Origin of the sequence: Pseudomonas sp. lyk4-R2A-8, from assembly GCF_030209095.1 — a bacterium.
Taxonomy (GTDB): domain Bacteria; phylum Pseudomonadota; class Gammaproteobacteria; order Pseudomonadales; family Pseudomonadaceae; genus Aquipseudomonas; species Aquipseudomonas quebecensis.
This window is the reverse complement of the sequence record NZ_JARVSS010000021.1, coordinates 55,147-100,160: the sequence shown is the minus strand read 5'-3', so window position 1 is coordinate 100,160 and position 45,014 is coordinate 55,147. Positions and strand designations below refer to the sequence as shown.

Annotated in this window: 38 protein-coding genes and 1 pseudogene (1 of these 39 running past the window's edge); 24 read left to right on the top strand and 15 right to left on the bottom strand. The window is 60.5% G+C overall.

Going from position 1 to position 45,014, the window contains the following annotated elements:
• Positions 1 to 169: 169 nt before the first annotated feature.
• From QRN10_RS19675 to QRN10_RS19655, 5 genes are read right to left on the bottom strand one after another with little or no spacing between them, the layout of a single operon-like run.
• Complete coding sequence (locus tag QRN10_RS19675) at positions 170 to 1,174, bottom strand: substrate-binding domain-containing protein (protein WP_253506674.1); 1,005 nt, start codon at positions 1,172 to 1,174, stop codon at positions 170 to 172.
• A gap of 36 nt (positions 1,175 to 1,210) precedes the next feature.
• Entirely contained in the window at positions 1,211 to 2,074 is an 864-nt protein-coding gene (locus tag QRN10_RS19670) for an SMP-30/gluconolactonase/LRE family protein (protein ID WP_285428950.1), read from the bottom strand.
• A 27-nt stretch (positions 2,075 to 2,101) separates the two neighbouring features.
• Positions 2,102 to 3,682 (bottom strand): aldehyde dehydrogenase (NADP(+)), encoded by a 1,581-nt coding sequence (locus QRN10_RS19665; RefSeq protein WP_285428949.1) that lies wholly within the window; start codon positions 3,680 to 3,682, stop codon positions 2,102 to 2,104.
• Between the two features lie 10 nt (positions 3,683 to 3,692).
• Positions 3,693 to 4,685, bottom strand: coding sequence for an AraD1 family protein (gene araD1, locus QRN10_RS19660; protein WP_285428948.1), 993 nt, complete (start codon positions 4,683 to 4,685; stop codon positions 3,693 to 3,695).
• Between the two features lie 16 nt (positions 4,686 to 4,701).
• Complete coding sequence (locus tag QRN10_RS19655; protein WP_253506662.1) at positions 4,702 to 6,024, bottom strand: MFS transporter; 1,323 nt, start codon at positions 6,022 to 6,024, stop codon at positions 4,702 to 4,704.
• A gap of 192 nt (positions 6,025 to 6,216) precedes the next feature.
• Here QRN10_RS19655 and QRN10_RS19650 point away from each other — a divergent pair, with 192 nt between their 5' ends.
• The gene (locus tag QRN10_RS19650) at positions 6,217 to 7,953 is read left to right on the top strand and encodes an IlvD/Edd family dehydratase (RefSeq protein ID WP_181080822.1); all 1,737 of its coding nucleotides are present in this window, start codon (positions 6,217 to 6,219) and stop codon (positions 7,951 to 7,953) included.
• A 48-nt stretch (positions 7,954 to 8,001) separates the two neighbouring features.
• Complete coding sequence (locus tag QRN10_RS19645; protein ID WP_285428947.1) at positions 8,002 to 8,724, top strand: FadR/GntR family transcriptional regulator; 723 nt, start codon at positions 8,002 to 8,004, stop codon at positions 8,722 to 8,724.
• A 47-nt stretch (positions 8,725 to 8,771) separates the two neighbouring features.
• Here QRN10_RS19645 and QRN10_RS19640 read toward each other — a convergent pair whose 3' ends face one another.
• The 3 genes from QRN10_RS19640 to QRN10_RS19630 all read right to left on the bottom strand — a co-directional run bounded on the left by QRN10_RS19640 (position 8,772) and on the right by QRN10_RS19630 (position 13,759).
• Positions 8,772 to 10,190, bottom strand: a complete 1,419-nt coding sequence (locus QRN10_RS19640) for a hypothetical protein (RefSeq protein WP_285428946.1) — start codon at positions 10,188 to 10,190, stop codon at positions 8,772 to 8,774.
• A 147-nt stretch (positions 10,191 to 10,337) separates the two neighbouring features.
• A complete protein-coding gene (locus tag QRN10_RS19635; protein WP_285428945.1) occupies positions 10,338 to 12,473 on the bottom strand; it encodes a TonB-dependent siderophore receptor in 2,136 nt (711 codons plus the stop codon).
• Positions 12,474 to 12,667: 194 nt separating this feature from the next.
• Entirely contained in the window at positions 12,668 to 13,759 is a 1,092-nt protein-coding gene (locus tag QRN10_RS19630) for an NADH:flavin oxidoreductase/NADH oxidase (RefSeq protein ID WP_181080818.1), read from the bottom strand.
• A 90-nt stretch (positions 13,760 to 13,849) separates the two neighbouring features.
• Between QRN10_RS19630 and QRN10_RS19625 the strand changes: the two genes are divergently transcribed.
• Positions 13,850 to 14,149 (top strand): ArsR/SmtB family transcription factor, encoded by a 300-nt coding sequence (locus QRN10_RS19625; RefSeq protein WP_181080816.1) that lies wholly within the window; start codon positions 13,850 to 13,852, stop codon positions 14,147 to 14,149.
• Between the two features lie 6 nt (positions 14,150 to 14,155).
• On the opposite strand, the gene QRN10_RS19620 is transcribed toward QRN10_RS19625, so the two are convergent.
• The gene (locus QRN10_RS19620) at positions 14,156 to 14,614 is read right to left on the bottom strand and encodes a metallophosphoesterase family protein (RefSeq protein WP_285428944.1); all 459 of its coding nucleotides are present in this window, start codon (positions 14,612 to 14,614) and stop codon (positions 14,156 to 14,158) included.
• A gap of 240 nt (positions 14,615 to 14,854) precedes the next feature.
• Here QRN10_RS19620 and QRN10_RS19615 point away from each other — a divergent pair, with 240 nt between their 5' ends.
• The 4 genes and pseudogenes from QRN10_RS19615 to QRN10_RS19605 all read left to right on the top strand — a co-directional run bounded on the left by QRN10_RS19615 (position 14,855) and on the right by QRN10_RS19605 (position 20,418).
• Positions 14,855 to 15,745, top strand: coding sequence for a bestrophin family protein (locus tag QRN10_RS19615; protein WP_181080813.1), 891 nt, complete (start codon positions 14,855 to 14,857; stop codon positions 15,743 to 15,745).
• 145 nt (positions 15,746 to 15,890) lie between these two features.
• Positions 15,891 to 16,973: pseudogene (locus QRN10_RS25375) on the top strand (HAMP domain-containing protein); the annotation flags it as partial.
• A 6-nt stretch (positions 16,974 to 16,979) separates the two neighbouring features.
• Positions 16,980 to 17,834 carry a methyl-accepting chemotaxis protein gene (locus tag QRN10_RS25370; protein ID WP_375139345.1) on the top strand — a complete coding sequence of 285 codons (855 nt, stop codon included), beginning with the start codon at positions 16,980 to 16,982 and terminating at the stop codon, positions 17,832 to 17,834.
• A 175-nt stretch (positions 17,835 to 18,009) separates the two neighbouring features.
• Positions 18,010 to 20,418, top strand: a complete 2,409-nt coding sequence (locus QRN10_RS19605; RefSeq protein ID WP_285428943.1) for a glucose/quinate/shikimate family membrane-bound PQQ-dependent dehydrogenase — start codon at positions 18,010 to 18,012, stop codon at positions 20,416 to 20,418.
• A gap of 77 nt (positions 20,419 to 20,495) precedes the next feature.
• Here the strand turns inward: QRN10_RS19605 and QRN10_RS19600 are convergent, their stop codons facing one another.
• Positions 20,496 to 21,692, bottom strand: coding sequence for a XylR family transcriptional regulator (locus tag QRN10_RS19600; RefSeq protein WP_181080810.1), 1,197 nt, complete (start codon positions 21,690 to 21,692; stop codon positions 20,496 to 20,498).
• A 139-nt stretch (positions 21,693 to 21,831) separates the two neighbouring features.
• Between QRN10_RS19600 and xylA the strand changes: the two genes are divergently transcribed.
• The 5 genes from xylA to QRN10_RS19575 all read left to right on the top strand — a co-directional run bounded on the left by xylA (position 21,832) and on the right by QRN10_RS19575 (position 27,607).
• A complete protein-coding gene (gene xylA / locus QRN10_RS19595) occupies positions 21,832 to 23,148 on the top strand; it encodes a xylose isomerase (protein ID WP_181080809.1) in 1,317 nt (438 codons plus the stop codon).
• Between the two features lie 101 nt (positions 23,149 to 23,249).
• Entirely contained in the window at positions 23,250 to 24,251 is a 1,002-nt protein-coding gene (gene xylF / locus QRN10_RS19590) for a D-xylose ABC transporter substrate-binding protein (protein ID WP_181080808.1), read from the top strand.
• Positions 24,248 to 25,804: a D-xylose ABC transporter ATP-binding protein gene (gene xylG / locus QRN10_RS19585; protein WP_181080806.1), complete on the top strand. Its 1,557-nt coding sequence runs from the start codon at positions 24,248 to 24,250 to the stop codon at positions 25,802 to 25,804. The genes xylF and xylG overlap by 4 nt, the downstream gene beginning before the upstream one ends.
• Positions 25,805 to 26,941 (top strand): sugar ABC transporter permease, encoded by a 1,137-nt coding sequence (locus QRN10_RS19580; protein WP_253506634.1) that lies wholly within the window; start codon positions 25,805 to 25,807, stop codon positions 26,939 to 26,941. It abuts the gene before it with no gap.
• Between the two features lie 369 nt (positions 26,942 to 27,310).
• A complete protein-coding gene (locus QRN10_RS19575; RefSeq protein ID WP_034137793.1) occupies positions 27,311 to 27,607 on the top strand; it encodes a DUF6124 family protein in 297 nt (98 codons plus the stop codon).
• Between the two features lie 141 nt (positions 27,608 to 27,748).
• Here the strand turns inward: QRN10_RS19575 and QRN10_RS19570 are convergent, their stop codons facing one another.
• Positions 27,749 to 28,999 (bottom strand): glycoside hydrolase family 68 protein, encoded by a 1,251-nt coding sequence (locus QRN10_RS19570; protein WP_285428942.1) that lies wholly within the window; start codon positions 28,997 to 28,999, stop codon positions 27,749 to 27,751.
• Positions 29,000 to 29,801: 802 nt separating this feature from the next.
• Between QRN10_RS19570 and QRN10_RS19565 the strand changes: the two genes are divergently transcribed.
• From QRN10_RS19565 to QRN10_RS19550, 4 genes are read left to right on the top strand one after another with little or no spacing between them, the layout of a single operon-like run.
• The gene (locus QRN10_RS19565; protein WP_285428941.1) at positions 29,802 to 30,710 is read left to right on the top strand and encodes an FkbM family methyltransferase; all 909 of its coding nucleotides are present in this window, start codon (positions 29,802 to 29,804) and stop codon (positions 30,708 to 30,710) included.
• Positions 30,711 to 30,732: 22 nt separating this feature from the next.
• On the top strand, positions 30,733 to 31,341 hold the full coding sequence (locus QRN10_RS19560) for an ATP-dependent Clp protease proteolytic subunit (protein WP_285428939.1): 609 nt from the start codon (positions 30,733 to 30,735) through the stop codon (positions 31,339 to 31,341).
• A complete protein-coding gene (locus QRN10_RS19555) occupies positions 31,328 to 32,236 on the top strand; it encodes an acetamidase/formamidase family protein (protein WP_181080799.1) in 909 nt (302 codons plus the stop codon). Before QRN10_RS19560 ends, QRN10_RS19555 begins: the two co-directional genes overlap by 14 nt.
• A gap of 17 nt (positions 32,237 to 32,253) precedes the next feature.
• Positions 32,254 to 33,252 (top strand): aKG-HExxH-type peptide beta-hydroxylase, encoded by a 999-nt coding sequence (locus QRN10_RS19550; protein WP_285428938.1) that lies wholly within the window; start codon positions 32,254 to 32,256, stop codon positions 33,250 to 33,252.
• A 183-nt stretch (positions 33,253 to 33,435) separates the two neighbouring features.
• On the opposite strand, the gene QRN10_RS19545 is transcribed toward QRN10_RS19550, so the two are convergent.
• A complete protein-coding gene (locus QRN10_RS19545) occupies positions 33,436 to 34,935 on the bottom strand; it encodes a CoA-acylating methylmalonate-semialdehyde dehydrogenase (protein WP_181080797.1) in 1,500 nt (499 codons plus the stop codon).
• A 108-nt stretch (positions 34,936 to 35,043) separates the two neighbouring features.
• On the opposite strand from QRN10_RS19545, the gene QRN10_RS19540 reads away from it, so the two are divergent.
• The 4 genes from QRN10_RS19540 to QRN10_RS19525 all read left to right on the top strand — a co-directional run bounded on the left by QRN10_RS19540 (position 35,044) and on the right by QRN10_RS19525 (position 38,741).
• Entirely contained in the window at positions 35,044 to 35,982 is a 939-nt protein-coding gene (locus QRN10_RS19540) for a LysR family transcriptional regulator (protein WP_285428937.1), read from the top strand.
• A gap of 67 nt (positions 35,983 to 36,049) precedes the next feature.
• On the top strand, positions 36,050 to 36,985 hold the full coding sequence (locus QRN10_RS19535; protein WP_181080796.1) for an ornithine cyclodeaminase family protein: 936 nt from the start codon (positions 36,050 to 36,052) through the stop codon (positions 36,983 to 36,985).
• Positions 36,982 to 38,115, top strand: coding sequence for an NAD(P)/FAD-dependent oxidoreductase (locus tag QRN10_RS19530; RefSeq protein WP_285428936.1), 1,134 nt, complete (start codon positions 36,982 to 36,984; stop codon positions 38,113 to 38,115). The genes QRN10_RS19535 and QRN10_RS19530 overlap by 4 nt, the downstream gene beginning before the upstream one ends.
• Positions 38,115 to 38,741, top strand: a complete 627-nt coding sequence (locus QRN10_RS19525; protein WP_181080794.1) for a helix-turn-helix transcriptional regulator — start codon at positions 38,115 to 38,117, stop codon at positions 38,739 to 38,741. The genes QRN10_RS19530 and QRN10_RS19525 overlap by 1 nt, the downstream gene beginning before the upstream one ends.
• A 144-nt stretch (positions 38,742 to 38,885) precedes the next feature.
• Here the strand turns inward: QRN10_RS19525 and aotJ are convergent, their stop codons facing one another.
• Positions 38,886 to 39,662 carry an L-arginine-binding protein AotJ gene (aotJ, locus tag QRN10_RS19520; protein ID WP_285428935.1) on the bottom strand — a complete coding sequence of 259 codons (777 nt, stop codon included), beginning with the start codon at positions 39,660 to 39,662 and terminating at the stop codon, positions 38,886 to 38,888.
• Between the two features lie 199 nt (positions 39,663 to 39,861).
• Here aotJ and QRN10_RS19515 point away from each other — a divergent pair, with 199 nt between their 5' ends.
• Complete coding sequence (locus QRN10_RS19515) at positions 39,862 to 40,152, top strand: hypothetical protein (protein ID WP_181080792.1); 291 nt, start codon at positions 39,862 to 39,864, stop codon at positions 40,150 to 40,152.
• 31 nt (positions 40,153 to 40,183) lie between these two features.
• Here QRN10_RS19515 and QRN10_RS19510 read toward each other — a convergent pair whose 3' ends face one another.
• Complete coding sequence (locus tag QRN10_RS19510; RefSeq protein ID WP_253506610.1) at positions 40,184 to 41,458, bottom strand: glucarate dehydratase family protein; 1,275 nt, start codon at positions 41,456 to 41,458, stop codon at positions 40,184 to 40,186.
• Entirely contained in the window at positions 41,455 to 42,882 is a 1,428-nt protein-coding gene (locus tag QRN10_RS19505; protein ID WP_502941441.1) for an MFS transporter, read from the bottom strand. The genes QRN10_RS19510 and QRN10_RS19505 overlap by 4 nt, the downstream gene beginning before the upstream one ends.
• Positions 42,883 to 42,952: 70 nt before the next feature.
• Between QRN10_RS19505 and QRN10_RS19500 the strand changes: the two genes are divergently transcribed.
• The 3 genes from QRN10_RS19500 to QRN10_RS19490 all read left to right on the top strand — a co-directional run.
• Entirely contained in the window at positions 42,953 to 43,852 is a 900-nt protein-coding gene (locus tag QRN10_RS19500; RefSeq protein ID WP_253506600.1) for a LysR family transcriptional regulator, read from the top strand.
• A 197-nt stretch (positions 43,853 to 44,049) separates the two neighbouring features.
• Complete coding sequence (locus tag QRN10_RS19495) at positions 44,050 to 44,508, top strand: (2Fe-2S)-binding protein (RefSeq protein ID WP_285428933.1); 459 nt, start codon at positions 44,050 to 44,052, stop codon at positions 44,506 to 44,508.
• Positions 44,508 to 45,014, top strand: partial view of a xanthine dehydrogenase family protein molybdopterin-binding subunit gene (locus QRN10_RS19490; protein ID WP_285428932.1) — the 5' portion only. Its footprint extends 1,731 nt past the window's final position; 507 of the gene's 2,238 nt are visible here — the first part of the coding sequence; its start codon is at positions 44,508 to 44,510; its stop codon lies off the right edge, out of view. Before QRN10_RS19495 ends, QRN10_RS19490 begins: the two co-directional genes overlap by 1 nt.

Below are 45,014 nucleotides of genomic sequence, written 5' to 3'. Positions count from 1 at the left end.
TGAAGCAGATACCGTCCAGCGCCTTGACGCCGGGGAAGGTTTTGCCGATGCCGTCAAAGCGCAGACTGACCCCGGCCGTATGTTGTTGATTGACTTGCGCGTGCATAACCACCTCATCACACCGATCAGGCGGCACCGTTACCGGCACCGCCGAGGAAAGCGAGCTGCCTTATTTCCACAGGCCGATCTTTTCCAGTTCCTGCTTGAAGTTCTCACGGGTGATCAGCGTCACTTCGTCCATGGCCGTGTATTTAGGCGGTTCGGTGCCTTTGGTTACCCACTCGTACATCATCTCTGCGGTTTTGTAGCCTTCGATATGCGGGCTAGGCAGCATCGAGCCGAAGAAACCGCTGTCGGGTTTTTTCAGCTCGCCGATGGCGTCGGTGCCATTGATGCCGATGCCAATCACATTGGCCGCCTTGAAACCGGCCGCTTCGGTGGCGCGTACGCCGCCGAGCACGGTGTTGTCGTTCATACCGCCGATGATCAGGTTTTTCACGCCGCTTGGGAGTTTGACCAGGGCCGAGTTGGTGGCGTCCATGCTGCCCGGTACATCCAGGGTTTTCAGCGCAGCGGTAAGGATGTGGTCTGCAGGGAAACCGGCTTTTTTCAGCGAATCAATCGAACCGTCGGTGCGTTTTTTACCGGTATCGAGTTCATTGAAGGTGTTGACCACCGCGTAGGTATCCTTCCAGTCCCAACCGCGCTTCTTCGCTTCGGCGGCCATGGCGGCGCCCTGCTTCTGGCCCACTTCGAAGGCCGCCATACCCAGGTACGGCACGTCTTCCATAAACTTGCCCTTGGCGTCGACGAAACGGTCGTCCACCGCCATGACCTTCATGTCGTTGAGCTTAGCCTTGGCCACAATCGCCGGGCCCAGAGACACATCCGGCGGGCAGATCACAAAACCCTTGGCGCCGTTGGCGGCCAGGCTGTCGATGGCCGACAGGGTTTTCTCGCCGTCGGGCACGGCGATCTTGATCAATTCAAAACCCTTGTCCTTGGCGGCCTTTTCAGCGAAAGCCCACTCGGTCTGGAACCACGGCTCTTCAGCCTGCTTGACCAGAAAGCCGATTTTGACTGCATCAGCGGCCAGCACCAGCCCGCTCAAGCTCATGGCCGATACCGCTACAGCGGCGCAGCACAGGGAACGGATACCACGACGACGATTCATACGGGTGACTCCTTGTTATTGTTTTTAGGGCTTGGGTTAACCGGCAAAGCGATGGCAAGGCTTGCCAGGTACATCGACATCGATAGCCAGCACGGCACCGTCCAAGGGGTGATCCAAAGGGCTGGCCGCGCTGGTGATAAACAAGGTGGTGAGCCTGGGCCCGCCGAACACGCAACTGGTGGGGCGGCTGACCGGCAGCTCGATGACTCGATCCACCTCGCCCGTGGGCGTCAGGCGCAGCAGGCAACTGCCGTCCCAACGGGCGTTCCAGATATAGCCATCGGCGTCCATGGCCGAGCCGTCCGGCCCGCCACGCGGATGCGGACCAAACCACACCGTGGGCGATGCCAGACCGCCGTCGGCCTGGATACCGTGCTGATAAAGCGTACCGTCGAGGCTGTCGCCGAAGTGCACCTGGCTGCCGTCGTCGCTCCACAGCAACGTATTGGGAATCCCCAACCCTTGCAGCAACGGCGTGACCGTGGCGTCGGCGTCCACGCGAAACAGGCCGCCGGAACGCCGCGTGATCGGCAGGTCCTCGCCGTGCTCGCCGATGTTGTTCTGCATGGTGCCCAACCACAGCCGGCCCTGGGCATCGCAACGCGCTTCATTGCCACGGTTGCCAGGGTGCGGATCGGCCTGGCACAGCAGGGTCAGGGCGTCGGTGGCCAGGTCCAGACGGTAGACGCCACTGCTCAACGTCACCAGCGCATCGCCGCGTTCACAGGGGATAAACGCCGAGACATGCTCGGGCATCCGCCATGTACGCAACTCCCCGTCCTTAAGGCGCAGCGCCTGCTTGCCGGCGATATCCACCCAATACAACGCCTGGGTCGGGCCGTCCCAGAACGGGCCCTCCCCCAACTGCGCACGGTGTGCGGTCACTGCGCTCAACGACATGAAACCTCCTGGACGCCGGTTATGTGGTTACAGCGGATCGCGCGACGGCGTGCCATCCACCAGACGCTGGATACGCAACGGGTTGGCATTTTTCAGCGCGTCGGGCAGCAGGCTGTCCGGGTAGTTCTGGAAGCACACCGGACGCAGGAAGCGGTCGATGGCCAGAGTGCCGACCGAGGTGCCACGGGCATCGGACGTCGCCGGGTACGGACCACCATGCACCATCGAATCGCAGACTTCCACGCCGGTCGGGTAGCCGTTGAGCAGGATGCGCCCGACCTTCTGCTCCAGCAGCGGCGTGAGTTCGGCGAACTGCTGCAAGTCGCCCGGCTCGCCGATAAGGGTTGCCGTGAGCTGCCCGTGCAGGCCGTGCAAGGCCGCGCTGAGCTGGGCCTGGTCGGCCACTTCGACAAATACCGTGGTGGGCCCGAAGACTTCTTCCTGCAGTGCCTCATCGCCATTGATCAGCAAGCTGGCGTCGGCTTTGAACAGCTGGGGTTGCGCCTGATTGCCGGATTGGGCATTGCCCGCCAGGTGCTGGATACCGGGGTGCGCCAGGAGTTTTTCCAGGCCCTTGCCATAGCTGCTCAAGGTGCCGGCGTTGAGCATGGTTTGCGCCGGTTGCTCGCCGATCAATTGCGCCACTTGCCGGGTGAATGCGCTGAATTCGGGCGAGGCGATACCGATCACCAGGCCCGGATTGGTGCAGAACTGGCCGCAGCCCTGCACCACCGAGGCGGTCAGGTCGCGCGCCACGGTGTCTGCCCGTGCCTGTAGGGCCTGGGGCAGCACGATCACCGGGTTGATGCTCGACATCTCGGCAAACACCGGGATCGGCTGCGGACGCGCCGCCGCCATGTCGCACAGGGCACGGCCGCCTTTGAGCGAGCCGGTAAAGCCCACCGCCTGGATCGCCGGGTGCTTGACCAGCGCCTCACCGACGCCGCCGCCGAAGATCATATTGAACACGCCGGCGGGCATCTCGGTGGCCTCGGCCGCACGGATGATCGCATCGGCCACGCATTCGGCCGTCGCCATGTGCCCGCTGTGGGCCTTGAACACCACCGGGCACCCGGCCGCCAGCGCGGCTGCGGTGTCGCCGCCGGCGGTGGAGAACGCCAGCGGGAAATTGCTCGCACCGAACACCGCCACCGGGCCGAGGCCGATGCGGTATTGACGCAGGTCAGGACGCGGCAGCGGCTGGCGGTCCGGCAAGGCTTTGTCGATGCGCGCACCGTAGAAATCACCGCGACGCAGCACCGTGGCGAACAGGCGCATCTGGCCGCTGGTGCGGCCGCGTTCGCCTTTGATGCGGGCGGCCGGCAACGCGGTTTCGCGGCACACCAGCTCGACAAAGTTATCACTCAGGGCATCCAGTTCGTCGGCAATCGCGTCGAGGAACTGCGCACGGCGCGCGGCGCTCAGGGCGCGGTACGCCGGGTAGGCGGTGGCGGCGGCCTGGGCGGCGGCGTCGACTTCTTCCGGGGTGGCCTGGAAGAAGTCCTGGGGCAAGGTTTCACCGCTGGCGGCGTCGACGCTGTGCAGCTTGATGCTGCCCTTGGCGCTGCGCTGGCCGCCGATGTAGTTGTGGCCGAGAAACTGACTCATGAGGAGCTCCTTAAAGAGTGATGACGTGACCGGGTTCGAACACCGCATCGGCCTGGCCGACGCTGTTGATCAGCGGCGCGCCGAATTCGGCCTGGCTGATCTCGAACACATCCCCCGGTTGGGTACGTATACCGTCGGCGAATGACAGCGTGGCGGTGCCGAAGAAATGAATGTGCACATCGCCCGGCGTGAGGAACTGACTGTACTTGAAATGGTGATACTCAAGGTTTTCCAGGCTGTGGCACATGTTGGCCTCGCCACTGAGAAATTCGTTTTCCCAGATCACCTGGCCGTCGCGCAGCAGGCGGCTGGTGCCGGCCAGGTGCTGGGGCAACTCACCCACGCGCAGTTCCGGGCCGTAGCTGCAACTGCGCAGTTTGGAGTGGGCCAGGTACAGGTAATTCTTGCGTTCCATGACATGGTCGGAGAACTCATTGCCCACCGCGAAACCCAGGCGATAGGGTTTGCGGTCGGGACCGATGACATACAGGCCGCCGATCTCCGGCTCTTCGCCGGCATCTTCGGCAAACGGTGGCACCGGGAACGCCTGGCCAGGGCGCACCACGATGCTGCCGTCGCCTTTGTAGAACCATTCCGGTTGCACGCCCGCCTGGCCCGCTGCGGGCTTGCCGCCCTCCACGCCCCATTTGAAGATGCGCATGGTGTCGGTCAACGTGGCTTCGTCGCCGGCCTGCTGGTGCATCTTGTCGCGGGCGGCGGCGCTGCCCAGATGGGTCAGGCCGGTGCCACTGATCAGCATGTGGGCCGGGTCCGGGTGGTCCAGGGGCGGCAGGATCTTCCGTTCAGCAAGCAACGCGGCGTAGTCATGGCTGTCGCCCAGGCCCAGGCTGTCGACCTGCCGCTGCAACGAGGTGCCGGCCTGGATGGCGGCCAGGGCCAGTTCGCGCACGCTATGGGCGCCCTGCACTTCACGCAACCGGGTGCCATCGACAACGCCGACCCGGCGCTCGCCGTTATTGAGTTCGAACTGCACTAGACGCATCAGGTTTCTCCTTGAATTAAGTACGGGTGGCGCCACGGGCGCTGGCGGCAAACTGGTCGGCCGGCAGCACATGTTTGCGCTCCAGCACGCGGTAGACCACGCCGGTCAACACCAGGCCAAACAGCATCACGCCGCACAGGAAGTACAGGCCCGAGGCCAGGTTGCCGGTGTATTCCTTGAGCGCGCCGATCACGAACGGACCGATATAACCGCCCAGGTTGCCCACCGAGTTGATCAATGCAATGCCCGCCGCCGCACTGGCGCCGGCGAAGAAACGCCCCGGCAAGGTCCAGAACACCGCGGTGCAGGAAAACATTGCGAACGCCGCCAGGCACAACGCGGCCATCTGCAGCACTGGCGCGCCGAGCCAGGCGCTGAAGAACAGGCCGGTGGCGCCCAGCACATAGAGCACGGCAAGGTGGCCGTAGCGGTCGTTCAAACGGTCGGAACTGCGCGGAATGATCAGCAGGCCGATGATCCCGAAGATATACGGCACGGCAGAGATAAAGCCGGTGACCAGGTCAGTGCCGCCGAACTGTTTGATCAGGGTCGGCAGCCATAGGCCCAGGCCGTAGATGCTCAGAGTCACCGGCAGGTAGAACAGCGCCAGCAGCAACACACGTTTGTCCTTGAGTGCATGCAACGGGTTGCCGTGACGGGTCTGGCCATAGGTTTGCAGGTCTTTGGCCAGTTCGCCGGTCAGCCAGGTTTTTTCGTCCTCGCTCATCCAGTTGACCTGTTTGGGGCCGTCCGGCAGGAAGCGCAGCACCGGCCAGGTGAGCAGCAGCGCCGGGGTGCCGATCACGATGAACAGCCACTGCCAACCGTGCAGGCCGAGGATGCCGTCCATGCCCAGCAGGCCGCCGGACACCGGGCCGGTGATCATCATGGCAATGGGTTGGGAAAGGATGAACAGACCGAGGATCTTGCCGCGATGGCGCACCGGGAACCATTGGGTGATGTAGTACAGCACGCCGGGGAAGAACCCGGCTTCCGCCGCGCCGAGCAGGAACCGCATCACATAGAAGCTGTGCGGCCCCTGCACAAAGGCCATGCCGATGGTGATGGTGCCCCAGGTGATCATGATGCGCGCGAACCAGCGCCGCGCGCCGAAGCGGTCGAGCATCAGGTTGCTGGGAATCTCGAACAGGAAGTAGCCGATAAAGAACAGGCCCGCGCCCAGGCCATAGGCGGCGTCACCGATGCCGACGTCGGCGCCCATGTGCAGCTTGGCGAAACCCACGGCGGAACGGTCCACGTAGGCGATCAGGTACAGCAGGATCAGGAAGGGAATCAGTTTCAGCGTGATGCGCCGAACAAGCCGCAGTTCCTGGCTCATGGGGTCGATCTCCGATTGTTGTTTTTATAGAAGCTCGGGGGACGCCTCTCGCGAAAATTCGCCAGGGTCATACCTCAGGTGAGATCGACTATATAGTAGTACTATTTACGAAACAACACTTCCAAATGGAAGATTTTGCGCTTATGTTTAGCCGCAGAGAGAACATATAGTCATACAATAAGAGAAACCATCATGTCTGATAAAAAGCCCGGCCTACGCTCCGCCCAGTGGTTCGGTACCGCTGACAAGAACGGCTTCATGTACCGCAGCTGGATGAAGAACCAGGGCATTGCCGACCACCAGTTCCATGGCAAGCCGATCATCGGCATCTGCAACACCTGGTCGGAGCTGACCCCGTGCAACGCGCATTTCCGCCAGATCGCCGAGCACGTCAAGCGCGGTGTGATCGAGGCTGGCGGTTTCCCGGTGGAATTCCCGGTGTTCTCCAACGGCGAATCGAACCTGCGTCCTACCGCCATGCTCACCCGTAACCTGGCGAGCATGGATGTGGAGGAAGCCATTCGCGGCAACCCGATCGACGGCGTGGTGCTGCTGACCGGCTGCGACAAAACCACCCCGGCCCTGCTGATGGGCGCCGCCAGTTGCGACGTGCCGGCAATCGTGGTCACCGGCGGGCCAATGCTTAACGGTAAGCACAAGGGCCAGGACATCGGTTCGGGCACGGTGGTGTGGCAACTGAGCGAGCAGGTCAAGGCCGGCACCATCACCCTGGACGATTTCCTCGCGGCCGAGGGCGGCATGTCCCGTTCGGCGGGCACCTGCAACACCATGGGCACCGCGTCGACCATGGCCTGCATGGCTGAGGCCCTCGGCACGTCCCTGCCGCACAACGCGGCGATCCCGGCGGTGGACGCGCGTCGTTACGTGCTGGCGCATATGTCGGGCATGCGCGCGGTGGAGATGGTGCGCGAGGACTTGAAGTTGTCGAAGATCCTCACCAAAGAGGCATTTGAAAACGCGATACGCGTCAACGCCGCCATCGGTGGGTCGACCAACGCCGTGATTCACCTTAAAGCCATCGCCGGGCGTATCGGCGTGGAATTGGACCTGGACGACTGGACCCGCATCGGTCGCGGCATGCCGACCATCGTCGACCTGCAACCGTCGGGGCGCTTTCTGATGGAAGAGTTCTACTATGCCGGCGGCCTGCCTGCAGTGCTGCGTCGCCTGGGTGAAGCCAACCTGATCCCGCACCCGAACGCGCTGACCGTCAACGGCAAGACCCTGGGGGAAAACACTCAGGATTCGCCGATCTACGGCCAGGACGAAGTGATCCGCACCCTGGACAACCCGATCCGCGCCGACGGCGGCATCTGCGTGCTGCGCGGCAACCTGGCGCCACTCGGTGCGGTGCTCAAGCCATCGGCGGCCAGCGCCGAACTGATGCAGCATCGCGGCCGTGCGGTGGTGTTCGAGAACTTCGACATGTACAAGGCGCGCATCAATGATCCGGAGCTGGATGTGGACGCCAACTCGATCCTGGTCATGAAAAACTGCGGGCCCAAGGGTTACCCAGGCATGGCCGAAGTCGGCAACATGGGCCTGCCGGCCAAGCTGCTGGCCCAAGGCGTGACCGATATGGTACGGATTTCCGATGCGCGCATGAGCGGCACGGCCTACGGCACGGTGGTGCTGCATGTGGCACCGGAAGCCGCCGCCGGCGGGCCGCTGGCCACGGTGCAGGAAGGTGACTGGATCGAGCTGGACTGCGCCAACGGCCGCTTGCACCTGGACATTTCCGACGCCGAGCTGGCGGCGCGCATGGCCGACCTCAAGCCACCGCAGAACTTGATCGTCGGCGGTTATCGCCAGCTGTACATCGACCATGTGCTGCAGGCCGACCAGGGCTGTGACTTCGACTTCCTGGTGGGGTGCCGTGGGGCGGAAGTCCCACGGCATTCCCACTAATTGGGATGCTATGATGCCGCGAATTTAAGCCAGAGCATCCCTGTCGTTATGGATCAACAGCCGTCCAAACCGCGCAAGAGCATGCATGCCCAGATCGTCCAGGACTTGGGCATGCACATCGTTTCCGGTCGCTTCAAGCCAGAAGAACGCCTGCCGATGGAGGCCACGCTCTGCGAGGAGTACAAGGTCAGCCGTTCGGTATTGCGCGAGGCGACCCGCGTGCTCAGCGCCAAGGGCCTGGTGTATTCCAAGCCACGGGTGGGTGCGGTGGTGCGGCCACGGCTCAAATGGCACCTGCTCGACCCGGACGTGCTGTCCTGGTTGATGCAGTCCACGCCCCATAGCGAGTTTTTCAACACCCTGGCCGGTGTGCGGCGCATCCTCGAACCGGAAATCGCCGCCATGGCCGCGACCACCGCCACCGATGACGACATCGCTATCATCGAAAAGGCTTACTGCGGCATGGAAACCGCCAAGACTCACGAACAGCTGCTGCAGGCCGACCTGGACTTCCACCGTGCCATCGCCGACGCCACGCGCAACGACCTGCTGGCGTATATGTGCAACATGCTATCGCTGCCGTTGCGCGAATCGATCAACATCACCAACCGCCGCCCGGACATCCAGGGCCTGAGCCTGCCTCGGCATAAAGCCATCCTCACCGCGATCCAGAACCGCGACGCGCTGGGCGCGCGGCATGCGTCGCTGGTGCAGCTGGATGACACGCGGGTGGCGCTGGATACGGTGATGAACGTGCTCACCCCGCTCTAAAACCGAGTGAAAGAAAAGGTGGAAGGGCGCAAGCCCCTCCTACCTATCTATAAGCCGTAGGCCTGAATACCCACATCGTACAGGTGACTTTCCTTGGCCCAGAACACCCGGTCGCCGGCGCCGTCGAATCCGATCACGCCTCGGTAGCCGTCCACGGCCAGACGTTTCCAGGACTGGCCCCAGTCCTTGGAATAAAATACCGCTCCCGCCGAGATGTTGGCGTCGCCCCACCAGTACAGCCAGCGCGGTGGGCGGTGTTCGCTGTAGGTGTTGATCATCAAACTGTTACGTCCCACCCATAACTGCTGGGCCTGGGTGCTGGAGGCCAGTGGCGAGAACACGCTGGGCACCTCGCCCAGGGGTTGCCAGGCCAGGGTGGTGGTGTTCATTTCAGCGACGACGGCGTGGCCGTGGGGGCCCTGGTCGATCAGGCCCAGTACACGGCCGTCGCCGTTGTTCGCCAGGTCGTTGATGTACAGACCTTCTTCACGCTGCACCGCCCCCACCTGCCACGCTCCGGCCGCGCGCGACAGCTCGACGCGGGTGGTGACGCTGAACGCCAGGTTGTCGCCCTTGCCGTCGGGGTTGCTGGCCCAGAAGCGCTGGGACACCCAGATATAAGCGCGCCTGGCATCCAGTTGCAGCACATGGGTCACCTGATCGTTGGAATCGTGCCACTCCTTGATCTGCGGGTGCTGGCTGCTCACGAATTCGGCCCCCACCACCAGAGAGTGTGGCGTGGCGATCGGCGTGCTGTGCTGGCCGCCATCCAGTGAGTACGACACCCCTGTCTGCACGCTACGGCCTTCCTCCTCGATTTCGTCGGGGCTGCGCCAGGCCCAGACCTCGTTCTGGCTGTAAAAGTACGGCGCGAGTTGGGTCAGCACCCCGCCCAGCTCGGGGAAGAATCCTTCGGCCAACCAGGTCCAGGTCTTACCCTGGTCATCGCTGCGAAACACCACCTCCTGGCCCTCGGCTTCCTTGGGTCGCTTGAGGTCAGTGAGCAGGAACACGCGCTCGCCATCGGCGCTGGACACCAGGCATGCGGTGCCACTGACCTGCGCCACAGGCTTGAACGCGCCGTCGGCATCCAGCCGCGACACGAAGGTGGTCTCGGGTTTATCGCGCGGGAAGAAACCGGAATAGCCACCCTCCTCTTCCTGCGCCTTCGGCGTCTTGCCGTAAAGCTGCTCGTTCAGGTTGACCTGCCCGGGGGACGGCGTAAACGTGTGATATTCGTCCTCGACCCGACCCAGCAGCCAGGTACCTTGCCTGGTCACGACAACACCTGTGCAGGACTCGCTGACGTGACGCGGGCTGAGCCCCGGCAGCACGCCTATCTGCTGCTGATCCGGGCTGGCACCGCCGATACCCAGCTTGGCGCTGGTGATGATCCAGATGTACCACAGCGCCGCGCCGATCAGCAGCGCGACGACCAGGCGAGCGATAAGGGTTGAACGAGGCATGGGATGTCCATCTGCGGGGAAATGGGCAAGCTTTTCTCATCTATCGATGGGCGCGTAAACGCTTATTTGCGGGGACGCGCGGTTTTCCGTCGCGGCTGTGACGTGGCTTGCAATCGCAGCGAGGCCATTGCAAGCCGATAAGGCGCGTTACAGGGTGTAGGCGATGCCCACCTGCACCGTACGCGGCGCGCCTGGGTAGGCGTAGATATTGCCGAACGCGCCCTCTTCGTACTCACGGTTGAACAGGTTCTTAACGTCCAGGTTCAGGCGCATTTTGTCGTTGACCTTGTAGTAGCCGAGCAGGTCGATGACGGTGTAGGCGCCCATGGAAAACGCGGTGTTGGCGGTCTGGCCGGCGCGTTCATCGACGTATTTGCCGCCGGCGCCGAGGCCCAGGCCCTTGAGTGCGCCGTCCTGGAATTCGTAGACGTTGAGCAGGCTGAAGCTGTTGCGCGGGATATTCAGCAAGCGCGTGCCACTGCGCAGGGAGTTGTCGCGGGTGACTTCGGCATCCACGTAGGCATAGCCGCCGATCACGCGCCATTCGGGGGTAATGTTGCCGGCAACGTTGAGGTCGAAACCGCGACTGCGGACCTGGCCGGCGGCGACGCTGAAGGTGGAATCCACCGGGTCGGTGGTCAGCACGTTCTTTTTGTCGATCTGGTAGATCGCCGCGTCGACGCTGAGTTGGCGGTCCAAGGCTTCCCACTTGATGCCCATTTCATAGGATTTGCCCTTCTCCGGCGCGAAACCTCCCCCTTCACGGCTGGCGCCAGTGTTGGGCTTGAACGAACGCGCAGCGTCGGCGTAGACGGCGACGGTGTCGGTCAGGTCGTAGATCACGCCCAGCCGTGGAGTCACGGCGTTGTCCGCGGCCTGCCAGGGTTTCACACCCGCCACATAACTTTCGTAGTCATGCTCGAACCGCTCGAAACGCGCACCGGCCAGGACTTTCAAGCGTTCGGTCAGCGCCACCTGGTCCTGCACGAAAGCCGCGTAGGTCTTGAGATTTTCTTTATCGTGGGTCGGCGTGCGTGTCAGCGGTGGACGCGCCTGGCCGTAGACCGGATTGAAGATATCGATGGGGTAGGTGCCGGCGGCGGCGCTGGAGCGCTGGATGATCGACTGATAGTCGTAGTCCTCGTACTCGACGCCGGTCAGCAAGGTGTGATCGAGGCCGCCGGTGGAGAAGTGCCCGGTCAGATTGAGTTGGTAGTCCTTGTCGGTCCATTCCAGCTTGCGGTAGTTGAAGTTGCGTTGCAGCGTGCGGCCGTCGGCCCCCAGGCTGCCTGGGCCGTTGGCCTCGATGCCATTCCCCTGCAACGTCCCATTCAGCCACTGGAACCCGCCGCCCAACGTCCAGCTGTCGTTGAGCATATGCTCGAAACGCAGCTGGGCCATGTTGTTATCGTTGTGCAGCTTGCCTACGTCCTTGTCGCCCCAGAAGGTATCGCGCGACGGCGTGCCGGCCTGGTTGGCGAAACGCGTCAGGCCACGGTCCAGCGGATGGTTATTGCGCATGAAATCGCCTTCGAAGATCACCTTGGTGTCATCGCTGGCCTGCCAGGTGATGACCGGCGTCACGCCGTAGCGCTCGGTCGACACATGGTCGCGGAAGGTGTCGCCGCCCTCACCCACGACGTTCAGGCGATAAGCCAGGCGCCCCGCGTCGTCCAGCGGGCCGGAGGCGTCAAGGGTGCCGCGCTGCATGCCCTGGTCGTTCAACTGGCTGCCGAGGGTCACCGTCGGTTCGGCCAGCGGCTGCTTGGACACCACATTGAAAGTGCCGCCCGGATCGCCACGACCGTAGAGCATGGTGGCCGGGCCGCGCAGCACTTCCAGACGTTCGATGGTGTTGGCGTCCGGCATGTTCGGGTAACCACGGTTGATCGGAAAGCCGTTGCGGTAGAACTCGCCGGTAGTAAAGCCGCGCACGGTAAACGTGGTGAGGCCCTGCCCGCCGAAGTTGTTGGCACGGCCTACGCCGCCAGCGTAGTCAAGGGCATCCTGCAGACGGGTCGCGCCGAGGTCTTCGACCACGTCCTTGGACACCACGCTGATGGATTGCGGGGTTTCGTGGATAGAGGTGTCGGTGCGCGTCGCACTCGCCGAACGCGTGGCATGGTAGCCCTTGACGGGACCTTGCGCCGTCTCGTAATCGCCATCGCCAGTGACAGTGGTCGCTTGCAATTCAAGGGTCGCGGGCGCTGTGGAAACCTCCTCTGCCCAGCCAAGAGGGGAAAACGCCTGAAGGACACACAGGGAAATCAGCGTACGACGCATGGTTGTTGACCTAGTGAATGAGCCAGATGAGACGGCAAACCTGCCAAGAATTCGCCGCGAATGGTATATCAAGTCATTCGTGTTTGATATCTGTTCTCATTCGTTATCTTTTATGTATCCCGTGTGTATCCACCTCAAGCGCCAGCCATAAAAAAGCCACTCGATTGAGTGGCTTTCGTTACCTCGGCATGGGCTCAGCGATAGCGCTCAAGCCAGTGCGCGTATGGGGCCGGCAAGGTCCAGGCGGACTTCTCCACACCCAGCTCCTTGGCGGCGAAATACGCCCAGTGCGGATCGGCCAGGTGCGCGCGCCCCACCGACACCAGGTCCAGCTGACCGGCCTGCAACGCGCCCTCAGCCAATTGCGGGGTGCCAAAGCCCCAGGCCGAGGTCACCGGAATACCGGCCTCACGGCGCACGCGTTCGGCAATCGGGCCCATAAAGGCCGGGCCCCACGGAATGTTAGTGTCAGGAATGGTGAAACCGACGCTGACGCTCAGCAAGTCCAGGCCGCCAGCTTTGAAGCGGCGCGCCAGTTCGATGGATTCGGTGAGCGTCTGTTCGTCACGGCCGTCGTACTCGATCACGCCGAAACGCGCGGTCAGCGGCAGGTTTTCCGGCCAGACCTCACGCACGGCGGCCAGGGTTTCCAAAAGGAAACGGCTGCGATTGTCGAAGCTGCCGCCGTAGGCATCGGTGCGCTGGTTGGAGTGTTCAGAGAAGAAACTCTGGCCCAGGTAGCCGTGGGCGAAGTGCAGTTCGATCCATTCGAAACCGGCGTCGCGGGCCCGGCGGGCGGCATCGACGAAATCCTGTTGTACGCGGGCGATGTCTTCCAGGGTCATGGCGCGCGGTACGTTGGGCAGGTTGGCACCGAACGCAATCGCAGACGGCGCGATGGTTTCCCAACTGCGGGCATCGGAGGCAGGGATATGGTCATCGCCTTCCCACGGGCGATTGGCGCTGGCCTTACGCCCGGCATGGGCGATCTGGATACCGGGCACCGAACCCGCCGCCTTGATAGCCTGCACCATCGGCACAAAAGCTTCGGCGTGGGCATCGCTCCAGATACCGGCGCAGCCTGGGGTGATACGGCCTTCCGGGGCAACGGCGGTGGCTTCCACCACCAGCAGACCGGCACCGCCACGCGCCATGCCGGCCAGGTGGACGTGGTGCCAATCGTTGACCACGCCGTCTTCGGCCATGTATTGGCACATCGGCGGGATGGCGATGCGATTGCGCAGGGTGACGTCTTTGAGGGTGAAGGGTTCGAACAAAGCGGACATCGTGAACTCCAGAAGCAGGTGACTGATTCGATAGTTCGATGGTAATCGAACAATAGTATTGAGCGATACCCCCCTGTTATCATTCATTTCATGCGAGCCTTCAAACACCCTACCCTGCAAGACCTCACACTCGAACGCGTGCTCTACGCCCTGAGTGATCCGGTGCGCCTGGAGATCGTCCGGTGCCTGGCCGCCGTGCCGGAAGCCACCTGCGGCGAATTGGATGGCGGACGGCCCAAGTCGAGCATGTCCCACCACTTCCGCGTACTGCGCGACGCCGGCCTGGTGCACAGCCGCAGCGTAGGCACCACCCACATGAATTCGTTGCGCAGCGATGAACTTGAAAGCCGCTTTCCGGGATTACTCGCGTCCATCCTTGCCCAGCAATAAGTCTATTCACTCCAGCAGTGACACCAAGCGAGCGTCGATAGTGCCCTCGCCCATCTCCAGCAGCGCCAGCGTCACCGGCAACTTGAAACGTCGGCGCCCCGCGCTGCCGGGGTTTACATACAGAATGTCACCGCGCCACTCGATCAACGGCTTATGCGAATGCCCGGTAATTACCAGGCGCGTGTGAGGAGTGAGCAACGCCGGGACATCGGCGATGTCATGCACCAGCAACGCCCGGCAGCCGTTGAGCGTAACGTGCAGATGGTCCGGCACCTGGCGTGCCCATGTCGCATCCTGATCATTGTTGCCGCGCACCACGTGCAGCGGCGCGATGCCGGTCAGTTGCTCGATAATGTCGGCACTGCCAATGTCGCCCGCATGGACGATCTGCTCGCAACCTTGCAGGGCCGCCACGGCTTCGGGCCGAAGAAGGCCGTGGGTATCGGAAATCACGCCGATCTTCATAGGGTTCACTCTCTAGGGTTTGATTCTGGATGCATAGGTATCTGCACAAGTCTTAAAGGCTGACACATAACTCTGAGGCCGCCACACATTCAGCCAGGCCACGATTCTCAAACCTGCTGCCATCGCTGCCAAAATTGTTCCGCCCGACGGCTTAAACGTTTCAGGCTGCGGCGAACCTAACGGGTTCGTCGGCGTCCGAGCTAAGGCACTGTCGCTTAACGTTCGTCGCGAGGTTGTCATTTGAAAGCCGCCATCATCAAAAAGTATCGCCTGGTCATCAAGACCATGGGCTACGTCGGCTGGTCGTTGTTCTGGCTGTTGCTGTGGGACGTGGCCGTCACGGTGGACTTCATGCTGTTTCTCACCACCAAGATCAACCTGCCGCTGATGCCCCTGACCCTGCTCGGCTCGGCCCTGGTGGTGCTGATCAGTTTCCGCAACAGCAGCGCGTACAACCGCTGGTGGGAGGCCCGTACGCTGTGGGGAGCGATGGTCAACAATTCGCGCAGTTTTGCGCGCCAGGTGCTGACCCTGCTGGACGACCCTGGCAGTGAGGTCAACCCGGTCAAATCCACGCTGTTGCGCCGGCATGTGGCGTATGTGAACTGCCTGGCCGCCCACCTCAGGGGCCAACCATGCCCTGACGAAGTGCGCGCGTTCATCCCCGCCGAGGAGTTTGCGCGCAATGGCGCAACCAATAATTTCGCCAACGACCTCCTCACCGGCTCGGCGGCGTTGCTGGCGCGCGAATACAAGGCCGGCCACCTGGACAGCATTCGCCTGGCACGGCTGGAGTCGACCCTGGTAGACCTGTCCAACGCCCAGGGCGGCATGGAGCGCATCGCCAACACGCCGCTGCCCTACCCGTACGTGTATTTCCCGCGCCTGTTTATCACGCTGTTCTGCCTGATCGTACCGGTGGGCCTGGTGGAATCCCTGGGCTGGTTCACCCCGCTGGCCTCCACGGTGGTGGGCTTTATGCTGCTGGCCATCGAACGCATCGGCACCGACCTGCAAAGCCCGTTCCGCTCCAGCGAACATCAGATCCAGATGGAAGCCATCTGCGAAACCATCGAGAAAAACCTGCAATCGATGCGCCGCGACACCCTGGCCGAGACCGTGATCGGCTGAAACCGCCCCCACGTCCTAAAGTGCGTGCCCTCTCGGTCGATAACGAGGGTACGTACGCAAGGACCCTACCCTTCATAACAACCCCTGCGACGCTCAGCACTACCGTTTGCCTTGCCAAAACTATAAATACCCGCGGGTGAAAGTCATGAATATCAAGCAGAAGCTGACCTGGGCGTTCGCGGCTATCGCGTGCGTGCCGGTCATCCTGGTAGCGGTACTGGTAGTGTTGAACCTGCGCGAGGGGGCCCAGGCTAATTTCCTCGACAGCAGCGGGCGTGAAATCCGCCAGATCGACAACGGCATGAAGCAGTTCTTCGACGGCATCAGCCAGAACGTCGAGTACGTGGCCAAGGACCCGCGCGTGGTCGCGGCCAAGGAGCTCAAGAGCTACGCCAGCGCCGACGCCGCGCAGATCCCGCTCACGCCGACCAATAAAGAGCTGCTGGCGATTTTCGATCAGTTCGCCAAAAGCCACCCCACCACCGCCTACCTGTCTCTCGGCCTGGCCGACGGCGGCTACGCCAGCTGGCCCGACGACGCCAAGCTGACCAACTACGACCCGCGCGTGCGCCCTTGGTACAAAGCGGCGATTGCCGCGCCCGGTACCACCGTGCGCACCGGTGCTTATTACTGGGCACCGGACGACGTGGTGCTGATCGGCACCGTGCACACCGTGGCCGACGCCAGCGGCAATGTGCTGGGCGTGATCGGCCTGGATGTGTCGCTCAAGCAACTGACCGAACTGGTCAAGAACATTAAGCTCGGTGACAGCGGTTACCTGATGCTGGTGGAAGGCAACGGCAACGTGTTGGTCGACCCCAGCGATGCCAAGCACAATTTCAAACCCCTCGCCGACCTGGGCCCCAACTACGCCGAACTGGCCAAGCGCGGCGACGGCGTGACCCAGATCGACATCGACGGCGTGGCCTACATGGCCAACGTGGTCAGCTCCAAAGACCTGGGCTGGCGCTTTATCGGCCTGATCAAGCGCGACGAAGTGATGGCCGGCGCCACCCGCCTGACCTGGTTGATCGCCGCCATCGCCGCGGCGCTGGCCGTGGTGTTCGCGATTGTCGGTGCCAGCTTTGCCAGCGTTATCGTGCGGCCGATTCGCGGCGTGGCCGATGGCCTGCAGGAAATCGCCGAGGGCGAAGGCGACCTCACTCGGCAACTCAAGGTCCAGGGCAAAGACGAAACCGCCACCCTGGCCGGCTGGTTCAACCAGTTCCTGGGCATGATCGCGCAACTGGTGCAGCGCATCGGCAGCGCATCCTCCGACCTGCAGAGCGCCGCCGCCGACACCAGCGAAGTGGCCAACAACATGAACCAGGCCGCCGGACGCCAGCGTGAAGCGGTGGAACTGGTGAGCACCGCCTTCAACGAAATGGTGGCCACCGCCAACGAAGTCGCGCGCTCCTGCAGCGCCGCCGCTTCTAGCGCCGACGAAGGCTACCGTGACGTGCACGACGGCCAGCAACATATCGGCGAAGCCACCGGCAGCGTACTGCGGCTCAGCGAAGACTTGCAGAAGTCGACCCAAACCATGCAGCAGTTGGAGCAGGACAGTAAAAACATCAACACCATCCTGGATACCATCCGCTCGATTGCCGAACAGACCAACCTGCTGGCGCTCAACGCCGCCATCGAAGCCGCGCGGGCCGGTGACCAGGGCCGTGGGTTTGCGGTGGTTGCCGATGAAGTGCGCGCCCTCGCCCGCCGCACCGCCGACTCCACCGGCGAGATCGACAGCCTGCTGGGCAACCTCGCCCGCCGCACCCAGGAAGTCACGCAGCAGATGCAGGGCAGCCTGCTGGTGTCCCACACCAGCGTGGAACGCATCCAGCAGGCCCGTGACAGCTTCGACAAGATCCGCGGCTCGGTAGACTCGATCCGCGACCAGAACACCCAGATCGCCACCGCCGCCGAAGAGCAGCATCAGGTCGCCGAGGAGATCAACCGGCACATCGCGCAGATCCATGCCGATGCGCAACTGGTCGAAGGCTTTGCCCACTCGGCGCAGACCGGCTCGGGTCGTCTGACTGATATTTCCGCTCAGCTCAAGGGGTTGGTGGGGCGCTTCAAGTTCTAGCCAAACAACCGAAGGCGATCAATAAAGCCGCTTGTTTCTGACGGAACAAGCGGCTTTTTCATGCGCCCGCACTCACCACGGCCGTTGAAGTCGGCCGACCAGCAAAAATGTACTAACTAGTTACTTGTCTTGCTAACATTGCGCCTTTGCCCTCTCTCACTCGAGTCCTTTCGATATGAAACGAGCATCGCGCGCCACTGGCGTCTCTAGATTTATCCTGCTGGGCCTGGGTGTGATCATCGCCCTGCTCGGCCTCGCGCTGGCCGTCGGCGGCGCCAAACTGGTCAGTCTCGGCGGTTCCTGGTACTTCCTGGTGGGCGGTGTGGCCATGGCGGTTGCCGGGCTGTTGATTGCCCGTCGAAAACCGGCCGGCGCGTGGCTGTTCGCGGGTTTTCTGCTGGGCACGGCGGTGTGGGCCGTGGCGGACGTTGGCCTGGTGTTCTGGCCGCTGTTCTCGCGGCTGTTCATGTTCGCGGTGATCGGCCTGGTGGTGGCGCTGGTGTACCCGCTGCTGGCGGGCAAGCCCGCCCGCGGCGCGTATGGCGTGGCCGCCGTGCTGGCTGCGGGCGTGGCGATTGCCGCAGGCAACATGTTTGTCGCGCATCCGAGCGTGGCGCCTACCGGTGCAGGCCCGGGCGTTACGCCGGTGGTGGCGGCCGAGGCGCAGAAAGACTGGGCGCACTACGGCAACACCGAAGGCGGCAGCCGCTTTGCCGCCCTGGATCAGATAAACCGCGACAACATCGGCAAGCTCAAAGTGGCCTGGACCTATCGCACCGGTGACGTGGCCATCAGCGACGGCAACGGTGCCGAAGACCAACTCACACCCCTGCAGATCGGCAACAAAGTGTTTATCTGCACGCCGCACAACAACCTGATCGCCCTGGACGCCGACACCGGCAAAGAGCTGTGGAAGAACCAAGTCAACGCCCAGTCGGCGGTATGGCAACGTTGCCGGGGCCTGGCGTATTTCGACGCCGGCGCGCCGATCGTCCAGCCGACCCAACCCGGCAGCTCGCCGATCATCGCCGCCAGCGTTGCCCCCGGCGCACAGTGTCAGCGTCGGTTGCTGACCAACACCATCGATGCGCGCCTGATTGCGGTGGACGCCGACAGCGGCCAATTCTGCGAAGACTTCGGCACCCATGGCCAGGTGGATCTCAAAGCTGGCCTGGGCAATGTGCCGGACAGTTACTACCAACTGTCCTCCGCCCCGCTGATCGCCGGGACTACCGTGGTGGTCGGCGGCCGCGTCGCCGATAACGTGCAGGCCGATATGCCCGGCGGCGTCATCCGTGGCTTCGATGTGATCAGTGGGCAAATGCGCTGGGCCTTCGACCCGGGCAACCCTAAGGACAAACACGCGCCGGCAGACGGCAGCACCTATGTGCGCAGCACGCCCAACAGCTGGGCGCCGATGTCCTACGACCCGCAGATGAACACGGTCTTCCTGCCGATGGGCAGCTCGTCCACCGACATCTACGGGGTGGAGCGCACCCAGCTCGATCACACCTATGGCGCGTCCGTATTGGCGCTGGACGCCTCAACCGGTGCCGAGAAGTGGGTGTACCAGACCGTTCACAATGACCTGTGGGACTTCGACCTGCCGATGCAACCGAGCCTGATCGACTTCACCCCACCGGGCAGCGACACCGCTGTACCGGCAGTGGTGATCGGCACCAAGGCCGGGCAGATCTATGTGCTTGATCGCGCGACCGGCCGGCCGCTGACCGAGGTCAAGGAAGTACCGGTCAAGGCCGCGAATATCCCCAACGAACCCTACTCGCCGACCCAGCCTGAATCGGTGGGCATGCCGCAGATTGGCGCGCAAACCCTGAGCGAGTCGGACATGTGGGGCACCACCCCGTACGACCAATTGCTGTGCCGCATCGACTTCAAGGGCATGCGCTACGACGGCCTGTACACCGCGCCGGGCACGGACAAATCCTTGAGCTTCCCAGGCTCTCTGGGCGGCATGAACTGGGGCAGCATCTCCACTGACCCGGTGCACGGGTTTATCTTCGTCAACGACATGCGCCTGGGCCTGTGGATCCAGATGATCCCGTCGCAGAACAAGGCGCTGGCCGCGTCCGGTGGCGAGGCGTTGAACACCGGCATGGGCGCGGTCCCGCTCAAGGGCACGCCGTATGCGGTGAACAAAAACCGCTTCCTGTCGGTGGCCGGCATCCCATGCCAGGCGCCGCCGTTCGGCACCCTCACCGCCATCGACATGAAGACCCGGAAAGTCGCATGGCAAGTGCCGGTCGGCACCGTCGAGGACACCGGGCCGTTGGGTATTCGCATGCACCTGCCGATCAAGATCGGCCTGCCGACCCTTGGCGGAACGCTATCGACCCAGGGCGGCCTGATCTTTATCGCCGGCACCCAGGACTTCTACCTGCGCGCCTTCAACAGCGGCAACGGTGACGAAATCTGGAAGGCGCGCCTGCCCGTCGGCAGCCAGGGCGGCCCGATGACCTACGTGTCGCCCAAAACCGGCAAGCAATACATCGTGATCACTGCCGGCGGTGCACGCCAGTCCACCGACCGGGGCGACTATGTAATCGCCTACGCCTTGCCGTAACCCCAGCGTGCGCTCCGGCACTGCTTGAACATGTGGGAGGGAACAAGCCCCTCCCACACAGCAGCGCATGTAAGGCCCTAATCAGGCACGGGCAACGCCCACTCCTCGCCTTGCTGGTACTCACGCGGCGTGCAGCCGAATTCACGGCGAAACACGGTGTGCAGGTACTGCGCCGACTTGAAGCCGCACTGTGTCGCCACGTCGGCAATCGGCCGTTCGTGGTTTGCCAGGCCCTTGGCGGCGGCGGCGAGTTTAAAGCGCAGGATCTCGTCATGCACGCTGCAACCACGCACCTTGCGAAAGTGTGACTCCAGGGATGAACGCGACACGCCGACATAGGCCGCCACCTGCGCGGTCTTGATGCCCTGGCAGGCGTACTGGCGGATAAACAGCAGCGCCTGCATCACGTACGGGTTGCCCAAGGGCTGATGCAGGCTGGAGGCCTGCACGTTGATCGCCTCCGGGGGCACCAGGATCTGCGTGCCACTGGCGGGTTTGCCGTGCAGCATCTGGTGCAACAGCGCGGCGGCGGTGCGACCCATGGTTTCGGTGCCCTGGATCACGGAACTGAGCGGCACCCGCGTGAGGGTGCGGGTCAGCGGGTCGTTGTCGATGCCGATCAGCGCCACTTGCTCCGGCACCGCGATACCGGCGGTGAGGCAGGCTTGCAGCAATTGCCGGGCGCGGGCGTCGGTGACGGCGATGATGCCGATGGGCTTGGGCAGGCTGTGCAGCCAGGCGATCTGCTGCTCCACCGCGCTGTCCCACAATGGCGCGCTGGTGCCCAGGCCGCGATACACCTCCACGTGCAGACCATCGCGCTGCATCAGGCGGCGAAAGGCTTTTTCGCGCTCCTGGGCCCAGCGGTTGGCCTGGGCCTCGGGCAGGCTGAAACAGGCAAACCGGGTCAGCCCGGCCTCGATCAGGTGCTCGTAAGCCAGCTTCATCAACCCATGGTTGTCGGTGGCCACGTAGGGAATGCCCTTGGGATAGGCGCGTGCATCCTCATAAGAACCGCCCACCGCCACCACCGGCACCTTGCTGTGGGCCAACGCTTCGCCGATCAGCGGGTCATCGAAGTCGGCGATGATGCCGTCGCCCTGCCAACGCTCGATGCCTTTGAGCCGACACAGAAAGTCCTCCTCCAGGAACAAGTCCCAGGACGCACGGGTGCTGCTCAGGTAATTGCCGATGCCGGCGATGATGCCACGGTCGTAGATTTTGCTGCCGTTGAACAGCAAGGCGATGCGGTGCACGGGCGGTAGGGTTTTCATTGTTGTTGTCCTGGGGCCAGTCGGCACAGAGTAGCCCTCACCACTCAAAATCGCACCCTGCCTTGGTGATTTTCATAATCGGCGGGCGCGGTGCCGTTGCTAGTATCCAGACACCGCCAAGAACAATAAGGAAAACGCCATGACGTACTTCCCCGGTGTCGAGAAGGTTCGCTTCGAAGGCCCCGACAGCGATGCTCCCCTCGCCTTTCGCCATTACGACGCCAACAAGCTGATCCTCGGCAAACCGATGCGCGAGCACCTGCGCATGGCCGCGTGTTATTGGCACACCTTCGTGTGGCCGGGCGCCGATATGTTCGGGATGGGCACCTTCAAGCGCCCTTGGCAGCGCAGCGGTGAGCCGATGGATGTGGCCATCGGCAAGGCCGAGGCGGCCTTTGAGTTTTTCTCCAAGCTGGGCATCGACTATTACAGTTTTCACGATACCGATGTGGCGCCCGAAGGCAGTTCGCTCAAGGAGTACCGCAACCACTTTGCGCAGATGGTCGACCACCTGGAGCGCCATCAGGAACAGACCGGCATCAAGCTGTTGTGGGGCACCGCCAATTGCTTCAGCAACCCGCGCTTTGCGGCCGGCGCCGCCACCAACCCGGACCCGGAGGTATTTGCCTACGCCGCGGCCCAGGTGTTCAGCGCGATGAACGCTACGCTGCGGCTCAAAGGCGCCAACTATGTGCTGTGGGGCGGTCGCGAAGGGTATGAAACCCTGCTCAACACCGACCTCAAGCGCGAGCGCGAACAGCTCGGGCGCTTTATGCGCATGGTGGTGGAGCACAAGCACAAGATCGGCTTCAAGGGCGACCTGCTGATCGAACCCAAGCCCCAGGAACCGACCAAGCACCAGTACGATTACGACAGCGCCACGGTGTTCGGCTTCCTGCACGAATATGGTTTGGAACATGAGATCAAGGTCAACATCGAAGCCAACCACGCGACCCTGGCCGGGCATAGCTTTCACCACGAAATCGCCACCGCCGTGTCCCTCGGCATCTTCGGCAGTATCGACGCCAACCGCGGCGACCCGCAGAACGGCTGGGACACCGACCAATTCCCCAACAGCGTCGAGGAAATGACCCTGGCCACCTATGAAATCCTCAAGGCTGGCGGCTTCAAGAATGGCGGCTATAACTTTGACTCCAAGGTGCGCCGCCAAAGCCTCGACGAAATCGACCTGTTTCACGGCCACGTCGGCGCCATGGACGTGCTCGCCCTGGCGCTGGAACGCGCGGCGGCCATGGTGCAGAACGACCGGTTGCAACAGTTCAAGGACCAACGCTACGCCGGTTGGCAGCAACCCTTGGGCCAGTCGGTACTGAGCGGCGAGTTCAGCCTGGAATCCCTGGCCGAACATGCGTTTGCCCATGAACTGAACCCGCAGGCCGTGAGCGGTCGGCAGGAGATGCTGGAGGGGGTGGTCAACCGGTTTATTTATCGGTGACATTTGCACGACAAATCCCTGCACGGAGCGTCGAAGGACGCTCTACAGTTTTACCCGCATCACGCTGTGTCTTTCCAACAACAATAAAAGGACGCACCACCATGAAATCATTCAAACGCACCCTGCTCGCCACCGCCCTGGCCCTGTTCGCCCTGCCGGTCATGGCCGATTCCGCCCATCCGAAAATCGGTTTTTCCATCGACGACCTGCGCCTGGAGCGCTGGTCCCGCGACCGCGATTACTTCGTGGCGGCGGCGGAAAAACTCGATGCCAAGGTTTTTGTGCAATCGGCCGATGCCAACGAGCAGAAGCAGATTTCCCAGATCGAAAACCTGATCTCGCGCGGCGTCGATGTGATTGTGATCGTGCCGTTCAACGCCACGGTGCTGACCAACGCGGTCGCCGAAGCGAAGAAGGCCGGAATCAAGGTGGTGTCCTATGACCGCCTGATTCTCAATGCCGACATCGATGCCTACATCTCCTTCGATAACGAAAAAGTCGGCGAGATGCAGGCCAGCGGCGTGCTGCAGGCGGCGCCCAAGGGCAATTATTTTCTGCTCGGCGGCGCGCCTACCGATAACAACGCCAAGGTGCTGCGCGAAGGCCAGATGAAGGTGCTGCAACCGGCCATCGACAAGGGCGATATCAAGGTGGTCGGCCAGCAGTGGGTCAAGGAATGGAACCCTACCGAAGCCCTGAGCATCGTCGAAAACGCCCTGACCCGGAACAACAACAAAATCGATGCCATCGTCGCCTCCAACGACGCCACCGCCGGCGGTGCGATCCAGGCCCTGGCCGCGCAGAAGCTGGCGGGCAAGGTGCCGATCTCCGGCCAGGACGCCGACCTCGCCGCCGTCAAGCGCGTGATCGACGGCACCCAGACCATGACCGTGTACAAGCCGCTCAAGCTGATCGCCACCGAAGCCGCCAAACTTTCGGTGCAACTGGCGCGTAACGAGAAACCCACCTACAGCTCGCAGTACGACAATGGCAGCAAGCAGGTCGACACCATCCTGCTCACCCCGACGCCATTGACCAAGGCCAATATCGACCTGTTGGAAAAGGACGGTTTCTACACCAAAGAGCAGATCGGCGGGCAATGACCGTCATGGCTGCCGACTACCTGCTGCAAATGAACGGCATCGTCAAAACCTTTGGCGGTGTCCACGCGCTGAACGGCATCGACATCACGGTGCGGCCGGGGGAATGCGTCGGCCTGTGCGGCGAGAACGGTGCCGGTAAATCCACCTTGATGAAGGTGCTGTCGGCGGTCTATCCCCACGGCACCTGGGAGGGAGAAATCCTCTGGGACGGGCAGCCGCTCAGGGCGCAGTCCATCAGCGAAACCGAGGCCGCCGGCATCGTGATCATCCACCAGGAGCTGACCCTGGTGCCTGACCTCTCGGTGGCCGAGAACATTTTTATGGGCCACGAACTGACCCTGCCCGGCGGCCGCATGAACTACCCGGCGATGCTGCACCGCGCCGAAGCGCTGATGCGTGAACTCAAGGTGCCGGACATCAACGTGGCGCTGCCGGTGTCGCAGTACGGTGGCGGCTACCAGCAACTGGTGGAAATCGCCAAGGCCCTGAATAAAAAAGCGCGCCTGCTGATTCTCGACGAGCCCTCCTCGGCCCTGACCCGCTCGGAAATCGAGGTGCTGCTGAACATCATCCGCGACCTCAAGGCCAAAGGCGTGGCCTGCGTGTACATCTCCCACAAGCTCGATGAAGTGGCGGCGGTGTGCGATACCATCACGGTGATTCGCGATGGCAAGCACATCGCGACCACGGCCATGGCCGATATGGACATCCCGCGCATCATCACCCAAATGGTCGGTCGCGAGATGAGCAACCTCTACCCCACCGAGCCCCATGACATCGGCGAGGTGATGTTCGAAGCGCGCCATGTCACCTGTTACGACGTGGACAACCCCAAGCGCAAACGCGTCGACGATATTTCCTTTGCGCTCAAGCGCGGCGAAATCCTCGGCATCGCCGGGCTGGTGGGCGCCGGGCGCACCGAACTGGTGTCGGCCCTGTTCGGCGCCTACCCCGGCCGCTGCAGCGCCGAGGTGTGGCTGGACGGTGAGGTGATCGATACGCGCACGCCGCTCAAGTCGATCCGCGCCGGACTGTGCATGGTGCCCGAGGACCGCAAGCGTCAAGGCATCATCCCGGATCTTGGCGTGGGCCAGAACATCACCCTGGCGGTACTCGACACCTATGCGCACCTGACCCGCATCGACGCCGAAGCCGAACTGGGCAGCATCGACCGGCAGATCACGCGCATGCACCTCAAGACCGCCAGCCCGTTCTTGCCGATCACCAGCCTGTCCGGCGGCAATCAGCAAAAAGCCGTGCTGGCGAAAATGCTGATGGCCAAGCCCAAAGTGCTGATCCTCGACGAGCCCACGCGCGGGGTGGACGTGGGGGCCAAGTATGAAATCTACAAGCTGATGGGCGCCCTGGCCGCCGAAGGCGTGGCAATCATCATGGTCTCCTCGGAACTGGCCGAAGTGCTGGGGGTGTCCGACCGCGTGCTGGTGATCGGCGACGGCCAGTTGCGCGGCGACTTCGTCAACGAGGGGCTCACCCAGGAACAGGTACTCGCCGCCGCGCTCAGCCAAAACAATAATAATCGGAAGACCGCGTAGATGAATCAGGTCAAACAGCTGTTTACCCGCTACAAAATGCTCGCTCTGGTGATTGCCGTGGCGGTGATCTGGCTGTTCTTCAGCTGGCAGACCGAGGGCGGTTTCCTCACCCCGCGCAACTTGTCCAACCTGCTGCGGCAGATGTCCATCACCGGCATCCTGGCCTGCGGCATGGTGCTGGTGATCATCAGCGGCGAAATCGACTTGTCGGTGGGCTCATTGCTGGGGTTGCTGGGAGGGCTGGCGGCGATCCTGGACGTGGTCTACCACATTCCGCTGCTGGCTAATTTGAGCCTGGTGGCGCTGTGCGGCCTGATGATCGGCCTGGCCAACGGTTACATGACGGCGTACCTGCGCATCCCGTCGTTCATTGTCGGCTTGGGCGGCATGCTGGCGTTTCGCGGGGTTCTGCTGGGGATCACCGGCGGCACCACCATCGCGCCAGTGTCGCCATCGCTGGTGTACGTGGGCCAGGGGTATCTGCCGCATTCGGTGGGGATTGGGCTTGGGCTTTTGCTGTTTGCCCTCACACTGTTCTTGACCTGGAAACAACGACGCAACCGCGCGCTGCACGGGCTGGCCGCGCACTCATTGATGCGCGACGTGCTGCGCGTGGTGGTGATCGGCGCAGTGCTGGCCGGTTTCGTCAGCACCCTCAACAGCTACGACGGCATCCCCGTGCCGGTGTTGCTGTTACTGGCGCTGCTCGGCGTATTCAGCTATGTCACCAGCCAGACCGTATTCGGCCGCCGCGTGTATGCGGTGGGCAGCAACATGGAAGCCACGCGGCTGTCGGGCATCAACGTGCAGGCGGTCAAACTGTGGATCTTCGGCATCATGGGCGTCATGTGCGCCCTCGCCGGCCTGGTCAACACCGCACGTTTGGCGGCGGGTTCACCGTCGGCGGGCAATATGGGCGAACTGGACGCCATCGCCGCCTGCTTTATCGGCGGCACATCGATGCGCGGCGGCTCCGGCACGGTGTATGGCGCATTGCTGGGGGCGCTGGTGATCACCAGCCTGGATAACGGCATGTCGATGCTGGACGTGGACAGTTACTGGCAGATGATTGTGAAGGGCAGCATATTGGTGTTGGCGGTTTGGGTGGATGTGAGTACGCGGGCGGGTCGGCGCTGAACCCGTTCTCACCGGCCCCACATTGACCGCATTCCATTGGAGGCTTGGTGGCGTTTGGTCATGGTTTGTAAAGGGCCAGCAAGCCACATCCCTTTTAATTGCAGGACGTTTCCTAGACAATCCTCGCCGCCTTGTGCCTGTTGGAATCGATGGCTAGTCTGCGGTCCGTCACTGCTCATCAGTGATCGGGTTTAGTCGCCCGGATTCAGAACAGGCGCATGTTTCCCATGAAGCTTTATGGTGGCTGTGCGCAGGGCGCCTTCGGGTGCGCCGGGTTCCTGTTCTGACCGGTCGACTAACCTGCGTACAGCCGCCACCTTCGTTTAGTCGCAAAGCGTGTCGGCTCCTTGATCAGACAGGAACTACACCATGAACAAAGTCGTCCCCGATCCACCCTTCGATCCCGCCAAAGACCGCGCCGCCTTCAACCGCGCCATCGACCATTACCTGCCGACCCAAGGCTTTCACTCCATCAACGAAGACCTGAGCTTCGAAGACGCCTTGCTCTACACCGCCAGCCTGCTCGACAGCGCATCGGCGACGGCGTTGGATTGTGGCGAGCAACTGACGAGCCCAGAGCGAGCGAAAATCCTGGCAGTGTGGCATTTGCTTGAAATTGCCAAAACCACGGTAGATCGCTCAATCAACTGCCTGAAACACGGTTAGAAAATGTGAGAGGGGCTTGCCCCCGATAGCAGTGGGTCAGCTACACAGAAGCTGACTGATCCACCGCCATCGGGGGGCAAGCCCCCTCCTACAGTCGGGTTGGTTTACACCTGATGAATCAGGCTGACCGTTGCGCTGCTGTCATTGGCTCAACACCACATCGCGCATCGGCGGGATGTAACCGTAGTCATACGCCTCCTGCACGAACGAACGATCCCCCTTGAGCACAATCCTGACCGTCGGCGCTTCGGTGCCGCCGATGCGGTAGTCGCCGCCGGCGGTGGGCACGCTGTCGATAAACGATGTGACCAGGCCATTGGGCATCACGCAATGCGAATAGGTCTGGAACGGCTGCGACGGCGGGTTGCCCAGTACCAGGCCCGAAGCGTTCATCGGTGTGTAGGGGCCGAACAGATGATCGCCGACAAACCCGTAGACCCCATCCGGGCCCGTTATGCCATCGGCATAGGTGAACTTGTGACTGATGGTAAACAGGTAGTACTTGTTGTCCTGAAACACGTAGTGCGGCCGCTCGGTCTGATCGTTCACCCCGACGGCGGTGACCAGGGGCGGCAGGAGTTCCCATTCATCGCCATTGAGGTCCTTGGCCACCGCAAGGCCGATGCAACCCACCTGGTAACGCGCACCGCCCACATGTTCATGCCCTGGCGGCACCAGGCCCAGTTCGTTCGCGCCCACTTCGTGAGTGCCGCGCTCACCTGCTACGTTGCCTTCGAACACCATGTACAGCTTGCCGTCCTTGGGATCGATAAACGGGCTGGGGTCGCGGAAGTTCCAGGTCGCGTTCTGCGCTTCGGTCTGGTAGTAGGTGCCATCGGTTTCGAACAGGGCCTTGACCTGAGTGAAACCGCGCAACTCGACACCGCTTTGGGACGTGACCACCTGGCCTCGGACCTTGGCAATCGTCGCGCCCGGAGTGACGCAGGTGTAATACAGGTCGATGTCGCCGTTGTTATTGAGCAGGATCGGTGTACCTGCCCATTCACGCGTGGTCGGCGATACGCCTTCGGCCATCACGCGGCCGCCGAAGATCCAGTCTTTGCCGGTGCGCGAGTACCAGTAGCAGATGCGCGCATGACCATGGCGATCTTCCCAATCGCGCTTGATGTCGTAGCGACCATCGGCATTGATGAATTGCGGATCATGGGGGCGACGGTCGGCCGTCAGGGTGAAGATCACGGACCAGCCGTTGACCGAAACCACCGTGCCGTCCAGCGTGCGCAAGGGCATGGTGTCCCAGATAAACACCGTGTCGCTCATCACCGGGAAGTCGGCAGGCACCAGCGGTTGAGTCGTGGTGGGGTCATTTTCATTCACTTTGAGCGCATCTGCGCGTGTCCAGCGAGTGGGGATAATAGTGGCGTGTTTCATGATGAAGTCCTTTTCATTGACGCTTGGATACGGCCCGTCGTGGCGAGCCAGCGTATTGAGTTGATCCATTGACCTACACACAGTGCCCAGCGGGGCTGAAGCGTCCTTCCTGGACAATCAGCGCTTAAAAACTGTGTTTATATACAGTATTCGGCGTTCGCCTGGGCGTCAACCCTTGAGTGAAAATATCCAGATGCGGGAGGGGTTTGCTCCGATAGCAGCGTGCCAACCAGTAACGAAGACCACGGTGAATCGTTAATTGGATATTTCGGTGCAGTGAAGCCCTGGACTTAAACAGCCAAGCCCAGGTTAGGCGCGAGCTTACTTACGCCTGCCCGATGTCAGCGCTTTGTCGTCGTTGAAGAATTTAAAAACTACCCACACACTTCCAAGCTCTAATACCAGAATGTATTTTTCCGATTACTGGCCTTACAAACGTTAGCCTTACTAACGAAAATTCTGAACTCTCGCGCCTAAAGGAATGTAAGAAAAATCCTCGAAAAGTAGGATGCTTCCTTCAATAAAAAATATTACTAGGAAATTTCGGATTTTTTTAAAAATCTTTGACCGATTTCTGTTTTGGGATTATAGATTAATGGCGCAGCGCACTCCCTGTACTTAAGCAAAGGAGACAACGTATGAGTAATGAAAAAACTGTTACCGAAGTCGATCTGGCGAAAGTATTTAGCCTGAACGGCGAAAATGGAAAAGTAGTATTGGCGGTGGTCAACTAATCTGCATCGCCTATAACAAGAGCGGCATGCTTAAGGAAGGTGCCGCTCTTCCTTACCAGGAGTGCGACATGATCGATTTTACAAACTGGTTATGCGGAGAAAAAATAAACATCATTGATATCGGAGCTCGGATGACGCCAGGGGAAGCACCGATATATCAAAACCTGATCAAAAATAATCTATGTACGATTACTGCAGTAGAGCCAGACACCAGCACGAATGAGCTACTAGTCAAACTATCAAATGCAAAAATTCATAATTTAGCGCTAGGTACAAAAGGGCTTTCTTATCTGAACATCTGCCAACTACCTTCGTGTTCATCGCTCCTAGAGCCAGATACAGAAACACTATCCAAATACTCAGGCATGGAATACTTTTACAACGTCATAGACCGCGTCAGCCTACATGTAGATGAAATGGACGACATTTTCCAGGATGAAATCTTTGATTTCCTCAGCATAGACGTCCAAGGAGCCGAGTTAAATGTCCTGGAAAATGGAAGGAGAAACTTATCCAACCTTCTGGGGATTCATATTGAGGTGTCGTTTATTGAAAAATATAAAGGACAACCCTTATTTCGTGACGTCGATACTTTTTTAGCCGGCAATGATTTTTCCTTCCATTGCTTTACAGGATACGGCACGAGGTCCCCACGGGGAATTGAAATAGATAACTCTCCCATAAATGGAATAAACCAGTGGCTTTGGGCAGACGCTTTCTATTTTCACAATTTATATGATATAGACTTTTGGAAAGAACCTGGAAAACTAATAAAACTCGCCTGTATCTTTCATAACCTGTATAAATCCTACGACTTCTCAGCTCATTGTTTAAAAATTCACGACCATCAATTTGGCTCAAATTATCTCTCGGAATATGCGTCACTTATATCCAATCTCACAAATACATGCATCAAATCAAGCAGTGACGAAAATACATATTTAGCCAAAATAGCGCAAAAAATAAATTACAACTAAAACCTGAACGGAAACTCAGAAAATGAAAGACCCATTTAACTCAGAGCAAGAAAAACCTGAAAATGAATCAATTTCAAAAATAAAAGAATCAATTAAAATTACAGATAGCCTAATTGCATCAAGAAAAATATTTATAACGGGAGAAATAAACCACAACCTAGCCTACAATACAGCTAGAGAACTTCATGCGTTATCTCATATTAGCGACGATCCAATATTTATTTTTATCAGTTCTCCAGGCGGACACGTTGAGTCAGGGGATATGATCTATGACACTATAAAATTCATAAAACCAAAAGTTTTTACAATAGGATCCGGGTGGGTCGCTAGCGCTGGCGCACTGATATATGTAGCGGCTGATAAGGAAAATAGATACTCCCTACCCAACACTCGCTTTCTTCTCCATCAACCATCTGGTGGCTTTCACGGTAGAGCAGAAGATTTCGGCGCCTACTCAAAAGAAATTAGCTTTATGAAAGAGCGACTAAACAAAATATTCTCAGACGCCACTGGGCAACCCATAGAAATAATCAGACAAAATACAGAGCGCGACTTTTGGTTAAGCGCCGAAGAGTCAGTAAAATATGGACTGGTCCACAAAATAGTGACCTCTGAACATGAAATATTCTAAAACTTGCCGGCTTAAACAAAAATCTCATTTCTCATCCTTCGGCGAAAACTCAAAGAATGCGAAAATTTTAGAACAGAAAAAATCTTATACGATAAAAACCATAGACAACTTAGGCTATGACGAAAACCTAAATAAATGCAGTGATTTTCTGAACCCCCTTTCTGGTCCGTTCAGCTTGAAAGGAGCAAAATTTGGTGAAACCATTGCGCTAAATATAGAAGGCATTATACATACTCGTGATATTGGACTTTCATCTTGTGGACTTCTACCTACCCATTTAGATGAAACACTAAAAAAAGATGTTCTCGGTGAGCCAGTCATTTTTTGGAAAATTGAAGATGAATTTTGCTATCCCATTAAAGGCCGCCAAATTGATCGCTCAATCGCTTTGAGAAAGTCTCTAATGATCGGTTGTTTAAGAAGTGCTGAAAATCTTGGTGAAGCCTCCTTAAGCTCGTTGGATGCGGACCAATATGGCGGCAACTTTGATTGCAAGCTTTTTAAACAGGACGCATTAATTTTTCTACCCATTAGAAATGACAATGCTGAGTTTTATATAGGAGACGTTCATTATTGCCAATCCGATGGCGAAGTCGGCGGAACGGGCATAGAAGTTACAGCTGAAATAACATTTTCAGCAGAGGTCTGCAGTGCCCCCATACACAAGGGCCTACACGTCACTGTAGATAACCTCGTGTATTTTATGGGCGTCGGATCGACCATAAACGACGGGATAGCCAAGGCTTTTTCACAAGGTTACGAAGCATTAACTCACAAAGGAATTAATGACAACCTAACTAGACTACTACTGGCCCATGGAAGCACATTACAGCTTATAAAAATTGGATATCCAAATATTGTAGCGATAGGTATAGAGTTAAAATACTTTTCATAGGCATTGGGGAGCAATCCATGAACGCCATCACAACTCCAAATATAAATATCGCCAAAGAACTATTTTTAAACATCTCAGAACGTTTGTGGAAAAGCTTTGACTATTTACTAAAGAAAAACAGTCTAAACGATACGCCTTTTGCGGCATTAATAAATCAATTTCGAGACTCAAAAAAAGCACCTCCATTTTTCTTTGCCGCTCACCATATTATTTTAAATCATTGTACAAACAGAAATCCCATCTACAACTCTGCAGCATCTGAATTACTTAAAATTAATGCTCACACCAATTACAAAAAACTGTCCATAAACCCATTCTTGAAATCAACTAGCTCTCAAGAGTCAATCTGCCTTAACGCGATATTTTCCGACATTAGACATACTTATGGAAATGATGACTTCTTGCCTATTGCGTTTGACAGTCCCGAGCAGTCCTATCCTACAAAGCTCATGATTGAGTCAGCCATCGACATCATAAAAACCGCCGCACCCTCACTTTATGATGAAATTGAATTTATCATTGAGGAAATAAGAATATTCAGCTCTGGAAACATTAGAGCCGGGTCAAACTTTAATACACTAGGCCTCATCTACATCAGCCAGCAAGAAGAAACAGATGATGTGTCGAGGTATATTGAACATGTCACTCACGAATCAGCTCATAACTTATTGTACGCACACTGGACAATCGATCCAATTTTCAACAATCATTCAGAACAGCTCTATTACACCCCTTTCAGGAATGACAAACGGCCTTTAAGCGCAATATTTCACGCTATGTTTGTCCTCGCGAGAACGGTATACATCTTTGATCAAATTCATCGTAGCTCACCGCACAGCCTAAACTTCAAAAACATTAAAACAAACTATAATGAACGTGGAAACCCCGCTTCATTCAGAACTAAATTCTTACAGACCGCCAGCATTATTTCGAAAAATGCAAAACTCACGATCTACGGCCAAGAAATTTATAATGGCTGCCTGCAAATGGTTGAAGATTGTGAGTTAGAAATATGAGAAAACCAATCGATACCTAACTGTTGGTAGTTATATTTTAACCCGCGAAACCAGAGTTTTTAGGCTTCCTTTTACTTTTATATAAATAGTTCCTCTCCACCCTTTCCAAGTGAATGACCGTTTTCTTGTATTGGCGATGTGGGAGGCCCCTCCCACATTGGTTCTGCAAAACTCTTCCAACCGTTATTTGGAAACCGGCATCGCAAACTCCGCGCCCTGTTCGATGCTCTCCGACCAGCGCTGCATGATCGACTTCTGCTTGGTGTAAAAGCGCACGCCCTCAGTGCCGTAAGCATGCATGTCGCCGAACAGGCTCTTCTTCCAGCCACCGAAGCCGTGCCAGGCCATCGGCACTGGGATCGGTACGTTGATGCCGACCATGCCCACTTCGATGCGTCGCGCAAATTCGCGGGCGATGTGGCCGTCGCGGGTGAAGCAGCTGACGCCGTTGCCGAACTCGTGGTCGTTGACCAGCTTTACCGCTTCGGCGAAGTCATTCACGCGCACGCAGGCCAGTACCGGGCCGAAGATTTCTTCGCGGTAGATGCTCATCTCTTTGGTCACGTGGTCGAACAGTGTCGCGCCGAGCCAGAAGCCGTTTTCCAGGCCCGGTTCGCTGGGAACGTAGTCACGCCCGTCCAGCAGCAACTGTGCGCCGGCCTGCACGCCTTGTTCGATGTAGCCGCTGATGCGTTCCAGGGCGGCGCGAGAGACGATGGGGCCCATCTCGGCTTTAAGGTCGCGGCCATCAGTGATGCGCAGGTGCTTGGCGCGTTCGGTCAGGGCGGCGATGACTTTGTCACCCACATCGCCCACCAGCACCGCCACGGAAATCGCCATGCAGCGTTCGCCGGCACTGCCATAGGCGGCGCCCATCAAGGCGTCGACGGTTTTTTCGATGTCGGCGTCGGGCATTACCACCATGTGGTTTTTCGCACCGCCCAGGCCCTGCACGCGCTTGCCGTGGCGCGCGCCGGTTTCGTAGATGTACTGCGCAATCGGCGTGGAGCCGACGAAGCTCACGGCCTTGACGTCGGGGTGTTCGATCAGCGCGTCCACCGCTTCCTTGTCGCCCTGCACCACGTTGAACACACCCTTGGGCAGGCCGGCTTCACGCAGCAACTCGGCCATGAACAACGACGCACTCGGGTCGGTCGGGCTGGGTTTGAGGATGAAGGTGTTGCCCGCCGCGATGGCGATGGGGTACATCCACATCGGCACCATCACCGGGAAGTTGAACGGCGTGACGCCGGCCACAACGCCCAGGGGTTGGCGCATGGTCCAGTTGTCCATGCCCCGGGAAACCTGGTCGGAATGCTCGCCCTTGAGCAGGTTGGGAATGCCGCAGGCGAATTCGAGGATATCGATGCCACGGTCGACCTCGCCCTGGGCGTCGGTGAACACCTTGCCGTGTTCGGCGACGATGATGCGCGCCAGGTCGTCTTTGCGTTCACGCAGCAGGTGCAGGTACTGGAACAGCACGCGGGCGCGGCGGATCGGCGGGGTGTCGGCCCAACCGGCGAAAGCGGCCTGGGCGGCGGCGACGGCTTCGGACACAGTCTGCTGGCTGGCCAGCGCAACGCGAGCGGTTTTCTCGCCGGTGGCCGGGTTGTAGACATCCTGGTAGCGATCATCGCGGGAAACGCGCTGGTCGTTAATGTAGTGCTCGATGGTGCTGGTCATGGCAGTCGATCCCGGTGGGTAGCGTTGGGACACACCTTAGGCTTTCGCTTTGTTTCGAACCAGAGCAGAATCCAGAACTTATTGTCCTTATAGGTGAACAATCCAGCCATGGAAAAATCCGAGATCGAAGGCTTGTGGACCCACATACACTGGCTCTCCGTGCTGGAAGAGCACGGCACCTACACCGCCGCCGCCGCGCGTCTGGGGGTGAGTAAGTCCGCCGTCAGCCAGCGGATTTCCGACCTGGAAAAAGCCACCGGCACCCGCCTGGTGACGCGCACCACCCGCAGTGTGCGGCTGACCGAGGCCGGGCGATCATTGACCCGCGACGTGCGCAGTGCCTATGAGCAGATCGCTCGCAGCTTTTCGTCGGTGCGCGACGCCGCCGGGGAAATCCGCGGCCTGGTGCGCCTCACCGCGCCGGTGGCGTTTGCCCGTCAGCAATTGGTGCCGCACCTGTCGGGGTTCCTGCAGCAATACCCGCAGGTGCGAATCCAACTGGACGTGTCCGATGCCCTCAGTTCACTCGCCGCCGAGGGCTATGACCTGGCGGTGCGTCATGGTTTTCAGGTGCCGGAAACCCATGTGGCCTGGAAGCTGTGCGACACCGGATCGGTGCTGGTCGCCACCCAGGATTACCTGCAACGCCACGGCGAACCGCGCGAGCCCGGCGAGCTGTCGGCGCACAACTGCCTGTTCTACCCGCGCGGCAGCGACCAACCGGCCTGGACCTTCGAACGCAACCACAAAAACGTCGAACGCATCACCGTGCCCATCGCCGGCAGCTTCGCCACCAACAATAGCGAAGCCTTGCGCGATGCGGCCCTGCACCACCTGGGCATCGCCCTGCTCCCCGATTTCAGCGCCCACGCCGCGCTGGCCAGCGGCAAACTGATACAGGTGCTTAAAGGCTGGACGCTCAAGGGCGCGTTTGCCGATGAGATCTATTTGATCCGCCCGTACTCACCCCATGTGCCCAAGTCGGTAAGTGCGTTGGTGGGATATCTGAAAGGCAGGCTATCCGGTGGGTTTGCATTCAAAGGGTAATATTTATCCGTTGCCAGAAATAACTAAAAGTCCATAATGGACAAATTAGTTTACGCCGGAGACACCCATGCTCACTCCTCCTTTTGTGATCGACCAGACCCAGGCCCGCCAACACCTGGACCGCCTCGACGTACCGCAGATCCTGCGGGCGCTGTTCCGCGACCTGGCCGCCGGGCACGCGGTGCAGCCGGCGCAACAGCTCGTGGCATTCCCCCACGGCGCCGGTGACTTCATTAACTACCTCGGTGTGCTGGCCAATGAGGGGGTGTATGGGGTCAAGACTTCGCCCTACATCGTGCGCGAACAAGGGCCACTGGTGACGGCGTGGACGCTGCTGATGTCGATGCACACCGGCCAGCCGTTGCTGCTGTGCGACGCCGCCGAACTGACCACCGCACGCACGGCCGCCACCACGGCGCTGGCGGTGGACGCACTGGCCGCTCCGCAGGCCCAACGCTTGGCGATTATCGGCAGCGGCAAAGTAGCCCAGGCCCATGTGCAGTATGTGAAGAACCTGCGGGACTGGCAGAGCATTCGTGTGTTTTCGCCGAGCGCGGTCACGGCCAATCACGACACCCTCCACTGCCTTGACCCGCGCCTGAGCGTCGCCGCCAGCTGCGAGGCGGCGGTGGACGACGCCGACGTGATCCTGCTGTGCACTTCCTCGGCAGGCCCCGTACTCGACCCGGCGCGCCTGAGTAAGCCGGCGCTGATCACCTCCATCAGCACCAACGCACCGCGCGCCCATGAAGTGCCGCCCCACAGCCTCACGAACATGCAGGTGTTCTGCGACTATCGCCAGACCACCCCCGCCGCGGCCGGTGAAATGCTGATCGCCGCCGAACAGCACGGCTGGCACCCCCGCATGGTGCTCGGCGACCTGCCCGAGCTGCTCAGCGACCTGGCGCCACGCCCGACCTATGATCGCCACGTCTTCTTCCGCTCCATCGGCCTGGGCCTGGAAGACATTGCCCTGGCCAACGCCCTCTGGAGACAGCTATGAACCACGCGGACTACATCATCATCGGCGGCGGCATTGCCGGCGCGTCCACGGGGTTCTGGCTGTCGCCGCACGGCAAGGTGATCGTGCTGGAACGTGAAAGCCACCCGGCCTATCACTCCACCGGGCGTTCGGCGGCGCTCTATACCGCCGCCTACGGCACCCCGCAGGTGCGCGCGCTGACCCTGGCCAGCCGCGACTTTTTCGACCACCCGCCCGCCGGTTTCTGTGAACACCCGTTGCTCACGCCACGGGGCGAAATGACCGTGGACTTCACCGGCGACCCAGCCGAATTGAACGCGCAATACCTCAGCGCCAAGGCCACCGTGCCCCAGGTCGTGCAGCTCAGCGTCGATGAAGCCTGTGAGATGTTACCGATCCTGCGGCGGGAAAAAGTCCACGGCGCACTCTACGACCCGACCGCCAGCGACATCGACACCGACGCCCTGCACCAAGGCTATCTGCGCGGTATCCGGCGCAATGGCGGCGAGGTGCGTACCGACAGCGCTGTGCTGGGGTTGAGTCGCGAACGTGCCGGCTTTTGGCAGGTCAGCACCGGGGACGCCACCTTCATCGCGCCGATCATTATCAACGCCGCCGGCGCCTGGGCCGACCTTATCGGCGAGCTGGCCGGCGCGGCGCCCATTGGCCTGCAACCCAAGCGGCGCTCGGCGTTTATCTTCGCCGGCCCCGAAGGCGTGGACAGCCATGGGTGGCCGATGCTGGTGGCGCTGGACGAAGCCTTCTACATGAAGCCCGACGCGGGCATGTTCCTCGGTTCGCCGGCCAATGCCGACCCGGTGCAGGCTCAGGATGTGCAGCCTGAAGAGTTGGATATCGCCATGGGCATCTACCAGATCGAAAAAGCCACCACCTTGAGCATCCGCCGCCCCACCCGCACCTGGGCCGGGCTGCGCAGTTTTGTGCACGATGGCGATCTGCTCAGCGGCTTCGATCCCCAGGTGCCGGGGCTGTTCTGGGTCGCGGCACAAGGCGGTTACGGCATTCAGACCTCACCGGCGATGGGCCAGGCCAGCGCGGCACTGGTGCGCGGAGCACCGCTGCCGCAGGCACTGACCCGCTTCGGGCTGGACGCTGGTATGCTCTCCCCCGCCCGCCTGGAGCCCCATTGATGAATACCGCCGAACACGACAAGGCCCTGCAGAATTTCCGCGCGATTGCCGACGCCATCGCCACGTTGTTTTTCCCACATGCCGAAGTGGTGCTGCATGACTTGCGCACGCAGACCGTCGATTACATCGCCAACAACCTGTCCAAGCGCGCCATCGGCGATGATTCGGCGCTGGAGGACCTGCTCAGCGATGACGTCAGCGAAGTAAATATCGGCCCGTACGAAAAGCTCAACTGGGACGGTCAGAAAATCCGCAGCCTGAGTACCGTGCTGCGTGACACCCAGGATCGTCCGCTGGCGGTGCTGTGCATCAACCTGAACATCTCGCTGTTCGAAAACGCCAAGGCCGCGCTGGACCTGTTCCTGTCGCCGAGCAAACTGATTCCACAGCCGGATGCCCTGTTTCGCGATGACTGGCAGGAGCGTATCAACACCTTCCTCCACGCTTGGATGCGCGAACGCCAACTGAGCCTGAACCTGCTGACCCGTGACCACAAACGCGAACTGGTACTGGCGCTGCATGCCGAAGGCGCGTTCAAGGGCAAGAGTGCCTCGAACTACGTGGCCAATGTGCTGGGCATGGGGCGGGCGACGGTCTACAAGCACTTGAAGGAACTCAAGGGCTGATCGAATGGGGTCACGGGCCTGATTGCAGTAGTGACTGACATTTATCGGGGCAAGCCCCTCCCACACTTGGAGCACCGGGCATCAGCCATACCCTGTGGAAGGTGGCTTGCCTGTGGGAGGGGGCTTGCCCCCGATGGCGCCCTTTCAGTCGCCGTAAATATCCGACTTGAAGTACCGCTGTGAGATTTTCTGATACTCCCCACTGGCGCGAATGCCGTCGATGGCGCTGTTGAGTTCGCTGACCAACGCGCTATTGCCCTTGCGCACCGCGATGCCCGCGCCTTCGCCCACGTATTTCGGGTCTTTGAGTTCCGGACCGACGAAGGCGTAGCCCTTGCCGCGTGGCATCTGCAGGAAATCGTTCAACGGGATGGTGTCGGCAAAGATCGCATCCAGGCGCCCGGCCGCCAGGTCCATGTAGATTTCTTCGTTATTGCCGTAGCGCTTGACGTTGATGCCCTTGGGCTCGAACACCTCGGTGGCGTAACGGTCGGTGGTGGTGGCGCGCTGTACGCCGACGGTCTTGCCCTTGAGGCTGGCGTACTGGTCATCCACCACCGCGCCTTCCTTCATCACCAGGCGCGAGGAGGTGAAATAGTATTTGTGGGTGAAGTCCACCGACCTCTTGCGGTCTTCATTGATGGTCATGGACGACAGGGCCATGTCGATTTTCTTCACTTTGAGGGAAGGAATCAGGCCATCGAACTCACCTTCGACCCACACACACTTGACCTTCATCTGCGCGCACAACGCATTGCCGATGTCGTAGTCGAAGCCGACGATCTTGCCCTCTTCGGTCTTGGAGGCGAACGGCGGATAAGCCGCCTCGATGCCGATGCGCAGGGTTTTCTCAGCGGCCAGCAAATGGTTGGCGGCAAGCAGGCTCAAGGCCAGGGCGGGGATCAGCAAGCGTTTCTTCATGGGGGTGTCTCGCAGGTTGTTGTTGGTTTGGCAAGAGTGAAGAAAAATGCAACGCAGTTTTTTGTACTTATAAATCCATACTGGACTTTTATGTACATCACGTCAATTACACACCGCTGCGACGTTTCCCCATGCACTATTTTGAACGTTCGCATGCCCCGCTCCCTCAATACTGAAGGACGACCTGGAGGCAAGCGCCATGGCAGCAAACAAGCGTGAAGCGTCGCAACCATCCGATTGGGATGCGCAATTGGCTAGAAACACCGAATTGTTCTTCGAAGCCGACCGCCTGGAACAGGCGGCCTACGACATCATCGGCACCAGCCTGGCGGATGCCGCCGCGTGGCTGCGCTTTACCGAAGCCAAGCAGGTCGCCGACGCCAAGCGCACCGAGGCGTATCAGGACCTGATGCGCATCCGGCGCGCCATGGAGCAGGAGCGTTCGCCGGCGCCAAAATCCGCAGAGCAAAAAAAACCCGGCGGCGCATGACTGCGTCGTCGGGCAAACGAAGCGACCAGCTTCAGTAACGCGGTTTGACGGCCTTCCAATCCGGTTGATAACGCTGCATCTGTTTCACATCGTCGCGCTGACGAATACCGCAGCTCAGATACTGATCATGCAGCTTGCCCAATTGGCCATGGTCCAGTTCCAGGCCCAGCCCCGGAGCGCGGGTGATCTGCACACAACCATCGACAATCGGCACTTTGCCGCCCTTGATCACCTCTTCGTCCGGCGCCTGCCAGGGGTAATGGGTGTCGCACGCGTAGTCCAGATTGGGCACCGCGGCCGCCACATGGGCCATGGCCATCAGGCTGATGCCCAGGTGCGAGTTGGAATGCATCGACACGCCCAGGCCGAAGGTCTGGCACATCTTCGAAAGCACCTGAGTGTCACGCAGGCCGCCCCAATAGTGGTGGTCGGCGAGCACAATCTGCACGCTGTTCAGCGCCACGCTGCGGCGGAACTCATCGAAATCGGTGACCACCATGTTGGTCGCCAGCGCTAACCCGGTGCGTTTGTGCAGGTCGGCCATACCGTCGAGGCCGGGGGTCGGATCTTCGTAATACTGCAGGTCGTCGCCCAGTAACTCGGCCATGCGTATTGCCGTGTCGAGGGACCAGTTGCCGTTCGGATCGATGCGCAGCGGCACGCCCGGGAAGGCTTTTTTCAGCGCCTTAATACACGCCACTTCATGCTCGGGGTCCAGCGCCCCGGCCTTGAGTTTGATGCTCTTGAAACCATAGGTGTCGATCATGCGCCGCGCCTGCGCGACGATCTGCTGCTCATTGAGCGCCTCGCCCCAGGGGTCGGGTGCGTAGGGTGAACCAACGTGCTCGGCATATTTGAAAAACAGATAGGCACTGAACGGGATGCGCTCGCGGATCGCCCCGCCCAGCAGGTCCACCAACGGCACGTTCAAGGCGTGGGCCTGGAGGTCGAGCAAGGCCACCTCGAACGCCGAATACGCATTGCTGACTGCTTTGCTGGCATGGGAGCCCGGCGCCAATTCCGCTCCGGGCAGACTCGCCGGCGTATGGGCCGCGACGGTAGCCTGGACGATAGCGCGCAAGCCGTTGAGATTGAACGGGTCGAGGCCGATCAGCTGCGGCTGCACCCGTTGCTGGATCGCCAGTGCCGGCGCATCGCCGTAACTTTCGCCAAGGCCGATGTAGCCGGTGTCACTCTCCACCTCGATGATCGAGCGCAGTGCGAACGGTTCATGGATACCGCTGGCGTTGAGCAACGGCGGGTCGCGAAAAGCAATCGGGGTGACGGTAACGCGGACAATTTTCAAGAGACGGCTCCCTGCAGGCCTGAGCGCATGGCGTGATGATCGGTGGAAGGTTCGGCAACGGCGGGCTTGACGCTCACCGCGTTAACAGGCGCACCGGCACGCGGCGCGGTGCGTGCAAAAAACACCAGCACCGCCGCCACCAGCGAAGTCGCGGCCAGGCCATACAAGCCGCCCTCGATGGAGCCGGTGGTCTGCTCGAGCAATCCGAACGTGGTGGGCGCGACGAAGCCACCGAGGTTGCCCACCGAATTGATCAAGGCAATCACCGCCGCCGCGATCCGCGCGTCCAGGTAACCCTGGGGGATCGGCCAGAACAGCGCCGAGGCGGCTTTAAAACCAATCGCGGCAAAACAGATGGCGACAAAGGCAAACACCGGCCCGCCGATGGTGGACATGAACATGCCGACCGCCGCGATCACCAGCATCAGCGCAACCCAGGCCTGCTGGTGCTTCCACTTGCTGGCCACGGAGGCGAAACCGTACATGGCGACGATGGAAATCAACCACGGAATCGAATTGAACAAGCCCACCTGGAAGTCCCCCAGGTCGCCCATTTTTTTGATCATGCTCGGCAGCCAGAACGTGGCGCCGTAGATGGTCAGGGCGATCGAGAAGTAGATGAAACAAAACAGCGCGATCTGTTTGTCGGCCAGCAGCTTGAACAGGGATGGACGACTGATCTGGGCGGCTTCACGGGCCTGCTGCTCATGGTCGATGGCGCTGACCAATGCATGCTTTTCCTGCGCGCTGAGCCAGCTCGCCTCGCGGGGATGGGACTGCAGCCAACACCACACGAACCCGCAGAGCACGATGGAGGCAAACCCTTCGATCAGGAACATCCATTGCCAGCCGTGCAGGCTCAGGCCGCTCACGCCCAGCAGCGCGCCCGACACCGGCCCCGAAATCACCGAGGCGATGGCCGAGCCGCTCAAAAAAATCGCCATGGCCTTGCCACGCTCGGCGGCCGGCAGCCACTGGGTAAAGTAATAAATGATGCCGGGAAAAAACCCCGCTTCGGCGGCGCCGAGAACAAAGCGCAGCACGTAGAAGCTGGTTTCGCCTTGTACAAAGGCCATGGCCATCGCGGCCGCGCCCCAGGTGAACATGATGCGCGTCAGCCAGGCCCGTGCGCCGTAGCGTTGCAGTAACAGGTTGGAGGGCACTTCGAAAATCGCGTATCCGATAAAAAACAGCCCGGCGCCCAGGCCGTAGGCCGCCGCGCCAATGCCCAGGTCGGTTTCCATGTGGCTGCGCACAAAACCGATATTGACCCGGTCGATATAGTTAACGATGAACATCACCACGAACAGCGGCAGCACGTGACGTTTGACCTTGGCGGCCGCACGCGCGAGCACGGTGGGGTCCGGCGGGTTGTGGAAGGTATCCAAGGGCGACTCCCGATCATTATTTTTGTAGGGACGCATCGATCATGGACGCCTGGCATTGATCCCGTCTAATCTAACTTGGCATTCGATTGATACCAGGATTAGATCAATGTTTGAGCTGACCCAGCTGCGCTGCTTTACCACCGTGGCCACCGAGCTGAATTTTCGCCGTGCCGCCGAGCGGCTGAACATGACCCAGCCGCCCCTCAGCCGACAGATCCAGTTGCTCGAACATCACCTGGGCGTGGAACTGTTTGCGCGCACTACCCGCAGCGTCGCGCTCACCGCCGCCGGCCGGGCGTTTTTTATCGAAGCGCAGAACCTGCTCGAACGCGCCCAGCAGGCGGCCATCACCGCGCGCCGCTTCGCCGAGGGCGATATCGGCACGGTCAATATCAGCTTCGTCGGCAGCGCGGTGTATGAGTTTCTGCCCAAGGTCATTGCCGAAGCGCGGCTCAAGCAGCCTCAGGTCAAGATCGACCTGTCGGAGATGAACACCTACCAGCAATACGAAGCCCTGCGCGCGCGGCGCATCGACCTGGGCATCGTGCGCGCGCCGTTGCTGGAACCGGGCTATGCCACCGAATGCCTGGTGCGCGAGCCCTTTGTGCTGGCGGTGCCGAGTGCGCACCGCCTGGCCGATGCCGAGGCGGTCAGCGTGCAGGACCTGGACGCGCAACCCTTCCTGATGTACGCCCATGCCGCGTACCCGCCGTTTAACGAGCTGCTTACCGGCCTGCTGCGCTCGGCGCGCGTGGCGCCGGACTACGTGCAGTGGCTGGGCTCGTCCCTGACCATTCTGGCGCTGGTCAACGCCGGCATGGGCCTGGCCCTGGTGCCGCGCTGCGCCAGCAGCGTGGTGTTCAAAAACGTGGTGTTCCGCGACATTGACCTGGGCGAAGGGGCGCAGAGCGAACTGCACCTGATCTGGCGTGAAGGCAACGACAACCCAGCCTTCACCATGCTGCTGGAGGGTATTCGCAACGCCGTGCGGGACGGCTGGGCCTGAGCGCGGCCCGCCTGAACGATCAGGGTGACCGCCGTGCAGTCATCCGATTCTCTCGAATACTTGCCTGATCCTCCGAACTTGCAGGTAATCGCATAGATAGCCCTTGCGCAGTCGACTAGAGTTCGACGATGGGCGACCTATCGCCCTCCCTATAAGAAAACAGTATCCCTAACCGAAGATCAGCAGGTGAGCCAGTCATGGAGCTACGAATCAACCAGAAGACCTATCAGGTCGATGCCGACGCCGACACGCCGTTGCTGTGGGTGATCCGCGATGACTTGGGGCTGACCGGCACCAAGTACGGCTGCGGACTGGCTCAATGCGGCGCCTGCTCGGTGCTGGTTGACGGCAACGTGGTGCGTTCGTGCGTGACGCCGGTGGCCGGTGTGGTGGGCCGTGAGGTCACCACGATCGAAGCGATCGAAGTCGATGAGATCGGCAAACGCGTGGTCAGCGCCTGGGTCGAGCATCAGGTGGCGCAGTGCGGTTACTGCCAGTCCGGGCAGGTGATGGCGGCCACTGCGCTGCTCAAGCACACCCCGGCGCCGACGGTGGAGCAGATCGACGCGGCGATGGTCAACCTGTGCCGTTGCGGCACCTACAACGCCATTCATGCCGCCGTGCAGGACCTGGCGACCGGGAAGGAGCACGCTTGATGAACACGCCTGAACTGATTCCCGGCCTGCCCCTGGGCGAACCGATCAACCTGTCCCGCCGGCGTTTTCTGGCCAGCACCGCCGTGGGCGCGCTGGTCATCGGCTTCGGCCTGCCGCTGGGCGCGTCCAGGGTCCAGGCCGCTACCGGTGCGGCCGCCGAACGCGGCACTCAGGTGCCGGCATTCCTGGAAATTCGTCCCGACGGCAGCGTGCGCCTGCTCAGCCCCTTCATGGAAGGCGGCCAAGGCACGCACACCGCCATGGCGCAGATCGTCGGCGAGGAGCTGGACGCCGACCCCGCCACTTTCATCGTTGAAGCGGCACCACCCGGCGACGCCTATGTGGTGATGGAAAACGGCATGCGCATCACCGGCGGCAGTATGTCGGTGCGCATGAGCTACCCGACCATGCGCCGCCTCGGCGCCCTTGCCCGCGCCATGCTGCTGCAGGCCGGCGCGCAACAGCTCGGCGTGCCGGTGGCGCAGTTGACCACCCAACCGGGCCGT

Excerpts from the sequence above, each read along its gene's own strand:
- QRN10_RS19675 (WP_253506674.1), bottom strand. The coding sequence starts at position 1,174 with ATGAATCGTCGTCGTGGTATCCGTTCCCTGTGCTGCGCCGCTGTAGCG.
- QRN10_RS19670 (WP_285428950.1), bottom strand. The coding sequence starts at position 2,074 with ATGTCGTTGAGCGCAGTGACCGCACACCGTGCGCAGTTGGGGGAGGGC.
- QRN10_RS19665 (WP_285428949.1), bottom strand. The coding sequence starts at position 3,682 with ATGAGTCAGTTTCTCGGCCACAACTACATCGGCGGCCAGCGCAGCGCC.
- araD1 (WP_285428948.1), bottom strand. The coding sequence starts at position 4,685 with ATGCGTCTAGTGCAGTTCGAACTCAATAACGGCGAGCGCCGGGTCGGC.
- QRN10_RS19655 (WP_253506662.1), bottom strand. The coding sequence starts at position 6,024 with ATGAGCCAGGAACTGCGGCTTGTTCGGCGCATCACGCTGAAACTGATT.
- QRN10_RS19650 (WP_181080822.1), top strand. The coding sequence starts at position 6,217 with ATGTCTGATAAAAAGCCCGGCCTACGCTCCGCCCAGTGGTTCGGTACC.
- QRN10_RS19645 (WP_285428947.1), top strand. The coding sequence starts at position 8,002 with ATGGATCAACAGCCGTCCAAACCGCGCAAGAGCATGCATGCCCAGATC.
- QRN10_RS19640 (WP_285428946.1), bottom strand. The coding sequence starts at position 10,190 with ATGCCTCGTTCAACCCTTATCGCTCGCCTGGTCGTCGCGCTGCTGATC.
- QRN10_RS19635 (WP_285428945.1), bottom strand. The coding sequence starts at position 12,473 with ATGCGTCGTACGCTGATTTCCCTGTGTGTCCTTCAGGCGTTTTCCCCT.
- QRN10_RS19630 (WP_181080818.1), bottom strand. The coding sequence starts at position 13,759 with ATGTCCGCTTTGTTCGAACCCTTCACCCTCAAAGACGTCACCCTGCGC.
- QRN10_RS19625 (WP_181080816.1), top strand. The coding sequence starts at position 13,850 with ATGCGAGCCTTCAAACACCCTACCCTGCAAGACCTCACACTCGAACGC.
- QRN10_RS19620 (WP_285428944.1), bottom strand. The coding sequence starts at position 14,614 with ATGAAGATCGGCGTGATTTCCGATACCCACGGCCTTCTTCGGCCCGAA.
- QRN10_RS25370 (WP_375139345.1), top strand. The coding sequence starts at position 16,980 with ATGATCGCGCAACTGGTGCAGCGCATCGGCAGCGCATCCTCCGACCTG.
- QRN10_RS19605 (WP_285428943.1), top strand. The coding sequence starts at position 18,010 with ATGAAACGAGCATCGCGCGCCACTGGCGTCTCTAGATTTATCCTGCTG.
- QRN10_RS19600 (WP_181080810.1), bottom strand. The coding sequence starts at position 21,692 with ATGAAAACCCTACCGCCCGTGCACCGCATCGCCTTGCTGTTCAACGGC.
- xylA (WP_181080809.1), top strand. The coding sequence starts at position 21,832 with ATGACGTACTTCCCCGGTGTCGAGAAGGTTCGCTTCGAAGGCCCCGAC.
- xylF (WP_181080808.1), top strand. The coding sequence starts at position 23,250 with ATGAAATCATTCAAACGCACCCTGCTCGCCACCGCCCTGGCCCTGTTC.
- xylG (WP_181080806.1), top strand. The coding sequence starts at position 24,248 with ATGACCGTCATGGCTGCCGACTACCTGCTGCAAATGAACGGCATCGTC.
- QRN10_RS19580 (WP_253506634.1), top strand. The coding sequence starts at position 25,805 with ATGAATCAGGTCAAACAGCTGTTTACCCGCTACAAAATGCTCGCTCTG.
- QRN10_RS19575 (WP_034137793.1), top strand. The coding sequence starts at position 27,311 with ATGAACAAAGTCGTCCCCGATCCACCCTTCGATCCCGCCAAAGACCGC.
- QRN10_RS19570 (WP_285428942.1), bottom strand. The coding sequence starts at position 28,999 with ATGAAACACGCCACTATTATCCCCACTCGCTGGACACGCGCAGATGCG.
- QRN10_RS19565 (WP_285428941.1), top strand. The coding sequence starts at position 29,802 with ATGATCGATTTTACAAACTGGTTATGCGGAGAAAAAATAAACATCATT.
- QRN10_RS19560 (WP_285428939.1), top strand. The coding sequence starts at position 30,733 with ATGAAAGACCCATTTAACTCAGAGCAAGAAAAACCTGAAAATGAATCA.
- QRN10_RS19555 (WP_181080799.1), top strand. The coding sequence starts at position 31,328 with ATGAAATATTCTAAAACTTGCCGGCTTAAACAAAAATCTCATTTCTCA.
- QRN10_RS19550 (WP_285428938.1), top strand. The coding sequence starts at position 32,254 with ATGAACGCCATCACAACTCCAAATATAAATATCGCCAAAGAACTATTT.
- QRN10_RS19545 (WP_181080797.1), bottom strand. The coding sequence starts at position 34,935 with ATGACCAGCACCATCGAGCACTACATTAACGACCAGCGCGTTTCCCGC.
- QRN10_RS19540 (WP_285428937.1), top strand. The coding sequence starts at position 35,044 with ATGGAAAAATCCGAGATCGAAGGCTTGTGGACCCACATACACTGGCTC.
- QRN10_RS19535 (WP_181080796.1), top strand. The coding sequence starts at position 36,050 with ATGCTCACTCCTCCTTTTGTGATCGACCAGACCCAGGCCCGCCAACAC.
- QRN10_RS19530 (WP_285428936.1), top strand. The coding sequence starts at position 36,982 with ATGAACCACGCGGACTACATCATCATCGGCGGCGGCATTGCCGGCGCG.
- QRN10_RS19525 (WP_181080794.1), top strand. The coding sequence starts at position 38,115 with ATGAATACCGCCGAACACGACAAGGCCCTGCAGAATTTCCGCGCGATT.
- aotJ (WP_285428935.1), bottom strand. The coding sequence starts at position 39,662 with ATGAAGAAACGCTTGCTGATCCCCGCCCTGGCCTTGAGCCTGCTTGCC.
- QRN10_RS19515 (WP_181080792.1), top strand. The coding sequence starts at position 39,862 with ATGGCAGCAAACAAGCGTGAAGCGTCGCAACCATCCGATTGGGATGCG.
- QRN10_RS19505 (WP_502941441.1), bottom strand. The coding sequence starts at position 42,882 with ATGCGTCCCTACAAAAATAATGATCGGGAGTCGCCCTTGGATACCTTC.
- QRN10_RS19500 (WP_253506600.1), top strand. The coding sequence starts at position 42,953 with ATGTTTGAGCTGACCCAGCTGCGCTGCTTTACCACCGTGGCCACCGAG.
- QRN10_RS19495 (WP_285428933.1), top strand. The coding sequence starts at position 44,050 with ATGGAGCTACGAATCAACCAGAAGACCTATCAGGTCGATGCCGACGCC.